The organism is Halomonas sp. H33-56 (genome assembly GCF_040147035.1).
Lineage (GTDB): Bacteria > Pseudomonadota > Gammaproteobacteria > Pseudomonadales > Halomonadaceae > Halomonas > Halomonas litopenaei.
On record NZ_JAMSHP010000001.1, the window covers coordinates 340,159 to 395,451 of the forward strand.

52 protein-coding genes and 3 tRNA genes (2 of these 55 cut by a window edge) are annotated in these 55,293 nt (G+C 62.2%); 26 read left to right on the top strand and 29 right to left on the bottom strand.

Annotated elements, in window-relative coordinates:
- Together NFH98_RS01525 and NFH98_RS01530 are read left to right on the top strand one after the other, a co-directional pair.
- Nucleotides 1–59, top strand: partial view of an AEC family transporter gene (locus NFH98_RS01525; RefSeq protein WP_045994656.1) — the 3' end only. It extends 838 nt beyond the left edge of the window; 59 of the gene's 897 nt are visible here — the last part of the coding sequence; its start codon lies beyond the left edge, outside the window; it ends in the stop codon at nt 57–59.
- A 101-nt stretch (nt 60–160) separates the two neighbouring features.
- Nucleotides 161–616, top strand: a complete 456-nt coding sequence (locus NFH98_RS01530; RefSeq protein WP_045994657.1) for a copper resistance protein NlpE N-terminal domain-containing protein — start codon at nt 161–163, stop codon at nt 614–616.
- 151 nt (nt 617–767) lie between these two features.
- Here the strand turns inward: NFH98_RS01530 and NFH98_RS01535 are convergent, their stop codons facing one another.
- Both NFH98_RS01535 and NFH98_RS01540 read right to left on the bottom strand, forming a co-directional pair.
- Nucleotides 768–1,493, bottom strand: coding sequence for a PspA/IM30 family protein (locus NFH98_RS01535; RefSeq protein ID WP_349622117.1), 726 nt, complete (start codon nt 1,491–1,493; stop codon nt 768–770).
- A 5-nt stretch (nt 1,494–1,498) separates the two neighbouring features.
- Complete coding sequence (locus tag NFH98_RS01540; protein ID WP_045994659.1) at nt 1,499–1,768, bottom strand: YiaA/YiaB family inner membrane protein; 270 nt, start codon at nt 1,766–1,768, stop codon at nt 1,499–1,501.
- A 190-nt stretch (nt 1,769–1,958) separates the two neighbouring features.
- On the opposite strand from NFH98_RS01540, the gene NFH98_RS01545 reads away from it, so the two are divergent.
- The 4 genes from NFH98_RS01545 to mnmH all read left to right on the top strand — a co-directional run bounded on the left by NFH98_RS01545 (nt 1,959) and on the right by mnmH (nt 6,450).
- Nucleotides 1,959–2,735, top strand: a complete 777-nt coding sequence (locus NFH98_RS01545) for a helix-turn-helix domain-containing protein (protein WP_349622118.1) — start codon at nt 1,959–1,961, stop codon at nt 2,733–2,735.
- Between the two features lie 46 nt (nt 2,736–2,781).
- Complete coding sequence (gene radA / locus NFH98_RS01550) at nt 2,782–4,158, top strand: DNA repair protein RadA (protein WP_045994661.1); 1,377 nt, start codon at nt 2,782–2,784, stop codon at nt 4,156–4,158.
- 151 nt (nt 4,159–4,309) lie between these two features.
- Nucleotides 4,310–5,347: a selenide, water dikinase SelD gene (selD, locus tag NFH98_RS01555; protein WP_045994662.1), complete on the top strand. Its 1,038-nt coding sequence runs from the start codon at nt 4,310–4,312 to the stop codon at nt 5,345–5,347.
- Nucleotides 5,344–6,450 (top strand): tRNA 2-selenouridine(34) synthase MnmH, encoded by a 1,107-nt coding sequence (gene mnmH, locus NFH98_RS01560; RefSeq protein WP_348815194.1) that lies wholly within the window; start codon nt 5,344–5,346, stop codon nt 6,448–6,450. The genes selD and mnmH overlap by 4 nt, the downstream gene beginning before the upstream one ends.
- On the opposite strand, the gene NFH98_RS01565 is transcribed toward mnmH, so the two are convergent.
- Nucleotides 6,447–7,136, bottom strand: coding sequence for a type 1 glutamine amidotransferase (locus NFH98_RS01565; RefSeq protein ID WP_108131591.1), 690 nt, complete (start codon nt 7,134–7,136; stop codon nt 6,447–6,449). The genes mnmH and NFH98_RS01565 overlap by 4 nt on opposite strands.
- Nucleotides 7,137–7,207: 71 nt before the next feature.
- On the opposite strand from NFH98_RS01565, the gene NFH98_RS01570 reads away from it, so the two are divergent.
- Nucleotides 7,208–7,501: an MGMT family protein gene (locus tag NFH98_RS01570; protein WP_045994664.1), complete on the top strand. Its 294-nt coding sequence runs from the start codon at nt 7,208–7,210 to the stop codon at nt 7,499–7,501.
- Nucleotides 7,502–7,624: 123 nt separating this feature from the next.
- Nucleotides 7,625–8,209 (top strand): YjaG family protein, encoded by a 585-nt coding sequence (locus NFH98_RS01575; RefSeq protein WP_045994665.1) that lies wholly within the window; start codon nt 7,625–7,627, stop codon nt 8,207–8,209.
- Between the two features lie 107 nt (nt 8,210–8,316).
- On the opposite strand, the gene hisF is transcribed toward NFH98_RS01575, so the two are convergent.
- The 4 genes from hisF to hisB all read right to left on the bottom strand — a co-directional run bounded on the left by hisF (nt 8,317) and on the right by hisB (nt 11,310).
- Entirely contained in the window at nt 8,317–9,090 is a 774-nt protein-coding gene (gene hisF, locus NFH98_RS01580) for an imidazole glycerol phosphate synthase subunit HisF (RefSeq protein ID WP_045994666.1), read from the bottom strand.
- A 9-nt stretch (nt 9,091–9,099) separates the two neighbouring features.
- Nucleotides 9,100–9,840: a 1-(5-phosphoribosyl)-5-[(5-phosphoribosylamino)methylideneamino]imidazole-4-carboxamide isomerase gene (hisA, locus tag NFH98_RS01585; protein WP_108131090.1), complete on the bottom strand. Its 741-nt coding sequence runs from the start codon at nt 9,838–9,840 to the stop codon at nt 9,100–9,102.
- Nucleotides 9,841–9,974: 134 nt separating this feature from the next.
- The gene (hisH, locus tag NFH98_RS01590) at nt 9,975–10,616 is read right to left on the bottom strand and encodes an imidazole glycerol phosphate synthase subunit HisH (RefSeq protein WP_045994668.1); all 642 of its coding nucleotides are present in this window, start codon (nt 10,614–10,616) and stop codon (nt 9,975–9,977) included.
- Nucleotides 10,617–10,716: 100 nt separating this feature from the next.
- Nucleotides 10,717–11,310 carry an imidazoleglycerol-phosphate dehydratase HisB gene (gene hisB, locus NFH98_RS01595; RefSeq protein ID WP_045994669.1) on the bottom strand — a complete coding sequence of 198 codons (594 nt, stop codon included), beginning with the start codon at nt 11,308–11,310 and terminating at the stop codon, nt 10,717–10,719.
- A gap of 173 nt (nt 11,311–11,483) precedes the next feature.
- On the opposite strand from hisB, the gene NFH98_RS01600 reads away from it, so the two are divergent.
- The 8 genes from NFH98_RS01600 (at nt 11,484) to NFH98_RS01635 (ending at nt 18,182) form a co-directional block, all read left to right on the top strand.
- The gene (locus NFH98_RS01600) at nt 11,484–11,933 is read left to right on the top strand and encodes an acetyl-CoA sensor PanZ family protein (RefSeq protein WP_045994670.1); all 450 of its coding nucleotides are present in this window, start codon (nt 11,484–11,486) and stop codon (nt 11,931–11,933) included.
- Nucleotides 11,930–14,290: an AsmA family protein gene (locus NFH98_RS01605; RefSeq protein ID WP_349622119.1), complete on the top strand. Its 2,361-nt coding sequence runs from the start codon at nt 11,930–11,932 to the stop codon at nt 14,288–14,290. Before NFH98_RS01600 ends, NFH98_RS01605 begins: the two co-directional genes overlap by 4 nt.
- A gap of 154 nt (nt 14,291–14,444) precedes the next feature.
- Nucleotides 14,445–15,524: an A/G-specific adenine glycosylase gene (gene mutY, locus NFH98_RS01610; RefSeq protein ID WP_349622120.1), complete on the top strand. Its 1,080-nt coding sequence runs from the start codon at nt 14,445–14,447 to the stop codon at nt 15,522–15,524.
- A 164-nt stretch (nt 15,525–15,688) separates the two neighbouring features.
- On the top strand, nt 15,689–15,961 hold the full coding sequence (locus NFH98_RS01615) for an oxidative damage protection protein (protein ID WP_045994673.1): 273 nt from the start codon (nt 15,689–15,691) through the stop codon (nt 15,959–15,961).
- 95 nt (nt 15,962–16,056) lie between these two features.
- Nucleotides 16,057–16,132, top strand: a tRNA-Phe gene (locus tag NFH98_RS01620).
- 7 nt (nt 16,133–16,139) lie between these two features.
- A tRNA-Gln gene (locus tag NFH98_RS01625) sits at nt 16,140–16,214 on the top strand.
- A 72-nt stretch (nt 16,215–16,286) separates the two neighbouring features.
- A tRNA-Thr gene (locus NFH98_RS01630) sits at nt 16,287–16,362 on the top strand.
- Between the two features lie 347 nt (nt 16,363–16,709).
- Entirely contained in the window at nt 16,710–18,182 is a 1,473-nt protein-coding gene (locus tag NFH98_RS01635) for a TIR domain-containing protein (RefSeq protein WP_349622121.1), read from the top strand.
- A gap of 32 nt (nt 18,183–18,214) precedes the next feature.
- Here the strand turns inward: NFH98_RS01635 and NFH98_RS01640 are convergent, their stop codons facing one another.
- Both NFH98_RS01640 and NFH98_RS01645 read right to left on the bottom strand, forming a co-directional pair.
- Entirely contained in the window at nt 18,215–18,712 is a 498-nt protein-coding gene (locus NFH98_RS01640; protein ID WP_349622122.1) for a site-specific integrase, read from the bottom strand.
- Nucleotides 18,713–18,746: 34 nt separating this feature from the next.
- Nucleotides 18,747–19,385 (bottom strand): RpnC/YadD family protein, encoded by a 639-nt coding sequence (locus tag NFH98_RS01645; RefSeq protein ID WP_349622123.1) that lies wholly within the window; start codon nt 19,383–19,385, stop codon nt 18,747–18,749.
- A gap of 638 nt (nt 19,386–20,023) precedes the next feature.
- On the opposite strand from NFH98_RS01645, the gene NFH98_RS01650 reads away from it, so the two are divergent.
- The 5 genes from NFH98_RS01650 (at nt 20,024) to NFH98_RS01670 (ending at nt 26,591) form a co-directional block, all read left to right on the top strand.
- On the top strand, nt 20,024–21,106 hold the full coding sequence (locus NFH98_RS01650; RefSeq protein ID WP_349622124.1) for a coiled-coil domain-containing protein: 1,083 nt from the start codon (nt 20,024–20,026) through the stop codon (nt 21,104–21,106).
- A gap of 139 nt (nt 21,107–21,245) precedes the next feature.
- Nucleotides 21,246–22,364 (top strand): hypothetical protein, encoded by a 1,119-nt coding sequence (locus NFH98_RS01655; RefSeq protein WP_124805022.1) that lies wholly within the window; start codon nt 21,246–21,248, stop codon nt 22,362–22,364.
- A 76-nt stretch (nt 22,365–22,440) separates the two neighbouring features.
- Complete coding sequence (locus tag NFH98_RS01660) at nt 22,441–24,384, top strand: AAA family ATPase (protein ID WP_349622125.1); 1,944 nt, start codon at nt 22,441–22,443, stop codon at nt 24,382–24,384.
- Complete coding sequence (locus tag NFH98_RS01665; protein WP_349622126.1) at nt 24,302–25,657, top strand: DUF6638 family protein; 1,356 nt, start codon at nt 24,302–24,304, stop codon at nt 25,655–25,657. The genes NFH98_RS01660 and NFH98_RS01665 overlap by 83 nt, the downstream gene beginning before the upstream one ends.
- Before the next feature lie 280 nt (nt 25,658–25,937).
- Complete coding sequence (locus NFH98_RS01670) at nt 25,938–26,591, top strand: DUF1523 family protein (RefSeq protein WP_349588468.1); 654 nt, start codon at nt 25,938–25,940, stop codon at nt 26,589–26,591.
- 540 nt (nt 26,592–27,131) lie between these two features.
- Here the strand turns inward: NFH98_RS01670 and NFH98_RS01675 are convergent.
- From NFH98_RS01675 to NFH98_RS01735, 13 genes are all read right to left on the bottom strand, one after another.
- Nucleotides 27,132–28,136 (bottom strand): Rpn family recombination-promoting nuclease/putative transposase, encoded by a 1,005-nt coding sequence (locus NFH98_RS01675; protein ID WP_349622127.1) that lies wholly within the window; start codon nt 28,134–28,136, stop codon nt 27,132–27,134.
- Nucleotides 28,137–28,314: 178 nt separating this feature from the next.
- Complete coding sequence (locus NFH98_RS01680; RefSeq protein WP_349622128.1) at nt 28,315–29,736, bottom strand: aldehyde dehydrogenase family protein; 1,422 nt, start codon at nt 29,734–29,736, stop codon at nt 28,315–28,317.
- Between the two features lie 70 nt (nt 29,737–29,806).
- On the bottom strand, nt 29,807–30,769 hold the full coding sequence (locus NFH98_RS01685) for an NAD(P)-dependent oxidoreductase (RefSeq protein ID WP_349622129.1): 963 nt from the start codon (nt 30,767–30,769) through the stop codon (nt 29,807–29,809).
- A gap of 159 nt (nt 30,770–30,928) precedes the next feature.
- A complete protein-coding gene (locus NFH98_RS01690) occupies nt 30,929–31,801 on the bottom strand; it encodes a LysR substrate-binding domain-containing protein (protein WP_349622130.1) in 873 nt (290 codons plus the stop codon).
- Between the two features lie 55 nt (nt 31,802–31,856).
- Nucleotides 31,857–32,624: an IclR family transcriptional regulator gene (locus tag NFH98_RS01695; protein WP_045992605.1), complete on the bottom strand. Its 768-nt coding sequence runs from the start codon at nt 32,622–32,624 to the stop codon at nt 31,857–31,859.
- 92 nt (nt 32,625–32,716) lie between these two features.
- Entirely contained in the window at nt 32,717–34,333 is a 1,617-nt protein-coding gene (locus tag NFH98_RS01700; RefSeq protein ID WP_349622131.1) for a GMC family oxidoreductase, read from the bottom strand.
- Between the two features lie 4 nt (nt 34,334–34,337).
- Nucleotides 34,338–35,573, bottom strand: a complete 1,236-nt coding sequence (locus tag NFH98_RS01705) for a mandelate racemase/muconate lactonizing enzyme family protein (RefSeq protein ID WP_108131106.1) — start codon at nt 35,571–35,573, stop codon at nt 34,338–34,340.
- 95 nt (nt 35,574–35,668) lie between these two features.
- Nucleotides 35,669–37,093, bottom strand: a complete 1,425-nt coding sequence (gene aldA / locus NFH98_RS01710) for an aldehyde dehydrogenase (RefSeq protein WP_349622132.1) — start codon at nt 37,091–37,093, stop codon at nt 35,669–35,671.
- Between the two features lie 253 nt (nt 37,094–37,346).
- On the bottom strand, nt 37,347–38,327 hold the full coding sequence (gene acuI, locus NFH98_RS01715) for an acrylyl-CoA reductase (NADPH) (RefSeq protein ID WP_222568364.1): 981 nt from the start codon (nt 38,325–38,327) through the stop codon (nt 37,347–37,349).
- A gap of 126 nt (nt 38,328–38,453) precedes the next feature.
- Entirely contained in the window at nt 38,454–39,122 is a 669-nt protein-coding gene (acuR, locus tag NFH98_RS01720; protein WP_045992610.1) for an acrylate utilization transcriptional regulator AcuR, read from the bottom strand.
- Nucleotides 39,123–39,243: 121 nt separating this feature from the next.
- A complete protein-coding gene (locus NFH98_RS01725) occupies nt 39,244–40,581 on the bottom strand; it encodes a Na+/H+ antiporter family protein (protein WP_349623101.1) in 1,338 nt (445 codons plus the stop codon).
- 481 nt (nt 40,582–41,062) lie between these two features.
- Complete coding sequence (locus NFH98_RS01730; RefSeq protein WP_108131112.1) at nt 41,063–41,281, bottom strand: hypothetical protein; 219 nt, start codon at nt 41,279–41,281, stop codon at nt 41,063–41,065.
- Nucleotides 41,278–41,541 (bottom strand): hypothetical protein, encoded by a 264-nt coding sequence (locus NFH98_RS01735; protein WP_045992616.1) that lies wholly within the window; start codon nt 41,539–41,541, stop codon nt 41,278–41,280. The genes NFH98_RS01730 and NFH98_RS01735 overlap by 4 nt, the downstream gene beginning before the upstream one ends.
- Nucleotides 41,542–41,944: 403 nt before the next feature.
- On the opposite strand from NFH98_RS01735, the gene NFH98_RS01740 reads away from it, so the two are divergent.
- The gene (locus tag NFH98_RS01740; RefSeq protein WP_108448412.1) at nt 41,945–42,463 is read left to right on the top strand and encodes a fasciclin domain-containing protein; all 519 of its coding nucleotides are present in this window, start codon (nt 41,945–41,947) and stop codon (nt 42,461–42,463) included.
- A 186-nt stretch (nt 42,464–42,649) separates the two neighbouring features.
- Here NFH98_RS01740 and NFH98_RS01745 read toward each other — a convergent pair whose 3' ends face one another.
- Nucleotides 42,650–43,138 carry a phosphatidylglycerophosphatase A family protein gene (locus NFH98_RS01745; RefSeq protein WP_349622133.1) on the bottom strand — a complete coding sequence of 163 codons (489 nt, stop codon included), beginning with the start codon at nt 43,136–43,138 and terminating at the stop codon, nt 42,650–42,652.
- A gap of 76 nt (nt 43,139–43,214) precedes the next feature.
- Nucleotides 43,215–44,153: a transglutaminase family protein gene (locus tag NFH98_RS01750; protein WP_349622134.1), complete on the bottom strand. Its 939-nt coding sequence runs from the start codon at nt 44,151–44,153 to the stop codon at nt 43,215–43,217.
- A 584-nt stretch (nt 44,154–44,737) separates the two neighbouring features.
- On the opposite strand from NFH98_RS01750, the gene NFH98_RS01755 reads away from it, so the two are divergent.
- Nucleotides 44,738–46,195 carry a circularly permuted type 2 ATP-grasp protein gene (locus NFH98_RS01755; protein WP_045992620.1) on the top strand — a complete coding sequence of 486 codons (1,458 nt, stop codon included), beginning with the start codon at nt 44,738–44,740 and terminating at the stop codon, nt 46,193–46,195.
- A gap of 4 nt (nt 46,196–46,199) precedes the next feature.
- Nucleotides 46,200–47,186, top strand: coding sequence for an alpha-E domain-containing protein (locus NFH98_RS01760; protein WP_349622135.1), 987 nt, complete (start codon nt 46,200–46,202; stop codon nt 47,184–47,186).
- Nucleotides 47,187–47,351: 165 nt separating this feature from the next.
- Here the strand turns inward: NFH98_RS01760 and NFH98_RS01765 are convergent, their stop codons facing one another.
- Genes NFH98_RS01765 through NFH98_RS01775 form a run of 3 tightly spaced genes read right to left on the bottom strand, consistent with a single transcriptional unit; the run spans nt 47,352 to nt 50,026 of the window.
- Nucleotides 47,352–48,410, bottom strand: coding sequence for a zinc-binding metallopeptidase family protein (locus tag NFH98_RS01765; RefSeq protein WP_349622136.1), 1,059 nt, complete (start codon nt 48,408–48,410; stop codon nt 47,352–47,354).
- A gap of 51 nt (nt 48,411–48,461) precedes the next feature.
- Nucleotides 48,462–49,508 carry an alpha/beta hydrolase gene (locus NFH98_RS01770; protein WP_349622137.1) on the bottom strand — a complete coding sequence of 349 codons (1,047 nt, stop codon included), beginning with the start codon at nt 49,506–49,508 and terminating at the stop codon, nt 48,462–48,464.
- The gene (locus tag NFH98_RS01775; protein ID WP_349622138.1) at nt 49,505–50,026 is read right to left on the bottom strand and encodes a GNAT family N-acetyltransferase; all 522 of its coding nucleotides are present in this window, start codon (nt 50,024–50,026) and stop codon (nt 49,505–49,507) included. The genes NFH98_RS01770 and NFH98_RS01775 overlap by 4 nt, the downstream gene beginning before the upstream one ends.
- A 531-nt stretch (nt 50,027–50,557) precedes the next feature.
- Here NFH98_RS01775 and thpD point away from each other — a divergent pair.
- Nucleotides 50,558–51,559, top strand: coding sequence for an ectoine hydroxylase (gene thpD / locus NFH98_RS01780; RefSeq protein WP_349622139.1), 1,002 nt, complete (start codon nt 50,558–50,560; stop codon nt 51,557–51,559).
- 147 nt (nt 51,560–51,706) lie between these two features.
- Complete coding sequence (locus NFH98_RS01785) at nt 51,707–52,384, top strand: fumarylacetoacetate hydrolase family protein (RefSeq protein WP_045992624.1); 678 nt, start codon at nt 51,707–51,709, stop codon at nt 52,382–52,384.
- Between the two features lie 35 nt (nt 52,385–52,419).
- Here NFH98_RS01785 and NFH98_RS01790 read toward each other — a convergent pair whose 3' ends face one another.
- Both NFH98_RS01790 and speA read right to left on the bottom strand, forming a co-directional pair.
- The gene (locus NFH98_RS01790; RefSeq protein WP_348827483.1) at nt 52,420–53,526 is read right to left on the bottom strand and encodes an alcohol dehydrogenase family protein; all 1,107 of its coding nucleotides are present in this window, start codon (nt 53,524–53,526) and stop codon (nt 52,420–52,422) included.
- 229 nt (nt 53,527–53,755) lie between these two features.
- A protein-coding gene (gene speA, locus NFH98_RS01795; RefSeq protein ID WP_124805006.1) for a biosynthetic arginine decarboxylase crosses the window boundary here: on the bottom strand, nt 53,756–55,293 show its 3' portion. It continues 382 nt past the right edge of the window; 1,538 of the gene's 1,920 nt are visible here — the last part of the coding sequence; its start codon lies beyond the right edge, outside the window; its stop codon occupies nt 53,756–53,758.

Here is a 55,293-nt window from a genome sequence, read left to right on the forward strand (position 1 = left end):
TCGTGATGCCGATCGTGCTTGGCCTGGTGTTCGCCCACGTGATGCCACCGGTGTCGTGAGCCGGCAGCGATACAGGGCTGTGCGCAACGAAGCTGGGAGGTTATGCTGTCGGCAGGCTGCCGATTCGTCGGTTCCATGCTCAATGGTTAGGAGGACTAATATGCAACTCAGGACTTTGCTGGCGGGATCCGCCATGCTCGCCCTTTTGGCCGGCTGTGCGAGTGGCCCCAGCGACGAGGGATCCGGTGGTGAAGCCATCCAGGCGACCTCGGCGACCTACCAGGGGACCCTGCCGTGCCGTAACTGCGACGGCATCGCCCTGACGGTTACCATGGAAGGTGAAGACCAGAGCGCCCCGGCGCAGCGCACCTTCGATCTGACCGCGGCCTACCAGAACCATCCCCAGAATCCGCCGAACGAGAACTACTCCGGCAACTGGGATGTGCTGACCGGTACCGCCGACAATCCGGAGGCCACCGTCTACGAGCTGGTCCCCAACGGTGAAGGCCAGACCTACTACTTCATGCGCGTCAATCCGCAGACTCTGGAGCTGATCGATCCCCAGCGTCGTCGCTTCCAGAACAACGACATGCTGCAGCTGACCCGCCAGCAGTAAGTCGCACGACATGCAAGTGTCGAACACAAAGGGCGGCCCCAGGTGGGCCGCCCTTTGGCGTCTTGACGTGATGGTATTGTGCCGACAGGCCCGCTCGGCACCGCCTGGAGCTGTTTCGAAGCGCTGGCGGTGCTCGCGCTGATCGCAGGGCTCATGCCCCACGGGGCGATTCGCCTGGAACGGCAGCCGCGTTCCCTTGGGCCTTCAGCCGGGCAAGCACACTCCTGGCGTCCATCTGTCCCCCGAGGATACCCGACGTCCTGAGGCGTCGATCCAGATCCTGGCCGCTGGCCTCTTCATCCAGCTCCTTGAGGGCCGTCGTGACCTCTGCCTGGTGTTGCTGGGACGTGCGGATGCGTTCGTAGCTGGTTGCAATTTCGTCCATGTGTCGCTGGAGCCCTGTACTGCAAGCGCCCAGCTTCCGCCCAAGGCCAGCATGGCCGCCTCGCACCTTGGCCAGTTTCATTTCGCGCTGGTAGTGGCGCAGTGACTGAGCCGCTTGCCCGAGCTCCTCGCGCAGGGTCTGTTCCTGTCGCGACAAGGCCTCGGCGTGCTGTCGCTGTGAGGTCAATTGGCTTTCGACCTCGGCGATGCGGCTGGCCACGGCCAAGGCCAGCGCTTCATCGTCCTGTTCGAGGGCCGCGCGAGCCTGGTGCTCTCTGGCTTCGAGCTGCTCGGCCAGTTGCTGGTTGTGGCGCTCGAGCTGTCTGCGTTCGGCGATCAGGCCGGCGAGATCGAGGCGTGCCTGGTGCAAGGCCTGCTCGGCCTCACGGATCTCCTGGGCCATGATCCGCAATGCGTTGGCATCCACCAGCTTCTCTACCGGTTCGTGAGCTGTCGCCCGAACCAGGGTGTGCAGTTTCGTCCAAAGTGACATGGTGGCTACTCCGTGTATTCCTTGAGAAGTTGCTGGGTGCGGGCCTCGGAGATGCGGTTGTGGAAGCGCCGGCTCTCGTGGTCATCGCGTAGCGTCTTGGACAGGGTGATGGTGGTGGAGACCAGAAACAGTGAACACACGCCGAGATAGCCTTTGACCAGCAGGTCGATGGGCGCCATCACGATACCGACCGCCATGGCGGCCAGCGCGATGGCAAAGGTGACCTTGACGAAGAACAGCCAGCCTGACGAATTGTTGCTCGCTTCATTTTCCATGGAGATCTCCTGCTTACGGGGTGGTGGAGCCGACATCGCCTACAGGGTGCGGCGAGCGCGGCGTCGATGGCACTATGGCGAGGTCGGGGCGAGGTACGCCAGCGGGATCCGGAAGGTAGCGTGTTGTTGAGCCGCGAGTCGCGTATTCTGCTACCTTGGCCGGGGCTTTCGGCGATGAGGGATGTGAGTCATGGCGCAGACGGTGGCGATTGTGGATGCGCTCAAGGCGGCACTGCGGGCCAATGGCGTCACCTATCAGCAGGTGGCGGCGGCGCTTGGCCTGTCCGAGGCCAGCGTCAAGCGGCTGTTCGCCGAGCGCCAGTTTTCGCTGCAGCGCCTGGATCAGGTGTGTGCCCTGGTCGGTCTCGAGATCACAGACCTTGTACGCCAGCTGGAGCCCCAGGCGCTGGTCGACGCGATCGCCCCTGAGCTTGAGCAGGAGCTGGTCTCTGACATGTCGCTGCTGCTGGTGGCCTTCTGTGCGCTTAATCGCTGGCGCTTTGAAGATATCTGTGCGACCTATTCGCTCGGCGAGCCTCAGGTGATAACGCACCTGGTGCGGCTCGATCGCATGGGATTGATCGAGCTGCTGCCGGGCAATCGCATCAAGCTGCTGATCAGCTATGACTTCCAGTGGCAGCCGCAAGGGCCTATCCAGCGCTTCTTCGAGTCCCGGGTCCAGGAGGATTTCCTGGCGTGTCGCTTCGATCGCCCGGGCGAGATAAGACTGTTCGTCAATGGCATGCTGTCGGTGCGCTCCAATGAGGTGATGCAGCAGAAGCTTCGGCGGCTGGCGCTGGACCTTCGCCACTGTCACCAGGAAGATCTGTCGCTGCCGCTCGAGCAGCGCTTTGGTGTCAGCCTGATGATCGCCATGCGTCCCTGGGAGATGGAGGTGTTTCGCCGCTACCGCCGTGCTGAGGACGACAAGTGCTACCCGGGACACGGCGGCAAGCCGCAGTGTTGACCATCGCTGACGAACGAACCCGATTGAACCGATAGAGAGAGGATTCATGGCCAAGGCCAAGAGCGCCTTCGTGTGCACCGAGTGCGGTGCCGAGTACCGCAAATGGCAGGGGCAGTGTTCCAGCTGCCAGGAGTGGAACACCCTGACCGAGGTGCGTCTGTCCTCGCCTGCCAGAAGCGGGTCGAGCGCCGGCGCGACGGCGCGCGGTGGCTACGCCGGCAGCCTGTCGCGTGAGGTAGTGGATCTGGCCAACGTGGATCTGTCGGAGGTGCCGCGGTTGTCGTCGACCTTTGCCGAGTTCGACCGCGTACTCGGTGGCGGTCTGGTGCCGGGCTCCGCGGTGCTGCTGGGCGGCCACCCCGGGGCCGGCAAGTCCACCTTGCTGCTGCAGACCGCCTGCAAGCTGGCTCAGGAGCGCAGCGTACTCTACGTCACCGGCGAGGAGTCGCTGTCCCAGGTGGCGATGCGCGCCCACCGCCTGCAGTTGCCGACCCAGGGTCTCAAGATGCTGGCGGAGACCAGCGTCGAGACCATCCTGGCGGTGGCCGAACGCGAGCGCCCCGAGGTGCTGGTGATCGACTCGATCCAGACCATGCATCTGGAGGACATCTCGTCGGCGCCGGGTGGTGTGGCCCAGGTACGCGAATCCGCGGCGGCACTAACCCGTTTCGCCAAGCAGTCCAGCACGGTGCTGCTGCTGGTCGGCCACGTCACCAAGGACGGCAGCCTGGCCGGGCCCAAGGTGCTCGAGCACATGATCGACGCCTCCCTGTTGCTGGAAGGCGGCGCCGATTCCCGCTTCCGTACCCTGCGCGGCCAGAAGAACCGCTTCGGTGCGGTCAACGAGCTGGGCGTCTTCGCCATGCTGGAACACGGCATGAAGGAGGTGAAGAACCCCAGCGCGATCTTCCTTTCGCGTCAGCAGGAGCAGGCCCCCGGCAGCCTGGTGATGGTGGTGTGGGAAGGCACCCGGCCGATCCTGGTGGAGGTGCAGGCGCTGCTCGATGAGTCGGCGCTGGGCAACCCGCGCCGCGTCGCGGTAGGGCTGGATGCCAATCGCCTGTCGATGCTGCTGGCGGTGCTGCACCGTCACGGTGGCCTGTTTACCGGCGACCAGGACGTCTTTCTCAACGTCGTCGGCGGGGTCAAGGTGCTGGAGACCAGTGCCGACCTGGCGGTATTGCTGGCGGTGGTGTCGAGCCTGCAGGGCAGGGCACTGCCGCGCGAGCTGGTGGTATTCGGCGAGGTTGGCCTGTCCGGGGAGATTCGCCCCGTGCCGAGCGGCCAGGAGCGTATCGTCGAGGCCGCCAAGCACGGTTTTACCCGCGCCATCGTGCCCCGGGGTAACGCTCCCAAGAACTCCCCGGCAGGGATGGAGGTGGTGGCGGTGGACAAGCTCGCCGACGCCCTCGAAGTGCTGTAACCCCATCCATGAACTGATCACCAGGGCGCCAGACCATACCCTGATCACAGCCTGTTACCCGGGATGTGATCAGGACGATGGTGACTGCGCCGTGCCGATTCCGCCGGTCCTGCTGGTGTAGAATGGGCCCATCATTGCCAAGGAGACTTCCATGAGCGCCATCCGCTTGACCCAATACAGTCACGGTGCCGGCTGTGGCTGCAAGATCGCCCCCGACGTGCTCGACAGCATCCTGGCCAAGGCCGGTCCGGGAGCAAGCCACTCGAAGATGATCGTCGGCAACCAGGGACGCGAGGACGCCGCCGTCTTCGACCTGGGCGACGGGCGCGGCATGATCAGCACCACCGACTTCTTCATGCCGATCGTCGATGACCCCTTCGACTTCGGCCGCATCGCCGCCACCAACGCCATCAGCGACGTCTACGCCATGGGCGGTGACCCGGTGATGGCGTTGGGCATTCTGGGCTGGCCGCTGGACAAGCTGGGCGCGGACATCGCCGGTGACGTGGTGGCCGGGGCTCAGGCGGTATGTCGTGAGCTGGGTCTGGCGCTGGCGGGCGGCCACTCCATCGATGCCCCGGAGCCGATCTTCGGTCTTGCGGTCAACGGTCTGGTGGAACTCAAGCACCTGAAGCTCAACAAGGGCGCCAAGCCCGGCGATCTGCTGTTTCTGACCAAGCCGTTGGGGGTGGGCATGCTGACCACGGCGGAGAAGCAGGGGCTTCTGGAAAGCGGTCACCATGGCCTGGCGCGGGAAACCATGCTGATCAGCAACCGTATCGGTGCCGCCCTTGCGCGCATCGAAGGGGTGCGTGCGATGACCGACGTCACCGGCTTTGGCCTGGCTGGCCACCTGTCCGAGGTGTGCGCGGCCAGTGGCGTGGCGGCTCGCATCGACTTTCGCCGCCTGCCGCGCCTGGCCGAGGCCGAGGCTTACCGGCGCCAGGGCGCGGTACCCGGCGGCACCCGTCGTAACCGTGACGCCCTGGGGGCCAGCCTGCCGCAGATGGATGAGGCCCACTGGCAGTGGCTGTGTGATCCGCAGACCTCGGGCGGTCTGTTGATCTCGGTACACCCGTCCTGGGAGGACGATGTCGAGCGGGTCGGCCGCGAGTTCGGTATCGAGCTTGCACCCTTCGGCGAGGTCGTCGAGGCCAGTGGTGAGGCGCTGATCGAGGTGCGCGGATGAAGTTGCCGCTGGTCCCGGCGGATCCCGCCCTGCTGGTCGAAGGGCGCACCTTGATCGACGTGCGGGCGCCGGTGGAGTTCGCCCAGGGCAGCCTGCCCGGGGCGGTCAACCTGCCGCTGATGAACAACGAGGAACGCCATCAGGTCGGGATCGCCTACAAGGAGTCCGGCCAGCAGGCCGCCATCGCCCTGGGCGAGCGGCTGGTGTCCGGCGAGATCAAGGCCGCGCGCATCGAAGCCTGGAAGCGCCAGCTCGAGGCGGCCCCGGACGCCATCATCTACTGTTTTCGGGGTGGGCTGCGCTCGCAGATCGCCCAGCGCTGGCTGCTTGAGGCCGGCGTCGAACGACCGCGCATCGAGGGTGGCTGGAAGGCCATGCGCCAGGCGTTGTGCGCACGCATCGATGACGCCGCCGCCCAGCCCATGCTGGTGGTGGGTGGCCTGACCGGCTGCGCCAAGACGTCCATCGTGCAGGCCCTGGACAACGGTCTGGATCTGGAGGGCTGCGCCCGTCACAAGGGCTCGGCCTTCGGCCGCCATCCACTGATCGCCCCCAGCCAGATCGACTTCGAGCACGCCATGGGCCTGCGACTGCTGTCATTGCACGGGCCGCTGGTGCTGGAAGACGAGTCGCGCCACATCGGTGCGGCCAATATACCGCTCGAGTTCTGGCGGGGGATGGAGCCGGCGCCGAGGATCCGCGTCGAGATGCCGCTGGACTGGCGCCTCAACCAGATCCACAAGGACTACATCGACGACCTGTGGACGATCTATCGCAATCAGTTCGGCGAGCGCCTCGGCTGGTCACTGATGCGCAAGCAGTTGTCGACGGCGCTGGGGCGACTGAAGAAGCGCCTGGGCAGCGCGCGACTGGCCCGCCTGCAGCGGCTGCAGGCGCTGGCCTTCCGCGAGCACGAGGCCGGCAACCGCCAGGCCCATGAGGCCTGGCTGGCGCCTTTGCTTACCGAGTACTATGACCCCATGTACCGCTACCAGCTGGAGAAGCACTCCGAGCGTCGCTTCCTGCATGTCGGTGACTGGGACAGCTGCCTCGAGTTCGCCAAGACCTGGAGCCAGCAGCAGCGGGACGCGGTGGCGAATTAGACGTCCGGTGCCGTGCGCAGCCACTGGCTCAGCAGGCGATCCAGCAGCGGCGCCAGGGTATCCAGTCGCCGTGCCTCGGCAAGGATCGTTTCCGGCGACTGGGTCCTGGGGCTTGCGTCGGCGCCTTGCGGCAACGGCATCGTCTCGAGAAAGGCCGTCAGGCTCTCCTGGTGATGATGCAGGTGGCAGGCCAGGCCAACCACCCGGCCGGCGTCCCAGGCGAAGCCGAGCACCGGGCTTGTCGGCGTGCCGCCCAGCGGCAGGGCGTCATCGGGTAGTCCGAACACCTGGCGATGCCACAGCAGGGCGGGGAAGTCGTCGGGCAGGTCGAAGGGGCTGTCGTCGGCCAGGCTGACGGTCTGCCAGCCGGCTTCGGCCTGGGTGCCACGGCCCACTGGAGCGTCCAGCGCTTCGGCGATGCGCCGGGCGCCGGCGCCGAGCCCGAGCAGCGGCTTGTGGCCGTCGAGCATCTGGTCGATCAGCTTGCGTTCGGCCTTGAGCCAGGGTGCCTGGTCGCGGTCCTCGAGATCGTCGAGGATGATCAGGGCGTCGCAGTCCCCGGGGCGCGGCACCAGCTCACCGTCGTAGAGGTGGAAGACGGTGAAGCTGTGGCCCATGCTGGCAAGCCAGTCGCCGATGCGTGCGGGGCCCAGGTCAGGATGGTGCTTGAGCAGATGAAGGTGCATGGGGGCCTCGCTCAGACTGAGGGTGGGCGGCGCCATCCCTCGATGAAAATGCAACCAGAACGAAAGGTTACATGAATCCGGACGTCCGAGAACAGATTCTTACCATCATCAGCGAGATTCCTTCGGGGCGGGTGACCAGCTACGGACGCATCGCCGCCATGACCGATGGGGCCAGCGCACGCATGGTCGCGCGGGCGCTGCGCGATCTGCCGTCGGGGCATGAGCTTCCCTGGTTCAGGGTGGTGACGGCCTCGCGCAAGCTCGCCGACCATGGCGGAGCCGACGAGCAGCGCAAGCGTCTGATCGATGAAGGTGTGGCCTTCGATGAGCGTGGACGGATCGCCCAGGAGCGCTTCTGGCCTTGAGCGCCCAGTCCGCTTTCGGCCATCCCCGTTTTCCCTACATTCGACACGCGACCCTCGACTCTCGCCCCTTGAACCTTGAATAAAGGGACCGGCAGCCCGTTTATCGCCAGCACAGGAGCCATCATGGCAAAGCCAGGATTTCACCAGCGCCTGCAGGCGCTGACTCTACGTCAGCAACAGGCCTTCATGGCCGCGTTGACCGAGCGCATGCTGCCCAACTATGCGCTCTACGCCGATACCAGCGGTCACGGGGATCTGGCGGGCATGAGGGCGATCCTCGACCTGGTGTGGGAGCAGTTGACGGTCAAGGATGCCAAGATCGACTTCGATCTCCAGGCCGAAAAGCTCGGCGAGCTGGAGCCACCCCAGCAGGACGACAGCTTCGGTGCCCGTCGTGCCCTCGATGCGGTGGTCGCGTTGTCGGCGATCCTCGACACCTTGAGGGGCGATGCGCCGGACGCGGTGCTTGAGGTCAGCAAGGTCTCGAAGGCGGCGGTGCGCTCCTTTATCGAGCTGACCGAGGGAGAAGACGATGCCGAAAAGCTCGCCCAACTGGTCAAGCAGCACCCGCTGATGGAAGACGAGAACGACTTTCAGGATGCGGCGCTGGAGGCGGCCGAGGAAGAGCCGAGCAAGAAGCACGTCAAGGCGTTGAGAAAGCTTGGACGCAACGGTGGTGTCAGCAATCTGGGGCTGACCCTGGACTGAGGTCGGTTTCAGTCCGTACAAACGACCACCCCCGCCGGGCTACCCGGCGGGGGTGGTTGGTTGCTGGCTCTGCAAGCCCTGGCTGAAGAGCCAGCCAAAGGCGTCGGTCAGAGGCGCATGGTGATGCCCTTGTCGGCCATATAGCGCTTGGCCTCGGGGATGGTGTACTCGGCGAAGTGGAAGATGCTGGCCGCCAGCACCGCATCGGCGTGGCCTTCGGTCACGCCCTCGACCAGATGGTCGAGGTTGCCGACACCGCCGGAGGCGATGACCGGCACCGCCACCGCATCGCTGATGGCGCGGGTGACGCCCAGGTCGAAGCCGGCCTTGGTGCCGTCGCGGTCCATGCTGGTCAACAGCAGTTCGCCGGCGCCGTACTCGACCATCTTCTTGGCCCATTCCACCGCGTCGAGCCCGGTGGGACGACGGCCGCCGTGGGTGAAGATCTCCCAGCGAGGGGCTTCGCCTTCCTCGCTGACGCGCTTGGCGTCGATCGCCACCACGATGCACTGGCTACCGAAGCGCTCGGCGGCTTCACGTACGAACTCAGGGTTGGTCACCGCTGCGGTATTGATCGAGACCTTGTCGGCGCCGGCGTTGAGCATGGTGCGGATATCGTCGCAGGTGCGGATGCCGCCGCCTACCGTCAGCGGGATGAACACTTCGCCGGCGATGCGCTCGACCATCTCCACCGTGGTATCGCGGTCCTCGTGGCTGGCGGTGATGTCGAGAAAGGTGATCTCGTCGGCACCCTGCTGGTTGTAGCGCTGCGCCACCTCCACCGGGTCGCCGGCGTCACGGATGCCGACGAAGTTGACACCCTTGACCACACGGCCGGCGTCGACGTCGAGACACGGAATGATGCGTTTGGAAAGAGCCATGGAGCCTCCTCAGCCTTGGGTCAGTTCGTCGCACAGGCGCTGCCCTTCGGCGACGTCCAGGCTGCCTTCGTAGATGGCGCGTCCGGTGATGGCGCCGAGAATGCCCGGCTCGCCAGCCGCCACCAGGGCGCGCAGGTCATCGAGGTTGGTCACGCCGCCGGAGGCGATGACCGGAATGCCACCGTCCCGGGCCAGGGCTGCCGTGGCCTCGACGTTGACGCCGTTCATCATGCCGTCGCGAGCGATATCGGTGTAGACGATGCTGGAGACGCCGTCGTCGGCAAAGCGCTTGGCCAGATCCACCGCCATCACCTCGGACACCTCGGCCCAGCCGTCGGTGGCCACACGGCCATCATGGGCGTCGAGGCCGACGATGATATGGCCGGGGAAGGCGCGACACATTTCGGTCACGAAGTCAGGCTCCTTGACCGCCTTGGTGCCGATGATCACCTGGGAGACGCCGGCCTTGAGGTAGTGCTCGATGGTCTCGGCGCTGCGAATGCCGCCACCGATCTGGATCGGCAGATCGGGGTACTGGCGGGCAATGGCGGTCACCGCCTCGCCGTTGACCGGACGCCCCTCGAAGGCGCCGTTGAGGTCGACCAGATGCAGGCGCCGCGCGCCGGCCTCGACCCAGCGAGCGGCCATGGCGACGGGGTCGTCGCCATAGGTGGTGGCCTCGTCCATGCGGCCTTGCTTGAGACGAACGCACTGTCCGTCCTTGAGATCGATGGCGGGAATTACCAGCATGTTGTGTCCTCGGGGTGCCTTTTCAGGGGCGTGCCAGTGTGATCGATGCAGGCAGGGCGTAGGCCGTGCCGATGCAGATGTCGGGCGGCGGCCAGGGCAAGCGAGCGCCTGCCCGGCCGGCGCTCAGGTCTGGGTCAGGGGTTCCACTGGACAAAGTTCTCGAGCAGCCTGAGGCCGGCGCGAGCGCTCTTTTCCGGGTGGAACTGCACCGCAAAGGTGGCGTCACGACCCACCGCCACATGGGCGCTGACGCTGCCGTAGTCGGTGGTGCCGAAGACCTCGGCGTCATGCTCGGCGGCCACATAGTAGCTATGCACAAAGTAGAAGTGCGAGCCGGGCTCGATACCCTCCCACAGCGGGTGGGCGTTGGGCTGCGCCACCAGGTTCCAGCCCATGTGCGGGACCTTCAGGCGAGCGCCGTCACTGTCCTGCATGTCCAGCGGAAACCGCTTTACCTGACCGGCGAGGTGGCCCAGGCAGTCGATGCCGCCGTTCTCGTCGCTGTGGTCCATCAGCATCTGCTGACCCACACAGATGCCCAGCAGCGGCTTGGACTGGCTGGCCAGAAGCTCGCGAACCAGGCCGCTGAGCTCGGTACGCTCCAGTTCGCCCATGCAGTCGCGGATGGCGCCCTGTCCCGGTAGCACGACACGGGTCGCGCCCTGGATCGAACGAGCGTCGCGGGTCACCAGCACGTTCTCGTGGGTGACGTGTTCCAGTGCCTTGGCGACGGAATGGAGGTTGCCCATTCCGTAGTCGATGACGGCAATGGTCATGAAGCGCTCCTTGGTGGTTGGCCCGGAGGGGCGCCGCTGCCGGCGACCGCCTCGCTTGGTGTCTTGTCGTCTTGTTGCTGTTGGACCGCAGCCGGCGGCGTTAGAGGCTACCCTTGGTGGAGGGCAGCTTGCCGGCCATGCGGGGGTCCTCGGCGGCGGCCATGCGCAGGGCGCGGCCGAAGGCCTTGAAGATGGTTTCCGCCTGATGGTGGGCATTGAAGCCCTTCAGGTTGTCGATATGCAGCGTGACCTGGGCGTGATTGACGAAGCCCTGAAAGAACTCCCAGAAAAGCTGGGTGTCGAAACGCCCGATGGTGGCGCGGGTGAACTCGACGTTCATGGACAGGCCGGCACGGCCGGAGAAGTCGATGACCACCCGGGACAGTGCCTCGTCCAGCGGCACATAGGCGTGGCCGTAGCGATAGATGCCGCGCTTGTCGCCGATGGCCTGGTTGAACGCCTGTCCCAGGGTGATGCCGAGGTCCTCGACGGTGTGGTGGTCGTCGATGTGCAAATCGCCGTTGACGCTGATGTCCAGGTCGACCATGCCGTGGCGGGCCACCTGGTCGAGCATATGGTCGAGGAAGGGAACCCCGCTTTCACCCTTGAGGTTGCCCTCGCCGTCGAGGTTGAGGGTGACGCTGATCTGGGTTTCCTTGGTGTCACGGCTGACCGTGGCAATACGCTCGGACATGTCGTCTCCTGCGCTCACGCGCATGTCGGAATTGGGGGCCTTGTTTCTAAGGTGGGCCGGTCGCGGTGCTAGGCGCACAAGACAGCCATTATAGTGAATCGGCACCCCCATCCGCTACAATGCAGCCATTCCAGTGGCGGCCGTCGCCGCCCTCCGGCCAAGGGAGACAGCGTATGCCGGTGACCCTCTTTCGCGTCGACCAGGATGTCTGGGACGCCGATGAACAGGTGCGGATCGATCTGACCCGCATTTATGCCGATGCGCCGGAGGAGCGCATCAAGCTCCCGCCGGGAGCCTACGTGACCCGCCAGCTTGAACATGGCTTCTTCTGGGCGGCGCGCTTCAATGATCGCCTGCTCGGTGCTGTCGCCGTCAGTCCTGGTGACGGGCGCTGGCGCATGTTCGACCTCTGTGTTCGCAAGACCACTCGCCGGCGCGGCGTGGGCTCGCGCCTGCTGGCGCTGATCAGCGCTGCCGCCAACCGTGACGGCGTGGCGCTGAGCGTGGCCGGTTCGCAGCTGACCCTGGCCGACCAGATGCTGCTAAAGCGTCTGGGCTATCAGCTGACGCGAAGCGGCGATGATTTCCAACTCGATCTGCCCACCGGAGAAAGCGGCAAATGAAACGACTCGTAAGAACCCTGCTGGCGGTCGTCGGCGTCCTCGCCCTGGTCACGGTGGGCGCGGTGGTCTACGTCACCACCTTCTTCAACCCCGAGGACATGAAGCCGAGGCTGGTGTCCGTGGTGAAGGAGCACACCGGGCTCGAACTGTCGCTGGAAGGCCCATTGGAGTGGTCCTTCTATCCGCGCATTGGTGTCAGCGTGGCCGAGGCCGAAGCGCGCCTGCCGGATCAGGCGGATGACGCCCAGGCCTTTGCTGCCTTCTCCGAGGCCTCGGTCAGCCTGGCGTTCACACCGCTGTTGCGCGGCGAAATCGCCATCGATGGCCTGACCCTGGATGGGCTGTCGCTGAATCTCGAGCGCGACAGTGATGGCACCGGCAATTGGGAGGCGCTGCTCGAACGCCTCGAAAACAGGGCCGATGACGCCGAAAAGGCGCTGGCGCCGGCCAGCGCAGGCCCCAACCCGGATGATGAAGGCGGTCTGTCGGTGGCCCTGAACATCGCCAGCGTCGAGGTGACCAAGGGCCATCTGAGCCTGGTCGATCATCAGGCCGGCCGTGAGTGGCAGGCCGAGAAGCTCACCATCAACGGTAGCAACGTCAATCCGGATACCGCCTTTCCGCTCAGCTCCACCTTCCAGCTGAAGGTGTTCGACCAGCTCGATGGCGGCGGTGAGGGCGAAACAACGGAAGAGCGCACCCCTGGCCTGCAAAGCGATGTCACCCTGGAGAGCGACGTCAATCTGGGTCTCGCCGACAGCCGCCACGTGCTCAGCGACGTGACGCTGGAGACCAGTACTCTGCTGGCCGGTGCCTCGGAACCCCAGGAGGCGACCCTGACCAGCGACGAGGTGGTGCTGAACCTTGGCGAGCAGCGTCTGCACATGGCGCCGAGTCAACTGGACGCCAGCCTGCTGGCACCCCAGTTAGGCGAGAAGCGTGTGGCCATGACGCTTTCGTTCCAGCTGGAGTCGGACTTCGGCGCCGGTACCGCTCAGCTGCGCGATATCGCCTTGAGCGGCCCCGATGGTCTGTCGATCAAGGGGAATCTCAACCTGAAGGAGCTGAATTCGGCGCCACGCTATGACGGCCAGGTGCGTCTGGCACCGTTGTCGCTGCGTGCCTGGCTTGCGCGCATGGACGCCATGCCCAGCATGTCCAGCGACGAGGCGCTGTCGGAAGTGGCGCTGACCAGTCCGGTGGAAGGCACCCTCGAGCAGCTCTCGCTCAATGGCCTGACGCTGGTGCTCGATGACAACACCTTCTCCGGTTCCCTCGGCGCACGCTTCGATGGCACCCGGGTCGATCTCGATCTGGAAGGCGACCGCCTCGACGCCGACAGCTATCTGCCGCCGCCCGAGCAGGACACCGCCGCCAACGGCATTCCCGGTATCGCGTCGGCGCTGGCCCAGGACCAGGACGGCGCACCGGCGATCCTGCCGAAAAGCTTTCTGGCCGGGCTGGACGAGAGCGTATCGCTGGCGCTGGGTCAGCTGATCCTGGGCGGCCAGCGCTACCAGGATGTGTCCTTGAGCATGCAGGGCGAGGGTGGCAGGCATCGTCTGACCGGCTTCGAAGCGGGCTTCCATGAAGGTCGGCTTAAGGCCACCGGGGTGATAGACGCCAGCGGCGATGACCTCGCCTGGCAGCTGGCGCCGGAGGTCGAGGGCGTGCGTCTGGAGTCGTTGCTGACATCGCTTGGGCAGGAGCCCGCCCCGCTCAGCGGCTCGCTGCATGCCAGTGGTGAACTGACCACCCGCGGCAACGCTCGCCATGAGCTGACCCGTCACCTCAACGGAACCCTGGACACGCGGATCAACGAGGGCAGCATTCCCCGCGCCAATATTTCGCGTCAGCTGTGTACCGCCGTGGCGCGCCTCGAAGGCGAGCAGACCACCCGCGAGTGGAGCGAGAACACCCGCTTCGAGAACATCAGCGCGCGCTTCACCATCCGTGACGGCGTCGCCCAGAACGACGACCTGCTGATCACCCTGCCGGGTATCGAGGTCAGTGGTGGTGGCCAGCTCGATCTGGGCAGCCAGCGTTTCGATGCCGACGGGGCGGCGCGCTTTGTCGACACCGCCGATGCCGCCTGCAGCGTCAATCGGCGTCTCGAAAAGGTGCCCTTCCCGGTGCGCTGCGAAGGCAGCCTGGAGGGTGACAGCAGCCAGTGGTGTGGCTTTGACGCCGACGCCTTCAAGGCCAATCTGGGCGAGCTGGTCGCCGAAGAGGCCCGCTCCCGCGTCAACGAGGAAGTCGAGGAGCGGCTGGGCAAGGAGCTCGAACGTCTCGACGAACGCATCGGAGAAGAGGCGGGCAAGGAACTTCGTGACGCCGTCCGTGGTCTATTTAATTGAGCATCAAGCAAGCCAGTCACTGCGCCGACCTCCGTGTCGGCGCTTTTTTTCGTGTCTGACTTTTGAGTGATGATAACTAATTGGTTTTATGAAATATTTATCAGAAGTCTCTGGCCCTGACAGTCGGGCGAAAGGCGACAAGGATAGCGGTCGAGTGTCGCCGCTGCTCAGTACAGAGGTGTTTTCCCGGCGCCTGCTCGACTGGTTCGATGTGCACGGTCGCCACGATCTTCCCTGGCAGCATGATCGTACTGCCTACCGGGTGTGGGTCTCGGAAATCATGCTGCAGCAGACCCAGGTTGCTACCGTAATTCCCTATTTTGAGCGGTTCATGCAGCGCTTTCCCGATGTAAAGGCCCTCGCCGAGGCCAGCCAGGATGAGGTCCTTCATCTGTGGACCGGGTTGGGCTACTACGCCAGAGGCCGGAATCTGCACAAGGCGGCCCGAGTCGTGGTGGAACAGCATGCAGGCGAGTTTCCCACGGACAGCCTCGATGCCATGGCCGCGCTGCCCGGCATTGGCCGCTCGACCGCCGGGGCGATCATCGCCCAGAGCACCGGCAGGCGAGCCGTCATTCTGGATGGCAACGTCAAGCGCGTACTGACGCGCCTGCACGCGCTGGAAGGCTGGCCCGGTCGGCCAGCGGTGGAACGCGAGCTCTGGCACCTGGCCGAGCACTACACGCCGGAACAGCGAATGGTGGATTTCACCCAGGGCATGATGGACCTTGGGGCGACGCTGTGCCGCCGTGGCCAGCCGGACTGCGAGCGCTGCCCGTTCGCCGATGTCTGTGTGGCCCGCGCCCGAGGGGAACAAAAGCGCTTCCCGGAGTCCAAGCCGAAGAAAGCGATCCCCTTGCGCCATACCCGCATGCTGGTGCTGAGCGACGAGGCCGGGCGCATCCTGCTGGAGCAGCGGCCTTCCCAGGGGCTGTGGGGCGGGCTGTGGGGGCTTCCCCAGTTCGACAGCGACGCCGAGATCGATGCCTGGCTCGATACCCACGCGCCAGGAGCCGAGCGAGACGAGCCTTGGTCGAGCTTCGTTCATGTGTTCAGTCACTTTCGCCTGGAAATCACGCCGGTGCCGGCACGTGGCGGGCGAGTCGATGGCGTTGCCGAGGGACGGCTGTGGTACGACCCCCAGGCGCCGGAGTCGGTGGGGCTTGCCGCACCGGTAAAGAAGCTGCTCGCCTCACTTGCTCCCTTTGCCTTGAGCCAGCCACCGTCGCGTTGACGTCGGTGCTGCCCCCCGCGCTGATCTTGGCGCACAGGGAGCCTGGGACGAGCGCCACGGCTCTGCAGCAACAGAACGCTTAAGTCTGGGCGGGGCACACTGCTATCCTCGTGCCAGCAGGCCACACCATAGCCAGCAGGCCGTACCATAGAAAGGAGACCGCCATGAGTCAGACCGTGTTTTGCCGCAAGTACCAGAAGGAGCTCGACGCCTTGCCCTTCCCCCCGCTGCCGGGCAAGAAGGGGCAGGAAATCCAGGCGAGCGTGTCACGCCAGGCCTGGGAAGAATGGCAGGCGCTGCAGACCCGTCTGATCAACGAGAAGCATCTGAACATGATGGACCCGGCTAACCGCGAGTACCTGATGGAGCAGATGGAACGCTTCTTCGACAATGAAGAGACCGACCGCGCCGAGGGCTATGTCCCGCGTGACGCCTAGCCTTGCGACGCCTTGAAAAGCGCTCGCCATCATTTTGAAAGAAAAGGGGTTGACGGAAAACGGAGGAATTGGTTTAATACGTCGCGTTGGCAAGGGGCCAGATAGCTCAGTTGGTAGAGCAGGGGATTGAAAATCCCCGTGTCGGCGGTTCGATTCCGTCTCTGGCCACCAACTCTGCTGGGGTATCGCCAAGTGGTAAGGCACCGGTTTTTGGTATCGGCATGCGCAGGTTCGAATCCTGCTACCCCAGCCACGCCAACCCCGTTTCGGGTGAGACGCCCAAGGCGTAACACCAGAGCAGCAAGCGACCTTCCGGTCGGCCCGAGCCGGCATAGCTCAGTTGGTAGAGCAACTGACTTGTAATCAGTAGGTCCCGGGTTCGACTCCTGGTGCCGGCACCATCTAAAAAATGGTTATGGATCAACGACTTGCTGCAACATCAAAACCGCCCAAGAGGCGGTTTTTTTGTGCGTGCGTAACTTTTGTACGTAACGATGAGCGTTTCTCTGCGATGTTCTTCATCGGTCATAGCAGGACAAAAGCCGCCACTTCCCTCCCAAAACTAGAAGCATATTGCGACATTGCTTCTAGCATGCTAGGTTTTGTAATGTTTTCCTTTAACTATGCAATGCAACCGTTGCAACAAACGACAAGGGTAGCAGATAGGCTCTTGGAACGTGATCTTGATATGACTTGACGAATCGGTACGACTCGTAACGCCACAAAGTGACAGGGAAGACAAGAGTCAATGAAACTAGTGGATGGAGAAAACTCTTTTCTCCGAAACTTAGAAAGTGAAGCTGACTTTATAGCTGCTCTCGGAACTAATCGGGAGCAGCTTTTCTATATATTGAATGATAGTAGGAAGGAGGCGTGGTATGAAGAGTTTTCTATCCCTAAGAAGGGGGGGGGGGAGCGTGTTATACGTTCGCCGAAGTACGGGCTTGCTATTGTCCAAAGTAATCTTCATGAGTTGATTTCAGACAATGTTAGATTTAAGTCATGTGTGAAGGGGTTTGTCAGAGAGGAGGGTGTGGTTCGAAACGCGAGAGAGCACTACAGAGCAAAGTGGGTGCTGAACTTAGATATTGAGGACTATTTCGGATCGATAAATTTTGGCCGGGTTCGCGGTGTGTTTATGGCCGAGCCATTTAAATTTTCTAAAGAAGTCGCTACTCTCTCTGCTAGGATATGTACTTATAAAAATTCTCTTCCTCAAGGGTCACCCACATCTCCGATTATAGCTAATATTATTTCAGCCTCTCTAGATAATAAATTTCTTAGGTTGTGTAGAAAGTATCGTCTCACGTATACGAGATATGCTGATGACATAACACTTTCTAGCACCTCAAGTGCTTTCCCTAAAAGTGTTGCCATGCTGGTGGACGGTGTTACAGAATTAGGAGATCAAGTTAAGGTCCTCATGGAGGCGGCTGGTTTCGAGATAAATTATTCGAAAGTTAGACTTAGTGGAAAGAGCTCTCGTCAAGAAGTGACAGGAGTTGTTATAAATAAGAAAATAAATGTCCCTGTTGAGTTTACGAAGTCTCTGCGCTCAGCAGTCCATCAGTGGTGTATGAACCCAGAAGAGGCGGAAAGACATTTTTTTTACGACATAAAGAAAAAGAATCCTGAGGATTTTCCGGTTTCTGAAGGGGGTGAATACCTAAAAAATAATATATATGGAAGGCTTTCATATATGCTTCAGGTGAAAGGAGGTGAGGATCCGACTTTTCTTAAGCTTGCTATGAAAATGGGCCAGCATGACCCTGCGCCACCTAAATATATTAAAGAGATAAAGAGAAGAGTAGATATGTATCAGGTTTTTATTTGTCATGCTTCTGAAGATAAAGAGAAAATTGCTCGTCCACTTTATGATGCGATGTTAGAAGAAGGGTTGGCCGTTTTTCTGGATGAGAAAGAGATTGAGTGGGGGGACTCTCTTGTTGAGAAAATAAATAAAGCTTTAGTTAGCTCTACGGTTGTTGTGGCCGTTGTTTCTAATAATTCAATAGGTAAGGCCTGGCCCGAGCGTGAAATATATTCTATTATTGATCGGGAGATAAAGGGTAAGAGTAAGCTGTTGTTTCTCCTTGATGGCGAAGGAGAGAAGCTTATGGGAAACTATGGTATTGTACAGGATAAACTTTATAGGAACTGGGAAGATAATCCTGAAGAGCTAGCAAGTGCTGTTAAGAGGATTGTTGAATCCAATGGCTAGTTCTTTTTTATATTTTTTCTCTAATTTTTGTGTTATCCATTTTTTATGGGTCTGGGGTGAAAGACGACTGGTGAACTAAGATCATACACGTCAAGCATGGCAGCAGAACGGTGGCCACTGGCCTCTTGCTTGTCGTGCCGAGTACCTTGAGTGTCAGTTATACCTCGTCGCTTCAGGTCGTGCAGCCCGAACCTTTCCTCTTTGCTAATTACCTCTTCTTCAACTGCCATTTTGATCAGTCGCTGCCAGGCCGTATCAAGACTGGATTTGCGCAATTCGCCGCCATCGGCAGCAACTATCAGCGGTCTGCGAACTGGTAGCGCTGGAATGGCTGTGCCCCGAGCACGCCAGATCCTCGCCCTCAACTCGGTTGCCGCTTGCCATGCCCTTCGGAGTCTCGGGTACCAGCGCACGATAGTGTCGCGACTGCCTTTGCGACGATTGGTCATCACACCTTCGGTGATGGCGTTGGCGTCGGTCAGAGTGATGACCTCGATCCCGCGCAGCCGGCATATGTACGCCAGCTCCATGACGATCCACAGGTAGGGCGCGCAGGCGCCTTTCTCACCCCGTCGGCGCTGGCCGCGCTCCCGTGCAAGCTCGGCAGTGGAGGAGTTCGTCTCTCAGCGTACTGACCTGAGCGATGCCCAGCCCCGACAGATCCGCCACCGTCTGGTCGTCCATCTGCGTCCGCTCGATCATGTTGCGGGCGGTCTCCAGACGAGCCTTCTGTTCGCCCTTCTGTTCGCTTTCCAGCAGGCCTTCCTGACGTCCTTGCTTGCGGCCTTCCTCACGTCCTTCCTTGCGGCCTTCCTCACGTCCTTCCTTGCGGCCTTCCTCACGTCCTTGCTTGAGGCCTTCTTCAAGACCCTGTTGCTTCCACTGCTCGGACCATCGTTTTGCACGCTCGGCCAGCATGTTGTGTACCTCATTGAGTTCGTTAAGATTCTGCCACTCGGTTCCCTCGCTCTCGGGTATCCAATTGGGCAGCAGCACGCGCTTGATCCAGATGGCGAAGTGACGGCGCAGACGAGTCTGGTCCGGCGCTTCGAGCCATCTTGCCAGCAGCCCGATCAGTTCGACCGCCTCCCTGGTGCCACGGTGGTGTTCCAGCCGAAATATGGCGGCTACCACGTTGCGTGCCTCCGGCGACCAATGCTCCGAGTCCACGATGGCGCCTTCGTCCAGCAGAAGATAGGGCATTCGTGGGCGGTATCGCTCCAGCTCCCTGGGCACGCTTTGCACGAGGTCCGATACGTCGACGCGGCGTTCCAACGCTTCTCTCCATTGTAGATGAAGCCTGTCAGGAGGACTCGATATTGAGCATTGATTGCCCGGGTTAGGCTGTAGGAGATGGTTTTACTTCTTGATCCACATCATGAAGTTGTATGGCTTTCTCGATGGCGCATTATTCTTGGTGGCGAGATTGACCTGATGTTTGTTTGTCTCTTCTGGTTCCCGCCCACCATTCATGAATCATTGTTGTTGTGTGTGGCAGTTGGCAATGGCTAGTCATGATGGTAAATCATGTGTTTTTTGTATGTTTATGGGTGAAATCTTACAGGTTTGCCACATCCGGGATTAGGCGATGCTTTGAAGAAGATATCGCTGATATTGCAAAGTTTACGTGTACTTTTATTCAAGACGAAGGAATAGGATGGGAGAGAAAGTCGTCCTGACTGAAGGTGTGAAGGTATATCACAGGACACATGGTTTTCTCGAAAAAATGTGGCGTTTTGGTTGCTGTATAACTCAAAAGCGGTATAGGCGCAGTCAAGGTTAGGATTTGGGTCGCGCTAGATGCCTTTTATCCGGACAGATCACAGGGAAATATCGAAAAAATGAAGAAATCCCATTTCGATACCATGATTGAAGAATCGAGCAACAAGGTGAAAGAGTCGCAGCGAAAAATCGCCGAGGTTACTGCCAGTGTTGAAGCCGCTCGTGCCAGCGCAGATGCAGGAGACTCAGTAGGCTTCAACATCGAAGTTGCTACCTTGGATGACGTTCATGCCCACACCGAAACCATGAACGCCAATATCGCAGAGTTGATCATGGGGCTTGATGACACTACTGCCGGTTTTTCCAAAGATTTTGACGAAATGCGCAACAAGTCCAGTATGGAGAAATTCGTCGGAATCTTTAGCAAGGGGAAGGCTGAGTCCATGCGCCAGGAGCGAATGAGGAGCGCAAGCATAGACGAAAAGCTGCAGGACCTTATCGCCAAATCCGACATCATCGTAAAACTTCTGGATGGCCAATTACAGGAGCTCGAGAGCCAGCAGGAAAAGGTCCAGAAGAATCTGGAACGATCGCTGGGTGATAGAGAGGCAGCGGTAGCAGAACTTGAGTCGCTGAGAGCCGAAATAGAGGCACTTGACCCACAGCTCATCGATCTGGAGAGCAAGATATCCGTGGAGCAGGATGCAGCGCAGCGTACTCGCCTGGAAACCGAGCTTGCAGACACGAATACACGCTACAACGCGCTGGTCCAGGATGAACAGGTCAGCATCTCCCGCTCGCAAACGCTCGAGCGCTACATCGAGAAGGGGAAAACCTGGTTGGACAGTCTTCAGAATCAGGCAGCGACTCAAAAGGTGCTGATCAACAAGCTCCAGACAGATACTCAGCAAAGAGTTGTGCTATATGACGCCCTGAGTAAGTCGTTGAAGACGGCTCAGCAGCAGGACGTAGCGCACAGGATCAACGAAATTGGCTCCCAGACAGACCAGGAAGCTCAGACTGCGATGGCGGGCATCGGTAGTGCAACCAACCAGCGCATGGCCGATATGCTCGAAGCACATGAAGGCCAGATGGTGTATGCAAGAGACGTCCTGGAGAAAAAGGCCCGCGCTGACGAGCGCTTTGCTCGAAGATTTTCAAAGATCGTCGAGAAACATGACAAGAATCTGTATGGGCGTTGAGGGGTAGGTTCCCTATTACTTGAGACGTGATAGGTAGAGGTTTTATACCAGCTTCCTTCGGGCGGCGATCATTCGGTGAATGATGTCATCGTTGAATGAAAATGATGTGCTAGCCGGTACTCGCCGAAAAGAGGGTGCGATGGATTCGTCAGATTGTGATCATCTTGAGTTAGCTGACGTGTATGCTTCGCGTCATTACTTTCGGAGATTCAGCGAGATCCTCCAGCGGCTCGAGAGAGTGGCGGCAGCCATGCATGCCAGCGATCAACTGAACCGCATAGATGCAAGAGCACTGACGGATTATCTGAAGCGCCTTGATTTTACCTTTGACGCCTTGAGCACCAAGTATTTGATGGTGGGGCAAACCCCATCCCGGAGTCTCGGTAGCCTCACCGTGGACAGACGCGAGAGTGGCTTTCCGGTCGCCAGCGAGTTGATGCGTATGGCTAATGACGCTCAGCAAGCTTCACGCCATCTGACAAATATGCCAAGTACACGCGAACTCAAGGCTCAGATGATTCGCACCATCCTTGGTGAGTGCCGTTCGCCTACCCGACTTCAGTATGCCATGTCCCAGCGACTCTATTACGAGGAAATCTCTCGAGGCGCTCTTTTCTGGATTCAAAATGACCCTCAGTGCGAGATGCTGGACAGTGACGGTGGGCGAAGGCGTTTTTTCATCCATTGGGCTGTCTACGACAGCCAAGTCAATCTGCCTGTCATCTACTTGATGGAGGTCGATGACAGTGGTTCTGCCCCTCTGCCAAAAGACGAATACCGTTGGCCAGCTGTCCAGGCTCACCTGATGGCCCAGTCTCTTGCTGGACTGACATTGCTGACCATTGCCCGTGGGTTGGATGCGGACTTCGATGACGTTCATCCAAAACGGCTCCACCGCTATCACATTGGGCCCATGTACTCGTCCTCCTATACCGAGCAGGTCGGACCGTTGCGGCAGATTCTCGAGCAGGCTTGTCCAGGTGGAGAGGACGATTGGGCCTTGGCCTGGACCCAGGAGGAGCTCGATAGTGATGGGACGCAAGAAGAACGTAGTGGATGGTTCAGTAAGGTCGAGCGCGAAATCTTTGCCCTGGACCCCTTCTCTGATGGTGCAGGTCACTCCGGAGCTACTCGTACGTTACGCTCCATCATTTTGCCTCAGCGTCCGTTTCAGGTCCTGGCTGAGCTGGCCCCCTCCGGGTTTGCCGATGTGCAGAAGTTTGTGGTCAGCCCATCGGGACAGGTGCTGCACTTATAACACGATGACGGCGCCGTCCTGAGGGGCGAAGCAACAATAGATAACCGTGGCAGGAAGGCCCGGTAGCGAGGGATTCATGAGTCTTGACAGCGATCAGATGGAACTGCGCGAAGATGATATCCAGAGGCACTACGCTGCGGCTGAAAGGATGCTGGAGGGCTTTGATCACAGTCCTCGTATCGCCCGCCCGCGGCAGCAGCTTACGCTTGACGAGAAGGAAATATCTCCAGGTATAGGTCGTACTCGCAGGCTTCGATCGACCACGCCGGGGCTCGCCACACGCTCCACGGGGCGCCCGGATGGAGTGCACTTGGGGGAACGGATAGCGACAAGCAATGGAGGAGACCCATTGATGTCTCCGCTCCAGGCGACCGTCCAGCATGGCCTCCGGCGATCCATCGCGATTGCTCTGGCGATTGGCGAATGCTGGGCCGAGCGCAATGGGTTGCTGGAGCTTAAACAGGCCAATCTCTCTGGCTCACTGGCTTCATCGCGGCGTACCGAGTTCACGGAGCTGCTTGCCGCCGAGGCGCTGATCTCCACCCATGTTCTTGCCAACGCCTTGGCATGGCTATTGCTCGATCATGGCAGCGAGACACAGGTTGAGGTGGGCGAGTTACAAGAACTGGTTACTGACAACGCTCAACTGGCTCTTCATGGTGTCTTGTGGGAACTGGATCAGATTGTCGCTTTGCATGCCAGCGATGACGTTCACCTTGTTGCCGCCCTGCTTGCCTGGACCGAACAGTTGTTGGAGAAGGTGGTTCTAAGAGCAGAGAACGCTCCGCGACTGGGAACCTTCACCGCCAGCGTATGGAGAGTAGAGACAGATAGGCTCACATTGAGAGGTTTCGAGCCGGCGCGTCGAGGTGGATCCAGTAATTTGAACATGGTGTTCAAGCGACCTGAAGAGGTCATCGGTAATCATATCGCCAAGCACCAGGCGCAGAGGCTTGCCCGTATGGTGATGGCGTACGACTTTGAACGTCGCATGAACCCCTTCGCCGAGCTGGGAGGTTTTATCTTCACCTTCATGGGGGACGGTAAACCAGGCACCGGCAAGACCACTCTGATCCAGATGATGGCGGGATTGATTCATGACTACTGTCAAGTGGCGGGTTACTCCTTCCGCTACCAGAACTTCGGTGTTGACAATATTGACAGTTATCAAGGCAAGTCGGGACAGAACGCCAAGGCCTTCATTCATCATGTCATGGATCCTTCGGTGATAGGATTTGGAACTATTGATGATATCGACCAGATTGCTGGAAAACGCGGTGACCGTCAGTCCTCCGCCGGGCAGCAGGAGGTGACTGCCGTGTTGATGGAGGCATTTGCCGGCGCCAATACCGTGGTAAGAGGGAATTGTACTTTCGGAATGTTTTCGAACTATCCGGAAAATGTCGACGACGCTCTTCGCCAGCGGGCGGGTGCCAGATTTCTGGTTGATGGACCAAAAACCAGAGAGGACTATATCGATATTCTGCATCTTTTGCTGGGCAGTCACCATGGTATCCCACTCGGAAAGCACGAACTCTATTCTTCTCAGAGCATAAAGCAAGCAATCGCTCAATCCTTTTCTTCCTACAATAGGCCTGCTGAGCCACGCCTGAAAGAGGTTCTTGAACGAGTTTTCGAGAAATTCGGCGATATTGATTCAGTTGCTGCTTTGGGGACATATCTGAAGGAGATTCAGCAGGTTGATGAGAGATTTACCGGCCGCGCAATAAAAAACATAAGCGACGCGGTTAAAGTTCGCTCGATGGATTTCGATATACCTGATGAGTGGATGGAGGTTCCGGATGTCTTTCTGGCCAAGGACTATGAAACGAAGAAGGCGATGATTTCAGAGCTTCGTGTCCCGATCACTTCAAATATGGTCCTTCAGGAAATCAATCGCTACGCCGACAGCGAGTTTCGCTATGCAGGAAGCTCCGATGAAGCAGCGATTGATGCCTTGGTACGTGATATGGAACGTCGTCACGAAGCTCAGCGTCGCTTCCAGGATGGCAGAGGGTGATGCTATGCAGCGGCTGATCGAAAGTGGACTGATGTATTCCAATCTTTTCCACGTCGACTCGCCTGTGTTGGTGGATCGCTACAACAGAGCACTCGAGCACCTGACTGGTGCGACCACCCAGCTTTCCGAGTTTCATGTTGATGTTTCCGGGTATTCCCCGGAAGTTGGTTCAGAGTTGGGTGATCATCAGTACTTGAATCATGGCGGAGTCAATCGTCAATTCATTCTATTGAGTAACGAACAAGGCCGATGCCCCTTGCTCAACGCCCATTTTTCCACCAGTCGACAAATCTTGAACCGATTTATCAGAGAGAACGAACGACAACTATTTGCCTTGACAGCGACCGACGCCATAGCCGGTGAATTGGAGAATTCTGTTTTCAGTGTCGAGAGCCCCCGGGACCTTTTCGATATTCGTCAAATCAGGGTGGTTGCGGACACGACGAATGGCACCATTGCCAAGGCGGGCCACCTTGCCAGGCTGGTGGATCGTTTCCACGATGAGAAGGATGGCTGGTTCAATGAACAACTGATCAACGAAATGATCGAAGTTGCTCGTTGTACTGGTGATGTCACGCGGAACCCGGTCCAGCTCCAGCATGCTGTCTTCGAGCAGAGGAATTTCTGGACGTCTTTGTTTGGCGGTCTGTATATCTTTCAAGATATGGAGAAGCCGAGTGTTGTCGTGCGCGAAGAGAAGTACCGGCGCCAGCTGCCGTCGGCGCTTGTAATGCTGCTCGATGATCGACGTGATGTGGCCCGTTTTTTGAGCGACAACGAGCTCGTCGAGACTGTCGTCAAGTTTCCAGGCGATGAGGGTGTTGCTGTCCTGCGCCGAAAGCTGGACCTTATGCTTGGTCTGGAGTTGGCGAAAAAGTCTGTTGATTCAACTGGACATGCCGGGTCTCGACTACGTCGTCTTGCGGCCCGCAATGGCGTCTCACTACCCATGGAGTATGAAGGGCTGGCGTCCATTGTCCGGTGGGCAGAGGCCGGTGGAACAAGGCCAAAGGTCGGCATAAGTCACCCCGCCTACTTTGCCACCCTTCGTGCTGCTGATACGCCGGTGAAGGATCTGGTCAATATGCTGCTGGCGGAACTGGTTCCGAATGACGTTCTACAGCTCTACATCTGTCACAAGGATGAGTTCTATCGCCGCTACCGCAGCTGGCCACGTGAGGTCAGAGATTTTTCCGTCGATGCTATTGTTCGTGAGTATATCTCCGATAAAGACTCCGCTCGCGCCATGCTATTTGGCAGTAACAAGGAATAATGCGTGATTGCTTTTGCTCGACTGATCCTGGTCGTCATGGTTCTTATGACGATCTGCTATATCATTGTCAATATTTACCTTTTCTTTCGTTGGCGAAAGGGGCTTGAAGATGAATGGAAAAGGCGTTCTTCAGCGGGTGACGAGAGAGTCTTTGTGCGCAGATCGATGCGTCGGTATCGTCGCCGCTGGCGGCCTATATTGATATCCTTGATTTATATCTTTCCCGTCACGTTGATGACTGTTTTGGTGTTTGTTATCAATTTTTTCTAGGGGGCAGTCAATGGCAATCGTGAAGTGGAGTTTCTGGGGTGTTTTCTGGCTGATGGTCGGAGCGGTCATGCATTATAGCCTTCCCCAGTATGACGTCGTTCGTATCGTCGATACCTACGAAAAGCGACAGGATATCAACGATTGGACGCGCATCTTTTGGTCTGATCCGGATGATTTGACCAATACGCTGGAAAATCGTGATGTTCAGTTCATACAAGCAGTTTTCCCCAGTGGAAAAGCGATCGTCTATCGCAATGAGGATACCGGCTGGAGCTGGCCACCTTACTTCAAGTTCGATACCGCAAATCTTTATACGGAGGCCAGTGACCGGATTTCGACACGGGCGGATCCTCAATGGGTTTCTATCATGCATTACGGTTGGCGCAACCAATTCTTTTCCATCTTTCCTAATGCTGTCTCGATTGAGTCGGTCGAAGGCCCGAATGACAAGCCATTCAATTGGTTTACATACGGTTTTCTGGTGCTGATGGGAAGCGCTGTCGCTTTCCTGTGGCGAGCCTGGGTGCGCTTCAGGCGGCGTCATCTCGACCCGGTGATGGAGGAAGTCGAAGGTGGCCTCGATAGTGCTGGTGAAGCTGTAAATCATCGTTGGCACCGTCTGCGCCGATGGCTGGATACATGGAAGGGCCGCCACAGGCGCTAGGTGTCGGGTCGCGGATCAACCTCGGTTCTAGGAAAAACCGCATTGAAGGCGGTGTACTCGGAAACTGCGTCCGCGCACGCCCTGCTCGAAGTGCTTTGGCATCAGACGCAACGACGGTGGAACAGATCGCCGAGCGCCGCCGGCAACGCTAGACCTATTGGCAGATTGCCCAGGCGCTGGGGATTGGCTAGGGCTTGTCTGAAAAGTGCCTGCGCTCGGTAATACGGCGTTAAAAATCGGCTGGTGCGCCAGCCCGGTCAAAATGCTCATTTACACCCCGTAAACTGCGCTTTCTCACCGATTTTTGCCTTGTCTAACCTTCGCTCGTCGACTTTTCGGACAGCGCCTAAAGCACGGTGGCACGTATTCTCAAGCGCGAGTGGGCCTATCCCTGGTCTTACGGAGCTCGGAGGAGTGAGGCCAGCAGCTGCGCGCCGGGCTTCATCAGGACAACTGGCACCGACCACATGCCTTCCTGAATGATCAGTCTCGCGTTGGCCGGCTGGCCCGTTCCGTGAACAACCTCACGGATTTTCACACCTAGCGTTTGAATTCGTCTCTCAGTGTCCTGACCTGCGCGATGTCCAGCCCCGACAGATCCGCCACCGTCTGGTCGTCCATCTGCGTCCGCTCGATCATGTTGCGGGCGACCTCCAGGCGAGCCTTCTGTTCACCCTTCTGTTCGCCCTTTTGTTCGCCCTCCTGCAGTCCTTCCTGACGTCCTTGCTTGCGGCCTTCCTGGCGGCCTTCTTCAAGACCCTGTTGTTTCCACTGCTCGGGCCATCGTTTTGCACGCTCGGCCAGCATGTTGTGTACCTCATTGAGTTCGTTGAGCTTCTGCCACTCGGTTCCTTCGCTCTCGGGTATCCAGTTGGGCAGCAGCACGCGCTTGATCCAGATGGCGAAGTGACGGCGCAGACGAGTCTGGTCCGGCGCTTCGAGCCATCTTGCCAGCAGTCCGATCAGTTCGACCGCCTCCCTGGTGCCACGGTGGTGTTCCAGTCGAAATATGGCGGCTACCACGTTGCGTGCCTCCGGCGACCAATGCTCCGAGTCCACGATGGCGCCTTCGTCCAGCAGAAGATAGGGCATTCGTGGGCGGTATCGCTCCAGCTCCCTGGGCACGCTCTGAACGAGGTCCGATACGTCGACGGCGGCGTTCCAACGCTTCTCTCCATTGTAGAGCACGACGGGCAGCACCGGGGGCAACCTGGCGTGGGGCGAGAGCTTCTGCTGCTTGATCAGGTCCTGATACAGGAGGCCCACGTAGGTCATGATGCGCAGCGCCATGAAGGGATCGATGGTGCTCTGGAATTCGATCAACAGATAGACGTAGATCCAGTCATCGCCGAAGCGTGCGCGCCAGATGACGTCGGACTCCCGATCGCGCAGGTCGTCGCTGACAAAGCTGCTGCTGACCTTCTCCAGTGAGTCGAGGTCGAGATGCGCTATCCAGTCCTCCTTGATGAAGCCTGTCAGGAGGTCTCGAATGACTCTAGGTTCGCTGAACAGCAGTTTGTAGCTGTGGTCGTGCTGGTGGTTCATGGGATATCAGCCGCCGACTGGCGAGAGCCAGTAATGGAAGGAGATGGCAATCATCCTGGCGGCTAATGGCTGGCATGTACGGCTACGGAGTCGATTGGGTGGAAACCTGACCAAATGTCAGAAGTTTGAGCAAAGTCTTGTTCAGAACTTTTTCAGAGAGAGGCGTAGTGACAAGCCCTCAGCCCCCCAGGATGGCCTTGGTTTCCAGATATTCCTCCAGGCCCTCTTCGCCCCATTCACGACCGTTGCCGGATTGGCCGTAGCCGCCGAAGGGGGCATCGAAGGAAAATTCCGCCCCTTGCAGGTAGCACTGGCCGGCCTTGAGCCGGCGGGCGATGGGCAGGGCGGCTTCGGCGCTGGCGGCGTAGACGGCGGAAGACAGCCCATAGGGCGTGTCGTTGGCGATCTCGATGGCCTGTTCCAGGTCGTCGTAGGGAATCAGGCATAGCACCGGGCCGAAGATTTCTGAGCGTGCGATCGCCATGTCGTTGCTGACGTCGCTGAAGAGGGTGGGGCGAACATAGTAGCCCTGCTCCAGCCCCTCAGGGGCCTCGGTACCACCCAGCATCAAGCGCGCTCCCTCGGCGATACCCTGCTGAATGTGCTGGCGTACGCTGTCGCGCTGGCGTCGGGACACCAGCGGCCCCATGGTGGTGGCGGAGTCCGTCGGGTCACCTGCCACCTGCTCCCGGGCGACCGTCAGGGCGATGCGTTCGGCGTCGGCCAGACGTGAACGTGGTATCAGCATGCGGGTGAAGGCGTCGCAGGTCTGACCACTGTTGGCCATCACGTTTTCCACCCCGAAGCGTACCGCCCGGGGCAGGTCCGCGTCCTCGGTGATGATCAGCGGCGACTTGCCCCCCAGCTCCTGACACACTCGCTTGACCCCGGCGGCGGCGTTGATGGCCACCTCGATACCGGCGCGGGTGGAGCCGGTGAAGGACACCATGTCGACCTCGGGATGGCTCGCCAGCAGAGGGCCGATCTCGCTGCCGGAGCCCGTCACCAGGTTGAAGACCCCGGCGGGGAGGCCGACGCTGAGAAAGATCTCGGCCATGATGAAGTCCTGCAGAGGCGTCTGTTCGGCCGGCTTGGTGACCACGGTACAGCCTGCCGCCAGGGCCGGGGCCAGCTTGCCGACCAGCTGATGCAGTGGGTAGTTCCAGGGGTTGATCAGCGCGCACACGCCGACCGGCTCGCGGACGATGGCGACGCCATTGCGGCGTTCGATCTCTTCGGAACGCAAGGCCCGCTCGGCGTAGTAGCGCATGCCTTCGATGGGGCCATCCACGTGCATGGCGGGTGTGATCTGGATCGGGCAGCCCAGGGTGATGACGTGCGCCTCGACCAGGTCTGCGTGACGCCTTTGCATCTCGTCGGCGACGGCGAGAAGTATCTCGCGCCGTTGCCCGGCGGGGGTCGCCGACCAGTCGGGCAGAGCGCGCCGCGCCGCCTCGACGGCGGCGTTGATGTCCGCACGGTGCGCTCTTGGCACCGAGGCGCACAGATTCTCGGTGGCAGGGTCGAGGATGCCAAAGCGCTCGCTGTCGCTGGGCGTGTGCCAGCGGCCATCGATAAAGAAGTGTTCTCTGTAGTGCATGGCGAGGTCCTCGTTGGCTCGGATGATGATCAAGACCGGCGTATGCCGTCGCGGTCAGCCTGGTAGCCCTTTATCCGGACCTGCCGCGCACGACCACCTCATGGCCGACCTCTTCCGGCTCGGTGTCGGTCAGTTCGGCGGGGAAGCCGTCGCCGAGCACCTCGACGTCGCAGTCGTCCTCGAGGCGCCGGATGATGTTGGATGACCACTCACGGGGGCCATAGCGCTCTTGGCCATCCTGAAAGATGTCGAGCAGCAGCGGCGATATCTCGAGGGGCACCTCGAGGCTTCTGGCCAGGGCGTCGAACAGGCCCACGTCCTTGAGCACCAGATCCATGGTGAAGCTGATATCGCGGCTACCGTTGAGAATGACCTGGGATTCGGTCTCGTGGACAAAGGAATTGCCCGAGGAGATACGGATGGCCTCGAAGGCGGTGTTCATGTCCAGGCCGGCCTTGCGAGCCACGGTCAAGGCCTCGGCCACCGAACACAGGTTGGCGGTGGCGAGGTAGTTGGTCAGTACCTTGAGCATCGAGGCCGTGCCCAGAGGTCCGGTGTGCAGGACCCGACGCCCCAGGGTGGTCAGCACCGGCAACACCCGTTCAAAGGTGTCGCGATCACCGCCGGCGAAGATCGAAATGTTGCCGGTGGCGGCGCGGTGGCAGCCGCCGGAGACCGGTGTCTCCATGGCGAGGGCGCCGGTGGCGGCGACCCTGGCGGCGATGCGTACCAGTCCCTGGGCATCGGTGGTGCTCATCTCCAGCCACACCTTGCCGGCAGAGAGCCCGGCGATGACCCCATCCTCGGCTTCCATTACCGCGCTGCAGGCGCGAGGAGATGGCAGGCAAGTGATGATCATATCGCTGGCCTCGGCCACTGCTCTGGGGCTGCTGGCGGCGGCAGCGCCCTGGTCGATGAAGCGTCGAGTGATCTCGGGGTCGAGGTCGCGGATCGTGACGTGATAGCCGTTGCGCAGCAGGCTGCCGGCGAGCTTGCCGCCGACGTTGCCAAGTCCGATAAAGCCGATGTTCATGGGATGTCATCTCATGCCGGTGAGCCGATCACCTTGCAGTGACATCCTTGCGCGGTGGCGGATGAAATGCTGCAGGTAGGCTTCACGCTAGGCACGGCGGGGGCAGGCGACAATTCATCTTTTCTTGGTGATTGGTCACTTTTGTTGAGTGAAGGCGACTCAGCCCCGCTGACTCAGCAGCCAGGTGCTGAAGGCCTCCACTCGCGGATCGTCGGCCAGATGGGAGGGGTAGGCGATGCCCCATTCGCCGCTGGCGGGCTGTACCTTGCCCGCCGGGTTGATCAGCCGACCCGTCGCCAGGTCATCCTCGGCGAAGGGGCCATTGACCAGGGCGACGCCTTCACCTCGGGCGGCCATCTCGAGCGCCGCGGCCAGGGTGTCGACCTGAAGGGCGCGTGGCGGCGCGGGCCGTGTGGCAGAAGGCGAATGGGTGTCGAACCAGCCCTGCCAGCTCCAGCTCTCGGTGTAGACGCTGATTAGGGGGAACGCCTGCAGCGCCTCGGGGGATAGCGGCAACGAATGCCCCATCACCAGCGACGGGCTGCACACAGGGGTCAGCGTCGAGGGAAACAGCGGTGTCCAGTCAAGTCGAGAGGGCAGCGGGCCATCACGGAAGAGGATGGCGATATCGGCGTGGGCGCTGTCGAAGGTCCAGTCCAGGCTGTAGGTCTTGATCCTCAGTTCGGTCTCGGGATAGCGCTGGTGAAATTGTGCCAGTCGTGGGGCCAGCCAGCGGATCGAGGTGGTCACATAGACCTGCACGCGCAGGGGTTCAAGGCAGGGCTGGCGACGCAGTGTTTCGGCGCCCTGGATCAGAGCTTCCATGGCGTCGCGCACGACAGGGTAGAAACGTCGACCGGACTCTGTGAGCTCGATATGCCGACCCCGGCGGGCGAACAGTTTCGTCCCCAGGCTCTGCTCCAGACGCTGTATCTGGTTGGCGATGGCGGGGTGGGAGAGGTGCAGCTCCTCGGCTGCGGCGCGCAGGCTTGATAGTCGCGCCGCGGCCTCGAATCCCTTCAGCGCACTCAAGGGCGGCAGGCGATCCAGCGGCAGCGGTGCCGCGGATGTCCGATGACGCGGGACGTCAGACAACGCGGGACGACAGCTGGCGCGCGGCCTGCACCAGGTTCTTGGAGTAGCGGCGCGCCTCCTGGGGGCTCAGGGTGTCGCTGCTGATGGCGGCGCTGATCGCTGCGATGGGCTCGTTGCGCAGGTTGAGCACCGGGGCGGCGATGCAGCTGACGCCCTGCTCAGGCGCGCCGTTGGAGGTGGCGTAACCGAGCCGATGGGCCCGCCCCAGTTCCGCCATGACGCCTTTCACTCCCTTGTTCTCGGGAGCAAGACCAAGCTCATCGGCGAGATAGCCCTGCCAGGAGTCCTCGTCGCGCATCGCCAGGATGATCTTGCCACTGGCGGCTTCGTGCAACGCCATGGTCTTGCCCACGTAAAGGTTGAAGCTTGCGCCACTGGCACCGTCGATCTTGGACACCACCACTACCTTGTTGCCGATGGGCACGCACAGAAAGATGGTCTTGTGGATTTCGTTTTTCAGGATTTCCGCGATCGGATAGAAGTAGGGTATCAGGCTCTGCTTGTTATAGATGGTGGAGGATATCTGGAAGATGCGTGAGCCGATGCAGTAGGACTTCTTGCGGCTTGGATCCTGGGCCACCAGCTGGTGGTGAAGCAGGGCGTTGATGACACGGTGACCGGTGGCCGGCGAGATACCGGTAGCGTCACAGATTTCCGAAAGTGTCATGGGATAGCTGGTGGCCGCCAGCAGGTCCAGGATCATGACGCTATGATCGACCGCCGGAGCCTTGGTCTTTTCCGAGGTCCTTTCCGAATTCATGATCAGCCGCGGTCTCCAAAACGCGAATGCGAGGACGAATGCAGATGACTCGTCCGGTAAGACTCAGGGGCGATGTGGCTCCTGGGCGTCGTTCAGATCGGGTGGTCCTGAAGGATCAGGTCGGCCCCCTTTTCCGCCACCATCATCACCGGTGCATTGAGGTTACCCGAGGTGATGTTGGGAAAGATCGAGGCGTCGATGACCCTGAGCCCGGACACGCCATGCACCCTGAGACTGCCATCGACCACCGCCTCGCGAGGGTCGGGCCCCATGGCGCAGGTACCGCACAGATGATAGATGGAGCCTGCGTTGGCGCGAAAGTACTCTAACATGCTTTGGTCATCGTGGACGGCATCCGCCGGAGTGACCTCGGCGTCGATGACGGCACCCAGGGCCGCCGTTTCGGCCAGCGCGCGAATGAGCCGGCTGCCCTGAATGGCCTCGTCCTGATCTCGCCGGGTTCCCAGATAGTTCGGCCGGATCACCGCCGGCTCATTGGCATCGGCGCTGGCCAGATCGATGGTGCCACGACTGTCGGGACGGCAGGAATTGAAGGCCAGCAGGAAGCCTGAGTAGGCATCCGCGGTCAGTGTCGTGTCCGGCGGTGCCGGGATGCGATAGGACAGCGGGTTGAAGTAGAGCTGGATATTGGGCACGGGTTCGTCGGCATGGCCGCGAAAGAAGCCGCCGGCCTGGTTGACGCTCATCGCCAGCGGGCCGCTGCGATTGATCAGGTACCTCATCGTTGCCCTGGTCAGGCCGGGTAGAGAGTTGAAGTCGTCGTTCAGGGTCCGGCAGTTGGCGCGATAGAAGTAGCTGACGGCCAGGTGATCCTGCAGGTTTCGGCCCACGCCGGGCAGCTGCTGGAGCGCTGCGATCCCGTGTTGTCGCAGCTTCTCGCTGTCCCCGAGTCCCGAGAGCATCAGCAGCTTTGGCGAGTCCACCGCACCGGCGCAGACGATCACCTCGCGGCGTGCGCGCAGGGTCTTCAACTGGCCTTGCTCTCGATATTCAATGCCGCTGGCGCGACGCTGATCGTCGAACAGCACCCGTTGAACCTGGCTGACGTGCTTGAGGGTGAGATTGGAGCGCTCGAGCGCCGGCTTCAAATAGGCAGTGTTGCTGGAATCGCGAAGGCCTCGGCGGATGTTCGTCTCATAGAGGCCGGCACCTTCGATGGAGGCGCCATTGAAGTCGTCATTGAGCGGGTAGCCGAGTTCATCGGCAGCCCTGAGGTAGGACTGGCAGATCGGATGGGCGATTTCCTTGAGCGGGGTGATGCCGATCAGTCCCTGGCTCGAGTGGAATTCGGTATCGCCCGCAGGGTGCTGCTCGAGTTTCCTGAAATAGGGCAACAGCGCCTGGTAGCTCCACCCTGGGTTACCCGCGCGCTCCCAGTCATCGAAGTCCGATGGCTGGCCTCGCACATAGATCATGGCGTTGATCGAGCCCGATCCTCCCTGGACCTTGCCCCGGGGTGTGTAGATCCGCCGGTTGGCCAACGCCGGCTCCTCGGCGCTGTAGTACATGTAGTTGTAGCCGGGGTGATAGTAGGTCTTGGCAAAGCCCACCGGCACCCGAAGCCAGGGGGAGCTGCCACGGCCGCCGGCCTCGACGATCAGTACCTTGTGGTGTCCGCTGGCACTCAGCCGGTGGGCCAGCACGCAGCCTGCGGAACCTGCACCGACGATGATGAAGTCGTAGTCCATCGCCTCAGGCCTCCGGTCGGGTCTTCCAGCGGGTGCAGGACTGCTGGACGACGTCGTAGGGCGTGGCGTCCATGCTCAGGTGCAGGCGCTTGCCGGTGTAGGGCGAGTGGGCCCTGACCACCGCCATGTCCAGTTCCACCCCGAGCCCCGGTCGATCGGAGGGAATGATAAAGCCGTCACTCCACTCGATCTTGGCTTCGAGCACCTCGGCGTGGAAGCCGTCCCAGGTGCCGATACTCTCCTGGATCAGGAAGTTGGGTGTGGTGGCGGCGAGCTGAATGCTGGCCGCCGCACCCACCGGGCCGTTGTACAGGTGGGGCGCTATCTGGGCGTAGTGGACCTCGGCCAGGGCGGCGATCTTCTTGCCTTCGAGGATGCCGCCGACCCGGCCAAGGTTCATCTGCAGGATCGAGGCGGCCTGGTGGCGCAGCAGGTCATGGAACTCGTACTTGGTGGTCAGCCGCTCACCGGTGGCCACCGGGATGGAGGTATGGTCGGCGACCCTGGCCATGGCCTCGCTCTGGCCGGGTGGCACCGGCTCCTCGAACCACAGCGGGTCAAAGGGTTCGAGGCGCTTGGCCAGGCGGATCGCCGAGGCCGGCGTCATCTGGCCGTGGGTACCGAACAGCAGGTCGCAGCCGTTGCCGACCGCCTCACGGATGCGCTGGCAGAAGGTTGCGCTCTTTTCCAGCGCCTCCAGTGACAGCATATGCCCGCAGTAGGCGGTGTAGGGGCCCGCCGGATCGAACTTGAGCGCGGTAAAGCCGAGGGCCTTCTGCTCCAGGGCGCACTCCACCGCCAGCTCGACATTGTCGTAGTCATATTCACCGCCGGGGGCCCGCGGATAGAGGTAGGTGTAGGAGCGCAGCCGATCGTGGAGCTTGCCGCCGATCAGTGCATGTACCGGCTGGCCGGCCGCCTTGCCGACGATGTCCCAGCAGGCCATCTCGAGGCCGCTGAGCACCCCCATCATGGTCAGGTCCGGGCGCTGGGTGAAGCCGCTCGAGTAGGTCTCGCGATACAGCCGTTCCAGATGGTGGGGGTCCCGTCCCTTCAGGTAGCGCTCGAACACGTCCTCGATGGCGGCGACCACCACCTGCGGGTGGAAGGTCGCCGCATAGACCTCGCCGACGCCCTCGATGCCACAGGCGGTTCCCAGTTTGACGAAGATCCAGTACATGCCGCCGATGTGGGGCGGAGGTGTGGCGACCACATGGCTTTCACAACTGACGACTTTCATGAACGGCGAGTCCTCTGAAAAGGGCAGCAAGCGGCCGACCGCCCGGCGTAGACGCGGCGGTGATGGGCTTGGGTGTGGGGTGGCGCGGGATGGCGTCAGTAGTTCAATACCACCAGCCGGGTCTGGGTGTAGTCCAGCATGCCGTGCTTGCCGTCGTCGCCGCCGAGACCCGAACGCTTCCAGCCGGCGTGGTAGCCCTGGTAGGGGTCCGATGGGGTGCGATTGATGTAGACCTCGCCTGCCTCGATGCTGTGGGCCACCTTCATGGCGGTGCGGTAGTTCTCGGTGAACACCACCGAGGCAAGGCCGAACTGGTGGTCGTTGGCCAGCGCCAGGGCTTCATCCACATCGGCGTAGGTCAGCACCGGCAGTACCGGGCCGAAGATCTCTTCCTGGACGATCTCCATGTCCTGGCGGCAGTCGGTCAGCAGGGTCGGCGGGTAGAAGTGTCCGGGGCCAGGGGGAATCGCGCCGCCGGTGGCCAGGGTGGCGCCGTCGTCGATGGCACGCTCGACCATCTGGTGGACATTGAGGCGGGTGTTCTCGTTGATCAGGGGGCCCATGTGGCTGGGGTCCTCGGCACGATTGCCGAAGGTGCAGGCCTCCATGTTGGACTTGAGCAGGGCGATGAAGGGCTCGGCGATGGACCGATGCACGTAGACCCGCTCGATGGCGGTACACAGCTGGCCGCAGTTGGTGGTCTTGGAGGCCACGATCTGACGGGCGGCCTGCTCGAGGTCGGCGTCGGGCTCGACGATGGCCGGTGACTTGCCACCCAGTTCCAGCGACGACTTGGCGATATTGACCTGGGAGTACTCCAGCACCTTGCGGCCGGCGCCGACGCTGCCGGTGAGAGTGATCATGCCGACCCTTGGGTGGGTACACACGGCCTCGGCGGTGGCGTGGTCCATGCTCAGGATGTTGACCACCCCCGGCGGGATCTCGGCCGCCTGGACGGCCCGGGCAATTTCGAAGGCCGAACGCGGAGTGTTGTTGCTCGGGCGCACGATCACGCTGTTGCCGGTGATCATCGCCGGTGCAATCTTGCGCAGCAGGGTGAAGACGGGGTAGTTGAAGGGAATCAGGCAGGCCACCACGCCGATCGGCTCCCGAGTGAGCAGCAGGCTCTCGTCAGGGGTGTCGCTGGGCACGATATCGCCCTCGATCCGTCGCGCCCATTCGGCGTGGTAGCGGGTGATATCGGCCGCGTATACCGCCTCGTTGGTGGCGTCCTCGAGGCTCTTTCCCGACTCTTCGGCTAGCGCCCGCCCAATGGCCTCGCGACGCTCCATCAGGGCGTCGGCCAGGCGCTGCATATGTACCGCCCGCTCGGCACTGGTCAGCCTGCGCCAGTGCTTCTGGGCCCTGGCCGCGACCTCGACAGCTTCCATCGCCTGGGCGTTGGTGGCGGCCTGGACCTCGCCCACCATCGCTCCCGTGGCGGGGCAGTAGACCGGGATCATGCTGGCCTGGGGGGCGCTGACAAAGTCGTTGTTGATGAAGTTCCCATCGGTGCTCATGGCTGATTCCTCGTCAAGTTCAAACCAGCCTAGGAAGCGACCCTGAGGGCGTCAAGAAAATTCCCTATGTAGAAATAAAATTCCGCATATGGAATATGTGGCGGTGTGCTGGTGCCTGTATGCGAGCCGGCAGGAAGCCATGACAGCGCCAAGACAGCGCCAGGTAAGCGCCAGGTAAGGCCCGAGAAAGCGCCGAGGAAAGCAACATCAGGCGCCCTGCCGGCGACGGCCAGCAGGGCACGTGTCATCGGGCCTAGCGGGTGGCGACCACCACGCGGCCTCTGACCTTGCCTTCCATCAGGCGCTCTGCGGTGGTGATGGCCTCGCTCAGCGGGATCTCGCTGGCGATGTCGTCGAGACGCTCTTCAGGCATCAGCTCGGCCAGGCGCTGCCAGGCTTCCAGGCGAACTTCTCTGGGCTGCATCACGCTGTCGATGCCGGCCAGGGTCACGCCGCGCAGGATGAAGGGCATCACCGTGGCGGGAAGGTCCATGCCCTGGGCCAGGCCGCAGGAGGTCACCGTGCCGCCGTAGCGGGTCGAGGCCAGCACATTGACCAGGGTGTGGCTGCCGACGCTGTCGACGGCACCCGCCCAGCGTTCCCTGGCCAGGGGCTTTCCGGGCTGTTCGAGCTCGCCGCGGTCGATGATCGAGGTGGCGCCGAGCGCCTTCAGATAGTCCGCCTCCTCGACCTTGCCGGTGGAGGCAACGACTTCGTAGCCCAGCTTGGCCAGCAGGGTGATGGCAAAGCTGCCGACGCCACCGCTGGCGCCGGTGACCAGCACCTCGCCCTGGTCCGGGGTCACCCCGTGGCGCTCCAGCGCCAGCACCGAGAGCATGGCGGTGTAGCCGGCGGTGCCGATGGCCATGGCGTTTCTGGTGCTGAAGGCTTCGGGCAGCGGGATCAGCCAGTCGCCGTTCAGCCGTGCCTTCTGGGCCAGCCCGCCCCAGTGCTTCTCGCCGACGCCCCAGCCGTTCAGGACCACCCGGTCACCCGGCTGGAAGTCCTGGTGCTGCGAGGCTTCCACCACGCCGGCAAGGTCGATGCCCGGGACCATGGGGAAGGACTTGACCACCGGGCCCTTGCCGGTGATGGCCAGCCCGTCCTTGTAGTTCAGGGTGCTGTAGTCGACGTTCACGGTCACGTCGCCCTCGGGCAGGGCCTGGTCATCCAGTGACTCAATGGCGGCCTTCTGAGTGTCGCCTTCCTTGCGGATCACGATGGCGTCGAACATGGCGGTCTCCTTTTTAGACGGTTTGTCTATAAATTGGCGCAAGCAGTATCAGGGCGCCGTATACGACCCCGCAGGAGCGGGCTCTCGGTTCAGTGTCGGACTATTGTCAAGTCAGGTCGGGTCAGTTCATGGCGACGGACGACCCTGGCGTTGGGTGTCCAGGCCCGAAAAGAAACTGTCGGTGAACACATCGATCGGGCGCGGGCTGCGTTCCAGTCTGGCGCGCATGATGGCGCCCTCCCAGCCGATCCAGAAGGCCTCGGCCAGCCGGTCAGGGTCCCTGTCGGAGGCGATATCGCCGTGGTGGCGGGCTTCTTCCAGGCAAGCGGCGAGACGTCGTTGCCAGTCGGCGAGCGTGGCGATCAGCCGCTCGCGGTAGTCCGGCGGCAAGCCAGCCGCCTCCTGACCGAGATTGCCTACCAGACAGCCACGGCGATAGTCGTGGCGTGCCATGCCGGCCTTGGCATCGTCGACAAAGGCCTGCACGCGCTCGAGCGGTGGCCGGGAATCGTCTTGCAGATGGCGGTCGAGCTTGTCGGCAAAATAGCGCGCGTAGCGCTCGAGCACCGCCTGGCCGAAGGCTTCCTTGCTGGCAAAGTAGTGATAGAAGGAACCCTTGGGCACCCCGGCACGCTTGAGCATGCCATCGAGCCCCGCGCTCAGAAAGCCGTGTTCGGTCAGGGTCTCGAGGCCGCTGGCGATCAGCGCCGCTCTGGCGTCGCCCTGGGTGGCGCCGACGCTGTAGTCGGTCTTCGGCGGTCGCCCCCGGCGCCTGGCTATCGTCGGATTGGTCATGCAATGATTTTAGACCAGGTGTCTATAAAATCAATGATGGTGTCGTTCGGTGCCCACGTCAGAGGCCACCCGAGGGGTGGCCTTTGCCATTGCTGCGAGGCTTGGTGTCAGGTGCTGCGCACTACAGCACCATGGCGGCGATCCAGGCGAACACCAGCATGCCGATGTTGCAGTGCAGGAAGGTGGGGATGACGCTGTCGCGAATATGGTCGTGCTGGCCATCGGCGTTAAGCCCGGCGGTGGCGCCCAGGGTGATGGTCGAGGCCGGCGAGCCAGCGTCGCCCAGGGCCGCCGAGGCGCCCAGCAAGGCCATCGCCGCCAGCGGGTCGAAGCCCAGGGTCAGCGCCAGTGGCAGGTAGATGGGTGCCAGGATCGGCACACTGGCGAAGGAGTCGCCGAAGCCGATGGTGATGAACAGTCCCACCACCAGCATCACCGCTGCGCCCAGCGCCATGTTGCCGCCGATCAGTTCGGCCGACGCCGCCACCAGAGGCTCGATTTCGCCGGTGGCGGTCAGCACGCCGGCAAAGCCGGAGGCGACGGTGATGATGACCGCGATCTGCGCCATCATCCGCAGCCCGTCGGTGAAGACGTCATCCTGCTCCTGCCAGCGGAAGATACCGGAGACCCCCAGGATCAGAAAACCGACCATGGCTCCGAGCAACAGCGAGTCGAACTTGAGCTGAAAGACCAGGGCCACCGCCAGGGCTCCCAAGGTGATGACCAGCTGCAGCGGCTTCAGGCGAGCCGGCGAGGCGGGCCTGGCGGCGGCGGTGGTGCTTGGTGTGACGTAGTCACGCGGGCGGCGATAGCTGATAAAAACGGCCACCACCAGCCCCGCGACCAGGCCCATCACCGGTAGTGCCATGGCCTTGGGGGCCATGTCGGCGGTGGCGGTCAGCCCGTAGTCCGCGCCGACGCTGTTGACGTTGGCCAGCAGGATCTCGTTGAGAAAGATGGCACCGAAGCCGGTGGGCAGCAGCAGGTAGCTGGCGCTGATCGAGCAGGCCAGGATACAGGCCACGGCGCGGCGGTCAACTCGCAGGCGATCGAGCACCACAAGCAGCGGAGGCAGCAGGATCGGAATGAAGGCGATGTGCACCGGCACCAGATTCTGCGACATCAGTGAGGCGACGATGAACAGGCCGAACAGCGTCCACTTGACGCCCTTGCGGGTACTTTGCTCGTCGCTGCCGAGGCGCGCCGAGATAGCATCGGCCAGCAGTTCGAGCAGGCCCGAGCGTGACAGCGCCACGGCGAAGGCGCCGATCATCACGTAGGTCAGGCCGACCTGGGCGCCGACCAGCAGGTTGTCATTGAAGGCGCCGATGGCGTCGTTCATCGACAGCCCGGCGTGCAGCGCGCCTAGCATGGCGGCGCTGATCAGGGCGATGGCCACGGGGATCCGCAGCAGGCACAGCACGATCATGCTGAGGATCGTCAACACCGCCGCGTTGATGTGGTAGCCGACGGCCAGGGTCGAGGCGTAGATCAGGGCGCACAGAGCAATGGTCGGCAGTGCGCGGGTGCGGGCAAAACGGTTTGCCTTGGGAGAAGGGTCGGTAAGGGCGGTCTCTTGCATGGGGTCTCCGGCTCATCATGAGCCACGTGTCCAGGGGGCGTGAGAGTGCCGGCGAGCGTGGCGTTACCGCGGAGGACTGGTCCTCTTCTAGGGGAGGTTGAAGCCTGACGGCCGTTCGCTAGCGGGCGAATGATACCCCAAACCTGGGCCGTGGCCCGCACTGGCCTCGATAGTTGCCTCGATAGCGGTCTCGATGGTCGCCGCCATGGTGGCAAGGGGGGAAAGGAGGAAAGGAAGAAAGCAAAGAAGCGGCTGCGCTGCCTTCCATCAAAAACGCCGCCCCGAAAGGGGCGGCGTGAATCGCCAGGACGCGTCGGCGAAAAGCGGGGCGCAGAAACGCTGTCTCTCAAGCCATCGCTCAGGCGGGTACCGCCTGGGCGGCGCCAGAGGAAGCCGGTACTGCAGGCATGGACGGTGGCAGGGTCGCCATCAGCGCGCGCTCCAGGTCCATGGCCTTGCACTTGTAGGCAGTGCAGTTGGCGCAGTGAACGCTGTCGCCGTCGTCTTGACCAACAGGCAGCGTGAAGCGGGAGTGGCCACAGATGGTGCAGCTCAGGTCCAGGGCGACGGTGATCATGCGACTCGCTCTCCCTTGGTGTGCTGCTGCTCGATCAAGGCATCGTGCTCACGTCGCATGGCCATCATCAGGCTGCGAGACTTGTTGAGAAAGCGCAGGCGGTCGGGCGTCTGCTGTTCTTCCCAGGCGCCCAGGGTGGCATGAAACTCACCGCACTCGGTGCAGTTCAGCTCTTCCCAGTCATTGGGCTGAGCCGTTACAGGTCCCGGTGTGCTGGCCAGGTCGTGGCCACAGCGGGTACAGGAAATCGGGTAGTACACGGGTCGCCCTCCTTGGCGCATGACGTGCCGTCGTTCGTTCCGTTGTGGAAGCGAGGCTGCGCATGGCCCTCCTGGCCGAGCCTCAACGGTACGAAAGGTTCTCATCGCCAGGCTTGATATGCAAGTATTGTATAGGTTTTCTGTCGCCGGAAGCGTATCGGCATCTCGCCGTCATTACCGTCTTTCCGAGCAGCGCCCATATCATGACGTCAAAAGATGACGCTTTGATGATCAGAGTGGCGAAAGCTGTCGTAAAACTTTTTCTTGTACATTACTTGTTCTTGATCTAATTTTTGTACATGAACTGCGTCGTCCTGGTTGAACAGCCCCGACAGAGAGGTTCCCGGGAGGCGCGCAGTGGCGACGCGACATCTCGGAGCAATCACCGCAAGGAGGCTAGAGCATGAAAAAAGCAATGTCTGCCGCAACGTCGTTCCTGCCGAGCTGCGTGCTCGGCGTAGCGCTGCTCGCTGGCGGGGTGGCCGAAGCGGATCAGCAGCAACAGCAGGATCCCTCACGCAATCTGCTCGAAGTCGCCCAGGCCGACGGACGTTTCTCGACATTGCTTGATGCTGTCGAGAAGGCTGGCCTCGACGAGCCGCTACAGGGAGATCAAACCTATACGCTCTTTGCTCCAACGAACGAAGCCTTCGGTACCCTGCAGCCAGGACAGCTCGATGAGTGGATGAGCGACGACAAGGCCTCCCACCGACGTCTGGTCGAGGTCGTTTCCTACCACATGGTGGAAGGAGAAGTGTCACTGGAGGAGTCATCCGAGGTGACCACCCTGCAGGGAACCGACATGGCCATCGACGCCCAGGAAGGCTCGGCAAGCGTAGGCAATGCCGCCGTGGTGGAGTCCGACATCAAGGCCAGCAATGGGGTGATCCACGTGGTGGACAGCGTGCTGATTCCTGAATAACCGAGGCTGAGTGAGTGACGCCAGTGCAACATCTGCTGCACTGGACGTCAGAGGCCGGGCACGAGGTCCCCCGGTCACTGTTTCGATAGATCCCTGTCCCGTTTGGCCGCCCGTCGAGGGCGGTTTTTTTGTGTCAGGGCTGTGGATATAGGAAGCAGCACCCGGCATTGGCAGGCCGCTATTGGCTTATGAGGACTGCTCGGGATCTCGCTGCCAGTAGCGGCGGGTCAGGCGCACCAGCAGTATCAGGGTGAGGGCGGCGTACAGAGCAGCTATCGCGTCGTCGGCGACGATGCCGAGTCCCCCGCCGATGCCCTCGATCTCGCGTACCGGAGACAACTTGGAGATATCGAACAGGCGAAACAGTAGATAGCCCAGCGGCAGGATGATGCGCCGTCGGTAGCGCGAGAAGGCCAGCACCGCGATGGGCAGGGCCACCCATTCGTCGAGCACGATCTGGGGCAGGTCGCCGCCGCCCAGCCACAGCGAAGCGAAGTGGCAGACGGGAACGGCCAGCACGAGGAGCGTCAGGGTAACGGCCAGGCGCGTGCCGAGCGGCAGCCGGAACAGCCACCAGGCGACCGGTAGTCCGATCAGGGAGCCGACCGTCCCCGGCGCCCAGGGGGAATAGCCCAGGCCGAAGCCGGTGGCAATCCAGATCAACAGGTCCTGCATGGAATCTCTCCTGAGAAGACGGTGGGCAGGGCAGGGCAAGGCCGGGCAGAGCCTGCGCAATATAAAGGACAGCGAATCAGCCGGCTATCGGCGCTGCCGGGTGATCGCCAGGGCTGGCGGAGGTCGGGCAGGTGGCCGCGACTTCCCCGGCGGGAACAACGTCCACTTCCACCTCGAGGCGCTGGCGCCCACCACCGGTCACCACGCCCTTGAGCGGCGCCACGTCCTCGTAGTCGCGGCCCCAGCCAAGCAACAGGTGTCGTTCGCCGGCGCGCACACCGTTGGTGGGGTCGAAGTCGAGCCAACCCCAGCCGGGTATCAGCACGGAGAACCAGGCGTGGGAGGCGTCGGCGCCCATCAGTCGAGGCTGTCCTGGAGGCGGTCGAGTCTCGAGATAGCCGCTGACGTAGCGCGCGGCCAGACCCACCGAGCGCAGGGTGGCGATGGCCAGGTGAGCGAAGTCCTGACACACCCCACGGCGATGCTGGAGCACCTGGGACGGTGTCGTCTCCATGTCGCTGAACTCGCTGTCGTAGCGGAATTCCTCATGGATGCGACGGTTCAAGCGCTCCACGCAGTCCACCAGATCGCCACCAGCGGGAAAACAGTCTTCGGCCCAGGCGGCGAGCAGCGGGCGGCGCTCGATATAGGCGGAGTTTTCAAGAAACGGCTGTGCTTCGCGGAAACCTGGCTGGTGGCGGTCTGCCAACAGCTCTCGACACCGCTCCCAGCTAATGATGGCCTGCGGCGCTGTGGCGCGAGGCGAGGTCATGACCTGCGCCTCCAGCGTGACCTCGAGCTGGGTATGGGGGGTGTCGACCGCGAACAGCGCGATATGGTTGCCGAAGGCGTCCTGTCGGCTCTGGCGTAGCGACTCGCCCGGCGAGATCGACAATTGCGCCCAGGCAACCTGCTGGTAGGCCATCTCACGGGGCATCAGGCAGGCCTCGTTCTCGCTGAGTGTCACGATCTCGCTGTAGTGGTAGCGCGTGGTGTGGCGAAGTCGATAGATCATCTGCCGGATCCCGCCGTGCCACCCCTGACAAGGCTGGCCAGACGGCACCGCCTGGCGCCGCTGTCTTGAGCAGGGCAGGACAGCGGTGCGCACGAGCCAGGGAGTGCGGAACGAGAAGAGGCAGGCATGGGAAGCGAGGAGGCTCCTGGGTGTCGGCGAATGTTGCAGAAGGTGACGATATCCCCCCCGAACCGTGGCGACAAGATGTACCCGACTCCTGCCTTTCTCTCAAGCCCGAAAGGTGGGCGTCGTCAGCAGCAGGTGCCATCGACCGGCTTCTGCAAGGGCTGCCGAGGGCTACCGCCCGCGCTTGCCGGGGGGCGCCATGATTGCACCAGATCGGTGCTCGCTGCCCCTTCTTGCTGGTTCGTGGGGCACTTTCGGCAGGAGCAAGTGGTCGCTTTTTGTCCAAATTGCTCAATTGCGCCAGCCCATTCGGCGAGAAGGCTCGGCGCTGCGGCCTATTCTCGGCGGTCTGGTACAGGGCTTGCTATACAGCAAGGAGGGACCCGGTACGGTCGAAGGCGGGGGTGCCATCGTCGTGGTCGGGTCGCCGGATGCCGAAAACAATCGAGGGTGTGCCGATGAGCCATGTGGATTGGCAGCAATATGACTGCGCAGGGTTCTATGACGAACTGGTGGCGACGCCCGGGATGCCGCGGGAGGCGGCCAAGATGCTGTGTGACGTGCTCGCGGGCTTTGCCCCTGACGAGCTGGAAGAGCGCAAGAACGCAGCAGAGATCGCCATTCGCACCATGGGGATCACCTTCACGGTGTATTCCGAGGGCAGCATGATCGACCGCGCCTGGCCTTTCGACATCGTGCCTCGCATCATCCCCGCCGACGAGTGGCGACGCACCGAGGCAGGCCTCAAGCAGCGGGTCGAGGCGCTCAACCTGTTCATCGACGACCTGTACCACGACCAGAAGGTCGTCAAGGATGGCGTGCTGCCGGCGGCGGTGCTCGAGCAATCCGTCAACTTTCGCCCCCAGTGTGTAGGGATCGATCCGCCCCACGGGGTCTGGGCGCATATCTGCGGCTCCGATCTGGTGCGTGGTGGCGACGGCACCGTCTACGTACTGGAGGACAACCTGCGGATACCGTCCGGGGTGTCCTACATGCTCGAGAATCGCAACGTAACCAAGCGCGTGCTGCCGGAGCTGTTTGCCTCGGGCAAGATTCATCCGGTGGACGACTATGTGCCCCAGCTTTACGACATGCTGGCGGGCATGTCGCCACGCCATTGGGACGATCCCCAGGTGGTGGTGCTGACCCCGGGTATCTACAACTCGGCCTACTACGAGCACGCCTACCTGGCCCAGCAAATGGGTGTGCAACTGGTCCAGGGCCCGGATCTGCTGGTCGATGACGACGACGTGGTCTACATGCGCACCGTCCAGGGGCTGACCCGTGTGGACGTGATCTACCGCCGCGTCGACGACGCCTTCCTCGACCCGGAGGCGTTTCGCAAGGACTCGGTGCTGGGCGTGCCCGGATTGATGCGGGCCTGGCGCAGCGGCAAGGTGGCGCTGGCCAACGCCCCGGGGGCCGGTGTCGCCGATGACAAGGTGGTCTACGCCTTCGTGCCGAAACTGATCAAGTACTACCTGGATCAGGAGGCGCTGCTGCCCAATGTGCCGAGCTACCTGTGCATGCTCGAGGAAGACCGCCGCTATGTGCTGGAGCACCTGCATGAACTGGTGGTAAAGCCCGCCAACGAGTCCGGCGGCTACGGCATGCTGATGGGCCCCCAGGCCTCCCAGGCCGAGCGTGATGCCTTCGCCAGGCTGATCCAGGAGAACCCACGCAACTACATGGCTCAGCCCATGCTGAACCTGTCCACCACCCCCACGCTGTTCGATGGCCGGCCCGAGCCGCGCCACGTCGATTTGCGCCCCTTCATCCTGTCGGGCCAGGACGGCGCCTACGTCACCACCGGTGGATTGACCCGTGTGGCCCTGGTCAAGGGCTCGCTGGTGGTCAACTCGTCCCAAGGGGGCGGCAGCAAGGACACCTGGATCGTCGAGACGGGGGAGGACTGAGACCATGCTGATGCTTTCCAGAGTCGCCGAAAACCTGTACTGGATGGCCCGCTACATCGAGCGTGCCGAAGATACCGCCCGCCTGATCAACGTCTCCAGTCACCTGATGCTCGACATGCCCTACCGCCAACCGCTGGGATGGGCGGCGATGATCGATATCACCGGGGGCGCCGAGGTGTTCGAGACCCTCTACGACGAGCCCAACGATCGCAACGTGGTGCAGTTCCTGTGTGCCGACCGACGCTACTCCGGCTCGATCCTGTCCGCCCTTGCCCAGGCCCGCGAGAATCTGCGCACCACGCGGGACGTGGTACCGCGGGAGGTCTGGGAAGAAATCAACCAGCTCTACATGACCGCCAGTGCCCACGCTGATGCGGGCCTCGGCCCGGGACGCCGAGAGCGCTTTCTGAAGCTAGTGATTCGCGGCTGTCAGACGTTGATCGGGTTGATCGAGGGCACCCTCAGCTACGGTGGGTCACGGACCTTCATGATGCTCGGGCGCCAGCTCGAACGGGCCGACATGATCACCCGCATCATCGATGTGCGCTCGGCCAACCTGCTGCAGCGTGACAGCGACGAGATTCGTCCGTTCGAGCACCTGCAGTGGATGAGCGTGCTCAAGTCGTTGACGGCCTACCAGATGTATCGACAGCACGTGCGCTGTCGGGTCAGGGCCACCGACGTGCTGCGGTTCCTGGTGCAGGACTCCCTGTTCCCGCGTTCGGTGTCGCGCAGTCTCAAGGACAGCATTCGCGCGCTGCGCTCGCTGCCGCGACATGAGCGCGCCCTGGCCACGGCGACGCTGGTGCTGGCCGATGTGGCCGAGGCCGACGTCCGTGCCCTGGTGCGCTCCCCCGAGGCCCTGCACGACTTTATCGACGTGCTGCAACAGGGCTTTGCCGAGCTGCACACGGCGATCGCCCGCACCTACTTCCCGACCCTCGATGACCTGGGCGATGGCGAGCTACTGGCGGCCAGCGACCAGGCGTGAGACCGGTGGGCCGGGTATGCCCCGGCCCGCCTGCGCTGAGCCACTGCTGAATCTAGCCAAACCGGATCTAGCCAGGCCGGATCTAGCCAAGCCGAATCTTGCCAAGCGTTGCGGCCCCTCTGGAAAGAGGGCCGCATGGTGGTGCTAGGTGGGACGACGGGCGGCTTACTGCTGTCGTCGCGCCGCCAGCACCATGTCGTGGATATAGCAAAGCTTGCAGGCGATGGTCGGGGTGATCACCTCCGGCACCAGGTCGAGCAGCCCCATCTCGCGATTCATCTCGTTGAAGCCGAGACTCAGGCGGCGAAAGGTGGTCAACATCGCTTCGAGGTCCTCGTCGAAGCCGGTGGGGGTGATGCCGAAGTGTCCGGCGGTATCGAGGATGGCGACCATGTCCAGGTAGAAGCCGAAGGTTTCGGCGAAGTCCTCCCAGGGGTGCATGGTGGCGTAGGCCGACACGAAGTGGCCGCGCCAGTCATTCGGTGGTCCCTGCTGATAGTGGCGATCGAGGGCTTCGCTGTAGCTGGGGTTGTTGTGGTCACCGAATACCTCGATGTAGGCCGACTCGTCGCGCCCCTTGATCAACAACTCCCAGTAGTAGTGCCCGATCTCGTGGCGGAAGTGGCCGATCAGGGTACGGTGGGCCTCATTGAAGTCGTTGCGCAGGCGCTCGCGCTCGACGTCGTCGGCTTCCTTGACGTTGATGGTGATGAGTCCGCCGGCGTGACCGGTGAACACCGGCATGCCCTCGTCGCTGGAGTGCCAGTCGCCTTCTGCCGCCACTTCGTCGGCGAGGAAGGCGAAGGCCAGCGGCGGGTTGGCGCGGCGGCCATCTACCTCGTGGGGTAGCCCCAGCAGGTCGAGGGTGTAGAAAAGCCGGCGCTTGGCACTCTCGAGCTTGGCCCAGCGTTCACGATGACCGGGCACCGACAGGTCGGGGATGGCCTGGTTGTGGCGACAGCAGTCACACAGCGTCATGCCACGGTCGGCCTCCTCGCTGGTGATCATGCGGTTGCAGACCCCTTCCACGGAATAGTTGTGGCACTTGACCAGCAGCGTAGCGCAGGTGTCGTCGACGCAGCGGTAGCGACCATCGGGCTGGAGATCGACCGTCACCAGGGCATGGCAACCCGGGCACCAGCCAAGTTCGGAGTGGCATACCAGGCAGAGGGTATTGTCGAAGAACAGGCGGTTGTCACAGCGTTGGCAGGGGTAGTGGCGCATTCGCATGCCCTCGGGCGTGGCCAGTCAGGTGTCGTCGCCAGTATAGCCAGGCTACCGGGCGGGCGGCGGGTCGGTCTCGTCTGGAGTGTGCTGAGGCGACTCGGTGGCGTGGGCCGTGGGCGCTGGCGCCAGCGACTGCGCCAGCGCCAGCACCTGGGCGAGAAATTCCCGCTGGTCGTCGGCGAAGGCCGCCCGCCAGTCACCCTCGTAGATCTCGAAGTGGCCAGTGTCGTAGGTCTTGAGTGTGGCCCGTGATCCCAGTGCTTCGGCCAGCCGGTAGCCGGGGGCGATCGGCGCGACGCTGTCACGCAGGCAAAGTTGCAGCAGCACCGGACAGTGAACCTGGCGGGCCCGGGTGACCGGGCGGTAGAGCCCGAGCGCCAGCAGGGCGCGTGGTGCAATGCGATTGTCGAAGTCGTCATCGGCAAACGACAGGATCCCCGTCAGGGCGTCCGGGGCGGAGAGCGCGGCCAGGGTCCCCGGCTCGCCGGCCAGCGGCAGGTACCGGGGCCCTCGGCCGAGGCAGCCCCTGGCAAGGTCGGCGAGTCCCACCCCGGTCATGCGCAGGAAGGTGCCAAGTCCTGCGTCCTTGAGCTTGAGCAGCGACGAGGCCCGACCGTCGAGCATCGGATTCATGGCGATGACCGCAGCGACATCGTCGCGACGAGCCGCCAGAGTGATGACATGGGCCGACGAGAATGACGTACCCCAAAGCACCAGCGGGAGGGCCGGTGCCCGGCTCCGGGCATAGTCGATGGCGGCCGTGTAGTCCTGTTGCTGGCGCTTGATACCGAGCAGCTGGCGAGGCTCGCCGTCGGAGCGGCCGAAGTGACGATAGTCGAAGACCAGCACGCTGTGGCCGGCGTGATGCAGGGCCTGGGCGTAGCCAACAAGGCCGCCTGCCACCGTTCCACCAAGACCGTGGGCCATGACCACCACCGCACCATCGTCGGCACCTTCGAACCACCAGCCGCGACAGCGAGTATCGTCGCTGTCGAAGGTTACCGCTTCGGCGCAGGACAGCTCGCGGGTGTCGGCACTGTCGAGGGGCAACGGTGTGGCGCTGTTGTTGGGGCTGGCGTCATCACTTTCGCTCATCGGCTGGCCTCCTTCAGGTCGCCATCCAGGCCGTCATCCCGGTCGTCATCGAAGACGGCCAAGGTCATGTAGACGCTGTTGGGATCCTCGACATAGCCGGCGAAGGGCGCACAGGGGGTAAAGCCGTGACGCGTGTAGAACTGGCGAGCCGGAGCGAAGCCCGGCTGTGAGCCGGTCTCCAGGCTCAGCCGGCGATAGCCACGCAGTCTGGCCTCCTCGATCACCTTGTAGAGCATCAAGGAGGCCAGACCCCGGCGAAGGTGGCTTGGTGCCGTGCGCATGGACTTGATCTCGCCGTGGTCGTGGCTGACTTCCTTCAGGGCGACGCAGCCGACCAGATCGTCATCATCCCACAGCCCCCACAGGGTCACCTCCGGCGCCTTCAGTTCATCCAGGGTCAGGGCATGGCGGCTTTCCGGCGGCGAGGTGGGCGCCAGTTTCTTCAGCCCGCGGCGGTGGGCGCGGATCATCGCCGCCATGGCGGGGGCGGCGGGGTCCTCTTGCTGGAAACGCAACATGGCTACCTCGATGCAGTGGTGTCTTCAGGGTACCTCAGGTGGCACGGTTTTCGGACATCGGGTATGCGGGGCACGTCGTCTCGCACAGGAGGTCGCTAACCTTCCCTCGTTGTTCGATGAGATCGTGGTAGATAACGGCACCGGCGAGGTGGCAAGAGTGACGCATCGCTGAAAGTTGGACGCAAGTTGTGCAAGGGTTGAATTCAAGAGGCGGCTTTTGTAGCTTGGGCTCGGGGAGATAGCCTTCTCCTTCAGGGCGGCGCTATACCTCAAATTCAGCCTTGAATGCAGCCTTGAGTTCAGCCTTAGATGCACCTTGGGATGCAGCCTTAGATGCACCCTGTGATGTGGCCTTGAATGCTGCCCTTGATGCAGTCGGTGATATGGCCTTTGACGGTCGGTGACGCCTGTGTGGCGCAGCATTTCTGGGCCGTCGCTGGTGTACAGGTAAGTAGCTGGTGTACAGGTAAGTAGCGCCGCGGGTACGAGTTCGAATCTGAAAGCTGATCAATACCAAGGGAGGGTGATCGGATGGAAGTGCAGACATCGTCCAATCCGCAAACCAAGCATCGCAGCAACCTGGACCCACAAGACCAGCAGCGTTTCGACTGGCAACGTTTCGCCGGGCTCGACAGCGGCCAGGCTCGCGCCACCCGCTACCCGACGCGATTGCCCGAACCGATGGACAGCCTGTGGGTCGACCGCCAGGGCCCGGTGGTCAAGGGCAGCGCCGACCAGGGGCCGCTGAGCCAGCAGCAGCTCGACGAGTTCGAGCAGAAGGGCTTTCTGTTTGAGCCCGGCTTCCTCGGTGGCGAAGAGCTCGCACGCCTTCGCGAAGAGCTCAAGGCATTGCTCGACAACGACGCCTATCGGGGCAAGGACTACAGCATCGTCGAGCCGAGCGGCAAGGAGATCCGCTCGCTGTTCGCCGTGCACTATCTGTCCCGGGTGTTCGCCCACCTGGCCAATGATGAACGTCTGGTCGGCCGCGCTCGCCAGATTCTCGGCGGCGAGAGCTACGTCCACCAGTCGCGCATCAACTACAAGCCGGGCTTCGAGGGCAAGGGCTTCAACTGGCACTCGGACTTCGAGACCTGGCACGCCGAGGACGGCATGCCCGACATGCACGCGGTGAGTGCCTCCATCGTGCTGACCGACAACCACGAGTTCAACGGTCCGCTGATGCTGATTCCCGGCTCCCATCGGGTGTTCGTGCCGTGCATTGGCGAGACGCCGGACAACAACCACGAGAAGTCGCTGCAGAAGCAGGAGATCGGGGTGCCGAGTCAGGAGGCCCTGCGCCAGCTGATCGATCGCAACGGTATCGAGGCGCCCAAGGGCAGCGCTGGTGGGCTGTTGCTGTTCGACTGCAACACGTTGCACGGCTCCAACGCCAACATGTCGCCGGATCCGCGCAGCAACGCCTTCTTCGTCTACAACCGCGTCGACAACCGCTGCGTCGAGCCGTTTGCGGCCAACCGCCGTCGCCCGGATTTCCTGGCCCACGAGCCTGACAGCGATTTCAATCCCTGAGGCGACGGTCGCCACCGCTCGCGATGAGCGCGATGGCTGGGATAGACTCGAAAGGCGCGCCTTGGGCGCGCCTTTTTTGCATGCCACGCGACCCCGTTCGCTGGGCCGTGTCGTTTCCTATCCTTTTCATGCCTTCAGGAGCCTGCCATGTCTCTCGTCCCGAGCTTTGTCGACGGTGACGCCTTCTCCCAGCCACTTGGCAAGGTGGTCTGTGTTGGACGCAACTACGCCGAGCACGCCAAGGAGCTCGACAACCCGGTACCCGACGCACCCTTGCTGTTCATCAAGCCGGCGACCAGTGTGGTGCCCCTGGAAGAGCCGATCGGCGGTCCCTTCGAGCGCTCCGACGTACACTTCGAGACCGAGCTTGCGCTGTTGATCGGCGAGACCCTGCGTGAGGCCACGCCCGAGCAGGCCGAGGCGGCAGTGGTCGGGGTCGGGCTTGCGCTGGACCTGACGTTGCGTGATGTCCAGTCGGCGCTGAAGAAGAAGGGGCATCCGTGGGAGATCGCCAAGGCCTTCGATGGCGCCTGCCCGCTGTCGCGTTTCGTGCCCATCGAGGCGCCGCTCGACTGGTCGGCCATCGAGTTCAGCCTCGACATGAACGGTGAACGTCGCCAGCACGGCGTGGCCCGAGACATGCTGTTCGCGATCCCGGCGCTGCTGTCCGAGATGAGCCAGCACTTCACCCTGGCCCCGGGTGACGTGGTGCTGACCGGCACCCCGGCCGGTGTCGGCAAGCTGGAGAAGGGCGCGAGCCTGGCTTTCGAACTGACACTGCCCAGCGGCCAGCGCCACGCCCTCGAGACCCGCGTGCTCGGTTAACGCTTGGCTAACCCGCAGTCCCGACGCCTTCGGCGTCAGTCCAGCGGCGGCGGCAGCAGCACGAAGTTGCCCACGTGCTGCTTCTCGAGAAAGGCCTGCTGGGCCTCGACGATCTGCGCAAGCGGGAAGGTCCTGGCCAGCAGGGGACGAATCTCGCCGCGCTCGATGTAGCCGATCAGGTCCGGAAATATCGGCTCGTCCCAGGCGGTGGAGCCGATCAGGCGCACGTCCTTGAGGTACAGCTTGCGCATGTCGAGCTCCACCACCGGCCCTGCGATGGCACCGGAGGAGACGTAGCGGCCGCCGCGGTCGAGCACCTCCAGCACCCCGCCAAAGCCCTTGCCGGCGACGTTATCTACCGCGACGTCGATGCTCGACTCGCCGAGGCTGGCCAGCAGGTCATCGTCGCGGTCGAGCAGGTGGTCGGCGCCAAGGGCGCGGATCGCCTCGTGCTTGGCGCTGCCCGCCACCGCCGTGACGTGGGCGCCCCGGCGCTTGGCCAACTGCACCACCGCCGAGCCGACACCTCCCGAGGCACCGGTGACCAGCACCCGGTCGCCGGCGCTGACACCAGCGCGGTGCAGCATGTTCTCTGCGGTGCCGTAGGCGCAGGGGATGGTGGCGAGTTCCTCGTCGCTCCAGTCGCAGTCCACCGGGAACACTTCGCTGGCGGGCACCTTGACGAACTGGGCGAAGGCTCCGTCGAAGTCAGAGGCCATCCACACCGAGTCCCAGTGATCGAAGCCTCTGGTGCGCATGCAGGCGCGTACCAGTACCCGCTTGCCCAGCAGGTCCGCCGTGACCGAGGCGTTGGCACCTTCCTCTTTCGGCGCGCCCAGGGCCACTATCTCGCCACAGCAGTCGGTGCCCTGAATCAATGGAAAGGGAGTGGCGCCATTCCAGCCGCCATCCTCGGAGTCGGCGGCGTTCTCGGCGCTGTCATCGAAGGCGTCCGCCGATGCCCGGGTGTCGCTCTTGACGCTGGCGGAGTACCAGCCGAGCCGGGTATTGATCTCGGTGTTGTTGACGCCGGCGGCGAGCACCCGCAGCAGCACCTCTCCGGGGCCCGGCGTCGGGGTCGGGACTTGTTGATAGCTGAGCTTGTCGTAGCCGCCGTTGCCGGTGGTGACCACCGCCATCATGGTGGGGGGAATGCTGCGCTGTGAGTCTCGGAGCTGTGAGTCTTGGGGGTAGGGGGCCGGGGATGCGATGGCGCTGTCCTCCTGTGGTCAAGATGTGTCTGGCTTGATGCATATCTCGCCACGAGCGTGGGCCAGGCGCAAGAGCTGAAGTCCCCAATAGCAGGCGCCCGGCGATACCTTTAGGCATCGCCGGGCGAAGGCTCACACGGAGTGGGGCGTGCGGGTCGGCTCACTCCAGGTAGGTGTAGCCGTCGAGCCCTTCTGACAGATCATCGAGGAAGTGACGCTGTTCGCGTGGGTCGAGGTTGCTGCGGGTGAGCTGGACCCGGAGCCGTTCGCGCAGCACGTCGGCGTTGAAGTTGACGTAGCCGAGCACGTCGGAGACCCGGTCGCCCCACTGCAGGTTGGTCAGGCGCCAGCCACCGTCGCGATCCAGCGAGGCATCGACGGCGTCGGTGTCGCCGAACAGGTTGTGCAGGTCACCGAGGATCTCCTGGTAGGCGCCGACCATGAAGAACCCGAGCAGGCGCTCGTCGTCTTCGCGCCACTCCGGCAGCGGCAGGGTGGTTTCGACCCCCTGGCCGTCGACGTAGCTGTCGATGCGCCCATCGCTGTCGCAGGTGATGTCCTGAATCACTCCACGGCGGCTTGGGCGACGGTCGAGCCCGGACAGCGGCAGCACCGGGAAGATCTGCTTGATGCCCCAGACGTCGGGCATCGACTGAAACAGCGAGAAGTTGACGAACAGCTTGTCGGCGAGTTTCTCGGCCAGCTCGTCGAGGATCTCGCGGTGGGCGCGATTGCGCGGGTCGAGCTGTGACCTCAGGGCGGCGCAGGCGGCGAAGTAGACGCTCTCGCCCTCGGCGCGGGCGGCCAGATCGGCGGCCCCCAGCACGAAGCGGTCGTGCAGGTCGCCCATGTCCTGGATCAGGTCGTGCCAGGCCTCCACCAGCCCACGCGGTTCCGGCTCGCGCTTGAGGAAGTCCAGGGTGCGCCACAGCGCCTCGACCTCGGGGTCGTCGCTCTTGCGTTCGCTCGGCGGCGCGGTGTCCACGCTTTCCTCGCCGATTACGTTGGTGATCAGCACCGCGTGATGGGCGGTCAGGGCACGGCCGGATTCACTGATCAGATGCGGCTGCGGCAGACCTTCGGCGGCACACACCTGATTGAAGGCGTAGACCACGTTGCGGGCGTACTCGAGCATCGAGTAGTTGATCGAGCAGAAGTTGCGCGAGTGGGTGCCCTCGTAGTCGACGCCAAGTCCACCGCCCACGTCCACGGTGTCCACCGGCGCACCCAGTTGGCGCAGGTACTGGTAGAAGCGCGCGCACTCGCGCAGGCCACGCTGGATATCACCGATGTTGGCGATCTGGGAGCCCAGGTGGAAGTGCACCAGCTGCAGGCTGTCGAGTCGCCCGGCTTCGGTCAGGCGCTCGACCACGGTCAGGATCTGGCCGGCGGTCAGGCCGAACTTGGACTTCTCTCCGCCGGTGTCCTGCCACTTGCCGCGGCCCACCGAGGACAGTCGGGCACGCAGACCGATGCGCGGGGTCACCCCCAGGCGTTCGGCCTCCTCGAGGATCATCGGCAGCTCGGAGAGCTTCTCCACCACCAGATAGACCCGATGGCCGAGCTTCTCGCCCATCAGCGCCAGGCGAATGTACTCGCGATCCTTGTAGCCGTTGCACACGATCAGCGAGGGGCCATCGCCGGACAGCGCCAGCACCGCCAGCAGTTCCGGCTTGCTGCCGGCCTCCAGGCCAACCC

What these genes read in the sequence shown, in the direction of transcription:
- NFH98_RS01530 (WP_045994657.1), top strand. Translation starts at nt 161, where the DNA reads ATGCAACTCAGGACTTTGCTGGCGGGATCCGCCATGCTCGCCCTTTTG.
- NFH98_RS01535 (WP_349622117.1), bottom strand. Translation starts at nt 1,493, where the DNA reads ATGTCACTTTGGACGAAACTGCACACCCTGGTTCGGGCGACAGCTCAC.
- NFH98_RS01540 (WP_045994659.1), bottom strand. Translation starts at nt 1,768, where the DNA reads ATGGAAAATGAAGCGAGCAACAATTCGTCAGGCTGGCTGTTCTTCGTC.
- NFH98_RS01545 (WP_349622118.1), top strand. Translation starts at nt 1,959, where the DNA reads ATGGCGCAGACGGTGGCGATTGTGGATGCGCTCAAGGCGGCACTGCGG.
- radA (WP_045994661.1), top strand. Translation starts at nt 2,782, where the DNA reads ATGGCCAAGGCCAAGAGCGCCTTCGTGTGCACCGAGTGCGGTGCCGAG.
- selD (WP_045994662.1), top strand. Translation starts at nt 4,310, where the DNA reads ATGAGCGCCATCCGCTTGACCCAATACAGTCACGGTGCCGGCTGTGGC.
- mnmH (WP_348815194.1), top strand. Translation starts at nt 5,344, where the DNA reads ATGAAGTTGCCGCTGGTCCCGGCGGATCCCGCCCTGCTGGTCGAAGGG.
- NFH98_RS01565 (WP_108131591.1), bottom strand. Translation starts at nt 7,136, where the DNA reads ATGCACCTTCATCTGCTCAAGCACCATCCTGACCTGGGCCCCGCACGC.
- NFH98_RS01570 (WP_045994664.1), top strand. Translation starts at nt 7,208, where the DNA reads ATGAATCCGGACGTCCGAGAACAGATTCTTACCATCATCAGCGAGATT.
- NFH98_RS01575 (WP_045994665.1), top strand. Translation starts at nt 7,625, where the DNA reads ATGGCAAAGCCAGGATTTCACCAGCGCCTGCAGGCGCTGACTCTACGT.
- hisF (WP_045994666.1), bottom strand. Translation starts at nt 9,090, where the DNA reads ATGGCTCTTTCCAAACGCATCATTCCGTGTCTCGACGTCGACGCCGGC.
- hisA (WP_108131090.1), bottom strand. Translation starts at nt 9,840, where the DNA reads ATGCTGGTAATTCCCGCCATCGATCTCAAGGACGGACAGTGCGTTCGT.
- hisH (WP_045994668.1), bottom strand. Translation starts at nt 10,616, where the DNA reads ATGACCATTGCCGTCATCGACTACGGAATGGGCAACCTCCATTCCGTC.
- hisB (WP_045994669.1), bottom strand. Translation starts at nt 11,310, where the DNA reads ATGTCCGAGCGTATTGCCACGGTCAGCCGTGACACCAAGGAAACCCAG.
- NFH98_RS01600 (WP_045994670.1), top strand. Translation starts at nt 11,484, where the DNA reads ATGCCGGTGACCCTCTTTCGCGTCGACCAGGATGTCTGGGACGCCGAT.
- NFH98_RS01605 (WP_349622119.1), top strand. Translation starts at nt 11,930, where the DNA reads ATGAAACGACTCGTAAGAACCCTGCTGGCGGTCGTCGGCGTCCTCGCC.
- NFH98_RS01615 (WP_045994673.1), top strand. Translation starts at nt 15,689, where the DNA reads ATGAGTCAGACCGTGTTTTGCCGCAAGTACCAGAAGGAGCTCGACGCC.
- NFH98_RS01635 (WP_349622121.1), top strand. Translation starts at nt 16,710, where the DNA reads ATGAAACTAGTGGATGGAGAAAACTCTTTTCTCCGAAACTTAGAAAGT.
- NFH98_RS01640 (WP_349622122.1), bottom strand. Translation starts at nt 18,712, where the DNA reads ATGGAGCTGGCGTACATATGCCGGCTGCGCGGGATCGAGGTCATCACT.
- NFH98_RS01645 (WP_349622123.1), bottom strand. Translation starts at nt 19,385, where the DNA reads ATGCCCTATCTTCTGCTGGACGAAGGCGCCATCGTGGACTCGGAGCAT.
- NFH98_RS01650 (WP_349622124.1), top strand. Translation starts at nt 20,024, where the DNA reads ATGAAGAAATCCCATTTCGATACCATGATTGAAGAATCGAGCAACAAG.
- NFH98_RS01655 (WP_124805022.1), top strand. Translation starts at nt 21,246, where the DNA reads ATGGATTCGTCAGATTGTGATCATCTTGAGTTAGCTGACGTGTATGCT.
- NFH98_RS01660 (WP_349622125.1), top strand. Translation starts at nt 22,441, where the DNA reads ATGAGTCTTGACAGCGATCAGATGGAACTGCGCGAAGATGATATCCAG.
- NFH98_RS01665 (WP_349622126.1), top strand. Translation starts at nt 24,302, where the DNA reads ATGAAGCAGCGATTGATGCCTTGGTACGTGATATGGAACGTCGTCACG.
- NFH98_RS01670 (WP_349588468.1), top strand. Translation starts at nt 25,938, where the DNA reads ATGGCAATCGTGAAGTGGAGTTTCTGGGGTGTTTTCTGGCTGATGGTC.
- NFH98_RS01675 (WP_349622127.1), bottom strand. Translation starts at nt 28,136, where the DNA reads ATGAACCACCAGCACGACCACAGCTACAAACTGCTGTTCAGCGAACCT.
- NFH98_RS01680 (WP_349622128.1), bottom strand. Translation starts at nt 29,736, where the DNA reads ATGCACTACAGAGAACACTTCTTTATCGATGGCCGCTGGCACACGCCC.
- NFH98_RS01685 (WP_349622129.1), bottom strand. Translation starts at nt 30,769, where the DNA reads ATGAACATCGGCTTTATCGGACTTGGCAACGTCGGCGGCAAGCTCGCC.
- NFH98_RS01695 (WP_045992605.1), bottom strand. Translation starts at nt 32,624, where the DNA reads ATGAATTCGGAAAGGACCTCGGAAAAGACCAAGGCTCCGGCGGTCGAT.
- NFH98_RS01700 (WP_349622131.1), bottom strand. Translation starts at nt 34,333, where the DNA reads ATGGACTACGACTTCATCATCGTCGGTGCAGGTTCCGCAGGCTGCGTG.
- NFH98_RS01705 (WP_108131106.1), bottom strand. Translation starts at nt 35,573, where the DNA reads ATGAAAGTCGTCAGTTGTGAAAGCCATGTGGTCGCCACACCTCCGCCC.
- aldA (WP_349622132.1), bottom strand. Translation starts at nt 37,093, where the DNA reads ATGAGCACCGATGGGAACTTCATCAACAACGACTTTGTCAGCGCCCCC.
- acuI (WP_222568364.1), bottom strand. Translation starts at nt 38,327, where the DNA reads ATGTTCGACGCCATCGTGATCCGCAAGGAAGGCGACACTCAGAAGGCC.
- acuR (WP_045992610.1), bottom strand. Translation starts at nt 39,122, where the DNA reads ATGACCAATCCGACGATAGCCAGGCGCCGGGGGCGACCGCCGAAGACC.
- NFH98_RS01730 (WP_108131112.1), bottom strand. Translation starts at nt 41,281, where the DNA reads ATGATCACCGTCGCCCTGGACCTGAGCTGCACCATCTGTGGCCACTCC.
- NFH98_RS01740 (WP_108448412.1), top strand. Translation starts at nt 41,945, where the DNA reads ATGAAAAAAGCAATGTCTGCCGCAACGTCGTTCCTGCCGAGCTGCGTG.
- NFH98_RS01745 (WP_349622133.1), bottom strand. Translation starts at nt 43,138, where the DNA reads ATGCAGGACCTGTTGATCTGGATTGCCACCGGCTTCGGCCTGGGCTAT.
- NFH98_RS01750 (WP_349622134.1), bottom strand. Translation starts at nt 44,153, where the DNA reads ATGATCTATCGACTTCGCCACACCACGCGCTACCACTACAGCGAGATC.
- NFH98_RS01755 (WP_045992620.1), top strand. Translation starts at nt 44,738, where the DNA reads ATGAGCCATGTGGATTGGCAGCAATATGACTGCGCAGGGTTCTATGAC.
- NFH98_RS01760 (WP_349622135.1), top strand. Translation starts at nt 46,200, where the DNA reads ATGCTGATGCTTTCCAGAGTCGCCGAAAACCTGTACTGGATGGCCCGC.
- NFH98_RS01765 (WP_349622136.1), bottom strand. Translation starts at nt 48,410, where the DNA reads ATGCGCCACTACCCCTGCCAACGCTGTGACAACCGCCTGTTCTTCGAC.
- NFH98_RS01770 (WP_349622137.1), bottom strand. Translation starts at nt 49,508, where the DNA reads ATGAGCGAAAGTGATGACGCCAGCCCCAACAACAGCGCCACACCGTTG.
- NFH98_RS01775 (WP_349622138.1), bottom strand. Translation starts at nt 50,026, where the DNA reads ATGTTGCGTTTCCAGCAAGAGGACCCCGCCGCCCCCGCCATGGCGGCG.
- thpD (WP_349622139.1), top strand. Translation starts at nt 50,558, where the DNA reads ATGGAAGTGCAGACATCGTCCAATCCGCAAACCAAGCATCGCAGCAAC.
- NFH98_RS01785 (WP_045992624.1), top strand. Translation starts at nt 51,707, where the DNA reads ATGTCTCTCGTCCCGAGCTTTGTCGACGGTGACGCCTTCTCCCAGCCA.
- NFH98_RS01790 (WP_348827483.1), bottom strand. Translation starts at nt 53,526, where the DNA reads ATGATGGCGGTGGTCACCACCGGCAACGGCGGCTACGACAAGCTCAGC.